This is a genomic window from Methylobacterium sp. WL64 (genome assembly GCF_008039945.1).
Lineage (GTDB): Bacteria > Pseudomonadota > Alphaproteobacteria > Rhizobiales > Beijerinckiaceae > Methylobacterium.
Genome location: NZ_VRVA01000011.1, coordinates 54,754 through 109,119 on the forward strand (window position 1 = coordinate 54,754; position 54,366 = coordinate 109,119).

Genomic DNA, 54,366 nt, shown 5'->3' on the forward strand with positions numbered 1-54,366 from the left:
GTGCTCAGTTTCAGCATTGGTGGCGACCGGCGCGGCGACCTCAACCAGGCCCTCGACCTCTACGGCGTTGGGTTCGGGAAGCCGGCTGGCACCGAGACCGGCCGGACCACCAGCACCAAACCGACGCCAGGCAGCAAGACTGCCACCGAGCGCGCGATTGAGCTGAACCAGGCCGCTAAGGCCGGGTCCAGCGAGATCAAGCAGCGACAGGCCGATGAGCTGGTCAGGGTGTTCGGATCGCCTTGGGCGACCGGAAACCGGACACACGCCGCCTTTGTCCAAAACACTCACCCTCAACTTGCCGCACGCCTGAGGGCTGAAGCCGGAGTCAAATCATGAGCCACACCGCCGCCCTGATGGGCCTTCAGCTTGGCGAAGCACGCCGCCGCGAGACCAGAGCCAAGGAACGCCGCGAGCGCAACCAGGTCTCACCTGAGGTACGGGCCGAAAGAGCCCGGATCCTGGAGGAACGCGACGCCAGGACGAACGAGGCCGAAGCCAAAGCGCAGGCTGAGCAGCAGGCCAGACCCACGGCTCTTGAGGCCGTTCTGAACCGCGCGACGGTGGACGAGCTGGCCGAGTTGAGCCGGTCGATTTCTCGCTTCGACGGCCGACGTCTTCAGCAGATGGTTGACGACGCTTTCAGGGTAAAGGCGTGCAGCGGCTACCAGCCGGACGACGGAGCTTCACAGGAGCCTCAGGAAACCGCTCAGGCTGCAAAGGTGTCATCGTCCAGCCGGATCCGCTGAACGCCGCCTGCCACTCGCTCCGGTCACTTACGGGGCATACGGACGAGCCGGAAACCAAGGCGCGGTTAACTGACACGTCCGATGACGTTCACGCACCGCTACTGAGTGCAACTCGATGATTGCACCCCCACTGCACCCCTACGATAATTTGTGGGGTGCAGATGCTGAAAGATTGTAGGCTAAGCTACTGAGTTTGCTGGTGCTGCGAGACAGGATTGAACTGTCGACCTCTTCATTACCAATGAAGTGCTCTACCACTGAGCTACCGCAGCAAGCGCCGTGGCGACCCCGCTTGGGGGCGTGTCCGTCCGGCTGAGAGGGGCAATAACGGATCATCGCCGGCTTGGCAACGGTGGGTTACGCGTCCGTCGCCTTAACTTGCCGGCATGTGGCGCGAATGATCGCCGCGAGGCCCGATTCGGACACGGCCTCGGCGGCCTCGGCAGGCGTGAACCAGCGCAACTCGCGCTGATTCGCCTCCGGGAAGTTCTTGAGCTGCTTACGAACCTTCAGCGGGAACACCTTGACCTGGCACAGGACCGCGTCGAGGTTCTTCAGGCGCTTCTGGTAGACGTAGTAGCCGAGTGGCCGCTTGCCGACATCGCCGCGCAGGCCGGCTTCCTCGTACGCTTCGCGCGCCGCCGCTTCGAACGGCTTGCGGCCCTTCATCGGCCACCCCTTCGGGATGACCCAGCGCCGGCTTTCCCGGGAAGTCACCAGGAGGATCCGGTTCTCACCGTCGCGCCCCTGCTGAAACGGCAGAACGCCCACCTGCCGGCGCGGTTCGGCCGTGTCCTCGATCGCGGCCGTCACGACAGGACCGGCCGGGTCGGAACCCGCGTTGCGCCCCGCCGGATCGGCGACGCGACAGGGAGATGAAGCGGAGGGCAAATTGTCTGATCCTCGGTCGGCGCGGGCGTGCATCAGCAACAGGGTACGCAGTATCAACAACTGACGTCAACGTAAGCGCGCGACCGAGGGAAAAGTTCAGTACAAGACTGATATCTCCCACTCTTCTCTCGTTATCCGGCTAAGGCCGGACCAGCCGATTCGTCATGCCGTCCGCCGCGCGGCCCGCTCGCCCGAGGCCGGGACCGCCGCAGACGCCATGCCGGCGGAAACCGCGTCGGCCCCCGGACCAGCCGGCGGGCTGGCGGCGGGGATGATGGTCGGAAGCGGAGCGCGCGACATCGGTTCGGCCGGGACGAGGACGGGCTTCGGCAGGTCGGGCTCCTCCGGCTCCGCCGCGGGCTCGGAGGGTGCCAACGTGTTCGGCGGCTCGCGCCAAGCGAACGCGTCGAGGCGGCCGCTGACCGGCGAGACCGGCGCCCAGGTGTCGGACGCGATGCCGTCGGCGATCCAGACCGGGTCGCGCGGCGCCCGGGCCGCCCGGGACAGCCACTCGCGGGCCTGACCGGACGCCGCGCCGTGCTCGGCCTCCTCGATCGCCGCCATCATCAGGCTGGAGCGGACGGTCGGGCGGTCGGCGAGCAGCGGCTTCAGGGCCTCCCGGGCCCGGCCGTATTCGCGCGCGTCGAGGGACGCCTGCGCCACGGCGAGGCGGGATTCCGGATCCCAGGACGTGAGTTTGGCCAGGGTCTCGGCCCGGGCCAGGCGGTCGCGGACCGAATCACCGGGGCGCAGGCCGAGATAGACCTTGGCGAGGTCGGGGTGCGGATTGGTCTTCCAGGCCGTCTCGACGACCTTGGCGGCCTTGCGCAGGTCGCCCCGGCGCGAGAGCAGGCGCCCCGCGATGCAGGCTGCCGGTACCAGGTCGGGGGCGAGCTTGACCGCCTGCAGGGCGCGCTCGGCGGCGAGTTCCGGCTCACCGGCCTCGCGCTCGCCGGCAATCGCCGTCAGGAGCACGGCCCGCTGGCGCCGGGCGGTCGGCTTGTCGATCAGCCCCAGGGAGGAGCGCCGCTCGATGGTCTCGAGAGCGGAGCCCCAGTCGCCGTCGGCGGATTGCGCCTCCAGCATCGCCTCGTTGGCCCAGGTCACGCTCGGAGCGAGGCGGGCCGCCTCCACCGCGTAGGCGCGGGCGGCGGTCTCGTCCTCGCGGCGGCGCGCCTCGACGAACAGGCCGCGCAGGCCGAGCACCCGGGTCTCGGGGTCGTCGACCATGCGCTGGAAGGCGCTCTCGGCGGCGTCGCGGTCGCCGGAGATCTGTGCCGCCTGGGCCTTGAGCAGGAGGGTCAGCGGCTCGGGGCCGAGCAGCCGCTCGGCATCCCCGGCGTAGCGGCGGGCGGCGAGCGGGTCGCCCGAGCCCACCGCCACCATCCCGCGCGAGAGGGCGGAGAAGCCCTTCGCCCGGCGGCGTTCCGCCGAGCCGCGCACCAGCGCCTCGGGCAGGCCGATCACGCCGCGCACGATCGCCCAGAGCAGGCCCAGGAAGATGGCCGCGGCGATCACGCCGACCAGGGCGACCGCGAGGCTGGTGCCGATCTGGTAGCCGTTCCAGACGACGGTGACGGTGCCGGGCCGGTCGGCGATCCAGACCGCCCCGAAGGCGGCGAGTGCGAGCAGGGCCAGGAAGGCGAGGGCGCGCCACATGGGGTCAGTGTCTCCTGTCGACGGCCGCCGGGCGGCCACCGCTGGGTGCGGGAGAGGCGGGGCGCCTGGGCGCCCGACCGGAGAAGATGCAGCCGCGCGAGGCGCGGATCGACGCCGTCACTGCCTAGCGGCCTGGCGCCGCCGGGGCGGCACCGGAGGCCGCATCCGTAGGCAGGGCCTTGAAGACACCGGCGAGCAGGGCCCGTACGGACTCCTCGGCGGCGGCCCGGGCCTTGAGCTTGGCGGCGAAATCGCCGGCCTGGTCGCGCATCTCGGGCGGCAGGGCCGCGAAGGCCGCGGACGCCGCCGGCAGGTCGCCGCGGTCCAGCGCTGCCTGGACCTTGGCCTCGGGTTCGTCGGACGCCTCCGGCGTGGCGGCGGGCGCATCGACCTTGCGCACCTGCACGAGGCCGTCGGCCATGCTCAGGAGCTTGGTGCGGAAATCGCCGGTCTCGGCGGCGCTCCGGGCCAGCTGCGACCGGCGCTTGGCGGCGACTTGCTCGGCGACCGGCCGGAACGCGTTGGCGAGTTGGGCCGTGGTCGGCGCGCCGGTCTCGGCGAACGGCGCGAGCGCCGTGGCCTGGGCTTCCGCACCCGGATCCAGCTTGCGCAGCGTCGTGAGCGGCTCCGCGTAGGGCATGCCGGCCGCGAGCGCCGAGGCGACGCGATCGGCCACCACCACCCGCAGCGCCGCCTGAACGGTGGAGATTTCGGCCCGCTGGGACACGCTCTTGTCGAGCGCGGCGATCTTGTCGGCCTGCTCCTGCAGGCGGCGGTCGACCGCCTTCGCGGCCTCGGCGGCCTGGGTCTGACCCGCCTCCGCGGCGGTGCGGCTCGCCTGCGTGGCCGCCTGAACCGCCTCGGTGGCGGCCTTCACGCGGGCGTCGAGGGCCTGCTGCAGGCTGTCGAGGCGCTGGCCCAGGGCGGCGTCGGCCGTGGCATTGGCCTTGGTCCGCTGCTCGACCTCGCCCTGCAGGGCGGCGATCGTCTTCGACGCCTCGGCCGCGGCCCCCTTGTCGGGCTGATCCGCCTCGAGCGCCTTCACGCGCGCATCGAGATCGGCGACCTGCTTGGGATCGGCCGCCTGGGCCGCGCCGAGCTTGGCATCGCCCCCCTGATCCCGGCCGGGCTCCTCCTGGAGCGCGGCGACCCGCTGATCGAGGCTGTCGAGGCGCGCGGCGAGATCGGCCGGCACCGCCGCATTCGTCGCGGGCGCCTGCCCGTCCGTCGCAGCGCCGCCGGGGGCCGGGGCCTTCTCCAGAGCCTGCCGGGCCGCGGCCTCTGCGGCGGCGACACGCTTGTCGAGGTCGGCGACGGCATCGCGCGGGGCGAGCCCGTCCACCCGCTTGTCGAGGGAGGCGACCTGGCCGGACAGGGACGGATCGGAGGCGTTCGGCCGCACAGTGCCGAGGCCGGCGCGCTCTGCGCCGAACAGCGCGCCCGCGCCGATCAGGCCGCCGATGAGGCCGGCCGCCGCCAGGGAGCCGAACCCGGCCCGGGCCCGCCCGGCCGGCGGGGTCACGGGGGTCAGGGCCGTCGTCCCGGAGCCCTTCGGGGGCTCCTTCGCGGCAACCTTTGCAGTGTCCTTGGCAGTTTCCTTGCCAGTTTCCTTCGACCCGTCCCTGGGCGCATCCTTCGGGGCGTCCTTGCCGGGCTGCGGCGGATCGGGAATGCGCTTGGCCTTCAGGTCCAGGATCGGCCCGGCCGTGACCGCAGCGGCCGCGGCACCGGTCGCCGCAGCACCGGGCCGGGGACCACCGCCACCCTGCGCGCCCGCACCCGGCTGGCCAGCCTTGGTGGGATCCGGCTTAGCCGCCTCGGGCTTGCCGGGTTCGACCTTGCCGGTTTCGGGCTTGCCGGGTTCGACCTTGCTGGCTTCGGGCTTGCCGGGTTCGAGTTTGCCGGGTTCGGATTTCGGCCCGGCGATGCCGGACGCCAGCTTGGCCTCGGAGCCCGAAGAGGCCGTGGCACCCGGCTGGGACGCGGCAGGCTTGCTCTCGCCGGGACGATCCGTTCCAGCGGCGGACGGCTTGGCGCCGTCGCCAAGTGGTTTGCCGGCTTCTGGCTTGCCGTCGGCCGCGCCGGGGCTGCCCGGCTTGACGGTCAAGACCGGCTCGGTCGCCGGCTTGGGCGGAGTGGCCGCCGGAGATCCAGTGCCGGGTGCACCCGGCTGATTCGGTGCGACCGGCACGGGCTTGGCGCCCCCCACCGCGGGGGCGGGCGACTTCGCACCTGGCCGGGATTCGGTCCGGCCCGGATCGGGTTGCGCAGGGGTGGACGGAGCGCCGCCCGGCTTCGGACCGCCGGCTCCGGGCTTGTCGGCGTCGCTGGGTGGTGGCGTCACGGGCAAGTCCTCCAACTCTTCGGCGTCGCCGCGCCCCCGTAGCACCGCGGCGGCACCGGGCGCGAGGGCGAGATACGGCGGCTCTGTCCCGCTGTCACCGCGCGCCGTCGCCGAAGCGTGGCGCGAGGGCATCGAGCAGATCCGTTTCCCGCGGCCGTGCCGCAACGAAATGGACCGCGATGCCGGCGGCTTCCAGGGGGAACGCGACATCAACAGACAGGCAGTAATGCCTCAAGCGGCGGAAAGCTCCGCCGTGTCCCGATCCATCCGCGAGCGCGAGCGCGGCGGCCGCACTGCGGCGGGAGTAATGCAGCGCGGCATCGAGCGCCCCGGCGGCGAGTGCGTCGCCCACGGCAGCAGGCAGGGTCGGGACCAGATCCGCCGTGTAGGCCTCGACGATCACGATCGTGAATCCGGCGGCCGTCAGGGTCGCTTCGGGCTCGGGCTTGCGGGCGGTCCCGGTGGCGTGGAGCAGGCACGCCCCGGCCGGCAACACCTCGGCCACGAGGGCGGCGAGCCCGGCCGCGTCACCCGGTCCCTCCCGAACAGGCCCGAGCCCCGCCGCGCGCACACGCTCGGCGGTCCGGGGGCCGACCGCGAAGACCGGCAGCCCGCGCAGGCTTTGCGTGTCCCGGAGGGCCGGCACCGCGTGGGCGCTGGTGAACAGAAGCGCGTCGAACGAACCGGCGGGCGGTTCCGCGCCGGTCGGCCCGATCGCCAGCACCGGTGCCACGAGGGGGGCGTGCCCGCGCGCGGCCAGGGCCGCGCCGGTGCGGGTGGCCCCCGGCTCGGGTCGGGCGACCCAGACGCGCAACCGCTAGGTTTCCAGGGTCAGGCGGACGCCGTGACGAGCCTCGTCACCCGGTGGCAGCACGCGTTGCGCGTCGCGCTCCTGAAGCGGGCCGGAGAAATCCGCCCAGTCGGCGTAGCCGGTCCAGCACTCGAGCGACAGGAACGGCGCGGTCGGCTTCGTCCAGACAGCGAGGTGCGGGAAATCCTCCATCTCCATGCGGATCGCCTTGACCGCCCCCTGGCCGGGTCCGGTGAAGCGCATCCATCGGCTCTGCGCATTCCGGAACACGAAGGCTTCGGTGAAGATCGCCGGGTCGAGGGGCAGGGTATCGCCGGACAGCGGGATCGGCTGCTCGTCGCGCAGCAGCAGCCCGCCGGGGCCGACCTGCGGGGCGAACGGGCGCTCGTGCCGCTCGAACGCCACCGCGTAGCCGCCGTCCCGGGCCCGCTCGCCACCCGCGAAGGGCCACGGGAAGGCCGGGTGGAACCCGAGCGCGTAGGGCAGGGGAACGTCGCCCGTGTTGACCACGGTGACGGTGAGGTCGAGCCCGGACGGCTTCACCCGGGCCGCGATGTCGAGGCGGAAGGCGAACGGGTAATGCACCCGTGTCTCCGGCCCGTCGGTCAGCCGAAGCGTCACCGCGTCGGCGCCGCGATCGACGACCGTGAACGGCAGGTCCCGGGCGAAACCGTGCTGCGCCATCGGGTAGCGCGCGGCCCCGACCGTCACCTGGCCGCCGGCCGAGGCGCCGACCACGGGGAAGAGCCAGGGAGCGTGCCGGTTCCAATGCGCCGGATCGCCGCTCCACAGGTACTCGGTGCCGCCGACCCGCCAGGAGACCGGCTCGGCCCCGTGGGTGGAGAGCACGGCCGTGGTGCCGTCCGGAGCGGTCAGGTCGATGCGCGTGCTCAAGCGTGCCTCCCGGGCGATCCTCGAACCGTCGAGGTAACGGACGCGGACCGGGACGCAAGGGGAGGGCGCCACCTCACGCCGCATTCCCCAATCCCGGCAGGATCGTCTCCGGCGGCCCGGAGGCCACTATCCGGCCGCCCTCCAGCACGTGGACCGCGTCTGCCCCCTCCAGGGTCGAGAGCCGGTGGGCGATCAGGATCACGGTGCGCCGGCCCGAGAGCGCCCGCAGGGCGCGCATCACGGCCCCTTGCGTCTCGTCGTCCAGCGCGGAGGTCGCCTCGTCGAACACGATCACGTCCGGATCGTGGTAGAGCGCCCGGGCGATGCCGAGGCGCTGGCGCTGGCCGCCGGAGAGCCGCGCGCCGCGCTCGCCGACGCGCGCGGCGTAGCCGTGGGGCAGGGCGGCCACGAAATCATGCGCGCCCGCGAGCCGGGCCGCGCGCTCGACGGCGGGCAGATCCGGCGCGTCGAGGCCGAGGGCGATGTTCTCGGCCACGGTGCCGTCCACGAGAAACACGTCCTGCGGGACGTAGCCGATGCGGTTCTGCCAGGCGGGGAGGGCGCTGGCGTCGAGCACGCGCCCGTCCACGGTGATCCGGCCCGTGCCCGGGGTGAGCACCCCCAGCAGCAGGCCGGCCAGGGTCGACTTGCCCGAGCCGGTGCGGCCGGCGAGGCCGATCGTCGTGTTGACCGGGATCGTCAGGTCGATCTCGGCCAGCGCCGGTCGGCCGGTGCCGTAATCGAAGCCGACCCCCTCCAGCCTGATGGCACGGCCGAAGGGCAGGCGCTCGTCGGTACGTGGGCCGGGGCGGCGCTCGCCGGAGAGTTCATCGACGATCACCCGCACCACCGGGCTGTAGAAGCGCATCAGGGAGACGGATGTGAAAATGTTCTGGAAGGCCGGGAGCATCCGGTAGCCCGCGAAGGCGAACAGGCCGAGCAGCGGCAGGATCCCGGCCACATCCAGCCCCTGGGCGAGGGCGAACAGCACCACCACGATCACCCCGCCGAAGGCCAGGGCCTCGATCACGAAGCGCGGCATCTGGCCGGTGAGCAGGCTCTCGGCGGTGGCGATCGCGTAGGCACGCGCCGGGGCGTCGAACCGGCCCGCGAAGGCCTCGGCCCGGCCGTAGAGCTTCAATTCCGTGAGCGCGCCGAACGTCTCCTGCACGATCCGGAACCTTGCCTCGTTGTCGGCCACCGAGCGGCCGCCGAGCCGGGCGAGCCGGGCCCGCATGATCAGGTAGATCCCGAAATAGAGGCCGCCGAAGCCGCCGCCGAGGATCAGGGCGAGCTGCGGCGCGTAGGCCAGCAGGAACGCGATCACCGCGAGCGCCGAGGTCGCCCGCGAGGCCAGCACGGTGGCCGGGGTCAGCACGCCGACCACCAGCCGGTCGGTCTCGGACAGGACGTTCTTGGCAAGCTCGGCGCTGTTGGCCTGGGCGAAGAACAGCCGCTCCCGGTCGAGGTAGCGGAACAGCATCCGCCGGCTGAAGCCGTAGCCGGCCAGATGCGTGAACCGGAGCTGCGCGTAGGTCAGCCCGGCATTGACCACGGCGGTGGTCAGGATCGCCAGCAGCGCCGCCCCGCCGGTGACCAGCAGGAAGCTGCGCGCGTCGGCGAGCCCAAGGGCCTCGCGGGCCTGGGCCAGGTACGGCACGCGGGTCGCCGCCGATGGGTCGCCGACCAGGGTCAGGAACGGGATCACCGAGGCGACGCCGACCACCTCCAACAGCGCCGCGCCCGCCAGGCCCGCCGCGATCAGGGCGAGCCGCCGCCGATCGCGCGCATGCATGATGCGAACGAGATCGATCAAGGCGCGCATGGTTCGGGACGGATCGGCGGGAGGGGTCGCATGGCCGGGCCGGGCTTAGAGGGCCCGGCGCCGGAGGGAAAGGCGGCTGGGCTTCCCGGCCCTGGGTCGAACACCCGCAGACATCGTCCCAAACCCGAAACGCCTTGTTTCCGAATGGCCCGAACCCAGCCCCTCTGGCGGGTTTGAATCGCGTTCTGTGCCGTTCGCCCGACGAGGCTAACCTTAGGCTCAGGCCTTTATGAAGCCGCCCCTGTCATCCCGGGGTCGCGGAGCGGAACCCGGGATCCAGAACTACCGTGGGATCGAGGCTTCGCATCGTCGGCGGCTCTGGATCCCGGGCTCGCCTCCGGCGCCCCGGGACGACCGGGAGGTTGATAGGGCGGCCTCCAGGCTGACCGAACCTGTGCGGGCCAGCACTTTCAACGGGTTGGGTGCTGGGCCTTATCAGACCTGGACGGTCAGTCGAGCTTCTTGAGCGAGCCCAGATCCACGTCGCCGTTCTGGCTCGAGAAGGTTAGCGACTTGGTGCTGCCGTCCGACTGCGAGACGCCGCCGATCCGGTGGTCACCGCTATCGTAGGTTGAGACCTGGCCGTCGCGCTCGATCAGGAGACGATGTTTGTCCGGGAAGAACGCGTATTTCATGCCGTTCTGGGAGCCGCTGGTCGAGGGATCGCCCAGGTCCTTCGGCCAAAAGGGCTCCATGCCCTTCATCGGCTCCATGGGCTTCATGGGTTCCATCGGCTTCATGGGTTCCATCGGCTTCATGGGTTCCATCGGCTTCATCGGTTCCAAGGGGTGCCTCCTGTTCAGCTGGGTGACAGGAGGACGCGGCAGGGGGGAAACGGTTGCATCGTCCCTGACCGCCGGGCCGGAGATCGGTCCGGCGGCGTGCACATGCAGGCGACCGAGGCCTCAGAGCCGGGCGCCCGGGACCGGCCGCTCGCGAACCTGGCCGTCGAAGCCGACATGGAGCTGGTGCTCGCGCCCGTCCCGGTCCTTGGCCGCGACGTCGAGGTGGCGCGGCCCGCGGCCGGTCACCCGCACGTCGCCGTAGCCGGCGGCCTGGACGGCGGCGGTCAGCGCCGGCACGTCCGGGTTCGGCCCGAGGCCGAGCTTGTCCTTGGCCCAGTCGAGGCTGCCACGCGGAGGTCCGCCGGCCGGCCCGATCACCACCTTGCGGCCGTCACCATGGGTCAGCACGCTGGCATGCAGGAACCCGGTCTCGAACCGGCCCTGCACCGTCACCGCCTCGCCTTTGGCCACGAGGTTGCCGCCCTCGCCGGCGGGGCCGGTCTCGACCAGCGCCCGGCCGGTGGAATCCTGGACCACGAACTTGTTGCCAAAAATCTCGGCGACCTCGCCCTTGATGGCGGTGGCGCTCGACGGGGCCAGCGCCTGGATCGCCACCGGATCCACCGGGGTCGGCTGGAACGCGGTGCCCTGCGCCAGGGACAGGCCGGCGGCACCCAAAGCCAGGGGTGCGGCGATCGCGGCCACGACCCAGGTCCGCCCCGGGACCTTTCTGGTTGGCTTGGCGGAGGCCGGCTCGCGGATCTCGCGGGCGGTGCCGTCGATGGTGTTGTCGTCGCTCATCGTTGTCGTCCTCTTGAGAAGGTTCGGGACCCGATCGGTCCGTGGCGCCTTCGTAAGACGCCCCCTCAAATCCGGCCTGAACCGCCCGGTTCAGCCTCGGTTAAAGCCGTCCGCCTATGGCCGGATCGGCGCCGAGACGCGCGGGCGATCAAGGACTTGGCCGCGGGTGCAGATCCGGGGGCCGGATGGATGGGCAGCGTGAGAGAGCGGCCCTAACTTCCGGCAGCGCCACGGTGTCGGGCGGGCCGGGGCACGAGGGGGCAAACGTTTGAAAATCCTGCTGGTGGAGGACGACGCGGCCCTGGCTGCCGAACTGGCCAAGGTCCTGCGCGCGGAGAACTTCGTCCTCGACCGGGCCGCCACCGGCGAGGACGCGCAGCATCTCGGCGAGACCGAGGGCTACGACGCGGTGGTGCTCGACCTCGGCCTGCCCAAGGGCGACGGCGTCTCGGTGCTGCGCGCCTGGCGGGCGGCCGGGCGGACCCTGCCGGTGCTGGTGCTCACCGCCCGGGACGGCTGGAGCGACAAGGTCGCGGCGTTCAAGGCGGGAGCGGACGATTACCTGGTCAAGCCGGTCCGGGTGGAGGAGCTGGTGATCCGCCTGCGCGCCCTGGTGCGCCGGTCGCAGGGCGGCGGGGCGAGCCGGATCGCCTGTGGCCCTCTCAGCTTCGATACGGGGCTCGGCGCCTTCGAGCACGAGGGCCTGCCGCTCAAGCTCACGGGCCTCGAATGGCGGGTCCTGTCCTGCCTGATGCTCAACCGCGACGCGGTGGTGCCGCGCCCGCACCTGATCGAGCGGGTCTACGAGGGCGACGCGGATGTCGATTCGAACTCCGTGGAGGTGATCATCACCCGCCTGCGCCGGAAGATCGCCCCCGCGCGGATCGAGAGCGTGCGGGGCCACGGCTACCGCCTGCACGCGGATCCGGCCTGATGCCGCCGCCGAAGAAGAGACCGCCGCCGCACCGCTCCCTGCGGACCCGCCTGCTGGTGGCCGCCCTGGCGCTGGTGCTGGCGGCGCTCGTGGTGGCCGGGCTCGCCATCGGGGTGATCCTGCACCGCTTCGTCCGGGGGCAGATCGAAGGGCATCTCGACGCCCAGATCGTCGCGCTGCGGACCGGCCTGGAGGCGGGCCTTCTGCCCCGGGATCGCGACGCGCCGCCCTTCGACCGGGACGGGCCCGGCTGGGCCTGGGAGGTGCGCCGGGGGGCAGAGACCTTCGGCTCGGGCTCCCTGCGGGGCGGCCATATCACCGTCACCGAGCCGGGCCCCGACGACGAGCCCGACCGCCCGCATCCGGCGGACGGCACCGGGCCGCGGGGGGAGCGGCTGATCCTGCGCATCCTCGACGTGCCGGGCACGCCCCCCGCCACGATCGTCGCGGCGGCGCCCCGGGCGGCCCTGTACGGCCCCTTGCGCGAGGCCCTGACCAGCCTGGCGCTGGCGCTCGGCGTGCTCGGCCTCTGCCTGATCGCCGGACTGGCCCTGCAGGTGCGCCTCGGCTTGGCGCCGCTGCGGCGCCTGCGCGGCGACCTCGCCGCCGTGCGCACCGGGCACCGGGAGCGGGTGCCGGAGGAGCAGCCCGCCGAGATCAAGCCGCTGGTCGCCGAACTCAACGCGCTGCTGGACCAGAACGCGCAGAACCTGGAGCGGGCCCGCGGTCACGTCGCCAACCTCGCCCACGCCCTCAAGACGCCGCTGGCGACCCTGTCGATGGCGCTGGCCGAGCCTGCCCGCGATCCCGGGGGCGCCCTGCGCCTGCAGGTGGACGCCATGGACCGGCGGGTCCGCCACCACCTGCGCCGGGCCCGGGCGGCGGCGCTCGCCGGCTCGGCCCGGGGGCGCACGCCCCTGGCGCCCCGGGTCTCGGACCTGCGCGATGCGCTGGTGCGCCTCTACGCCGAGAAGGGCGTGGCGATCGAGCTGGCGGTGCCGGACGACCTCACGGTGCCCTGCGAGGGGCAGGACCTCGACGAGATGCTGGGCAACCTTGTCGACAACGCCTGCCGCTGGTGCCGCAGCCGCGTGCGGGTGACGGCACTCCCGCAGGCGAACGGCGTCCGGGTCGCCGTGGAGGATGACGGGGCCGGCCTCGCGGCCGAGGCCGCCGAGGCGGTCATGGCCCGCGGACGGCGCCTCGACGAGGGCGTGCCGGGCCACGGTTTCGGGCTGCCGATCACCCTCGAACTCGCCGAGCTCTACGGCGGCGGCTTAAGCCTCGGGCGATCGAATCTCGGCGGGCTGAAGGCGGAGCTGCTGTTGCCGGCGTGAGGCCGACCTCAATCTGTTCGTTGCGCCGCTCACCGTCATCACGCGCGGTTGAGACGTGATTGAGGGTTTGGACGCGATCCGCTTGGCGCTGGTGATGTCTGAGAAGGGTGGTTTCGAGACAAAGCCGTGTGATCGGAACGAGAGTTAGCTGTCTCTCGGCGTACCGATGCCCAGGTGCTTGAACTCGGTACTCAGCCATTCGGCGCAGCGTCTGCGTTCCGCCGGGTTACCGGCCTCCTCGAAGGCGCGCAGGAACCTCGCCAGCACCGTCAGCAACTTCTCCTCATCGATCGGGCGAGCGTTCGAGTCCGGGCGCCCGTAGAATGTCGAAACCGGCACGCCCAGGACGTCGGCGATGTGCTGGAGGGATCCCGCATGGGAGGCTTCGTCTGCCATACGCGCGCCCTCCCAGGAACGGTCAAGGCGTGTCAACTTTGAACGACACCTGCTGCCTTGGGGCCCATCTGTGCGGCGATGTGGCGGCCGATGGACATCAGCGCGTCTCTCAAAACGTCCTGTACCTCGTCGTCCCTGGCCACAGCAGCTTGGTATGCGGCGCACATGGACGTGGCCACGTCGTCGAGATCGCCTTCATCGAGGCCGGCAAGGTTCAAGGCTTCGAGAATGGATAAGCGGTGGTCGGGCGCCTCGGGTTCAGCGTCAGCCGGCGGTGTCAGCCCCCACTGAGCGGAGATGCTGGCCCAGGCCTGTTGCAGGCGGAAACGAGACTGCGCGTTCGCTTCGCGCATGACGGCTGCCTCCCGGCGCACCGACCGCGCCTCAGCCATAAGCGCGCGGAGTTCGGCCTGCTTCGAGTGGAGCCAGTCATCACATTCCGAGGCATCGAAAATCGCGCTCATGACTAGGTCCCCGAGAAGCGATACACGCAACTCAGGATCGATGTGTCAACTCGAGTTTTCGACCATGAGTGTTCTGCGCGCGATACGCGGGAATGCTGTGGGTCGGAGGTGGAATGTCCACTTCGGGTCGCGAGGTCCGGGTTTGGTGGCCACCCCAAGCCGAAGTTGCCAGACGGCCAACGAATGACCGCTATCGGGAAGCGCCTGTGGCAAACCAGGCGGCCAAGTTGGGTCGAACGCTGTCACCCTAATCTCAAGCTTATCGGGCGCAGGCCCATTGGGCGCCGTACCCCGATCAAACGAGGAACCCCGCCAGGTCGCTGCGCTGCGCGCGCAAAGCCATGGCACCGGAGCGATCACGCCAGCGCCGCGCGCAGGATCGGCCGGATGCGCGGGTCGACGCAACGGGCGACGTTGAAGCGCATGTAGCCGTTCCAGTCGTCCGAGAGGCTGAACGCGGTGCCCGGCGCCAGGACCATGCCTTGCGCCATCGCCCGGCGCGCTACCTCGGCGCCGTCGCGCCCGTCCGGCAAGTGCATCCACAGGAAGAAGCCGCCCCGGGGCTGCGCCCAGGGCTTCAGGCCGCAGGCGCCGAGCTCGGCCGAGGCCTGGACCATGGCGCCGGCCAGCCGCCGCTTGGTCTCGGCCAGATGCCGGCGATAGCAGCCCTCGGTGATCAGGCTGTGCACCAGGGCCGCGGTGAGGTGGCCGTTGCCGAGGCTCAGCGCCAGCTTGAGATCGACCAGCGGCTCGACCCAGTCGGCCCGCAACGCGATCCAGCCACAGCGCGCGGCGGCAGACAACGTTTTGGAGAAGCTGCCGATCTGGATCACCCGGTCCAGCCCATCGAAGCCGGCGAGCCGCGGCGCGGGCTCGGGCTCGAGGTCGCCGAAAATCTCGTCCTCGACGATCAGGGTGTCGTGCGCCTCGCACAGCTTCAGCAGCCGGTGGGCGATGACCGGGGCGAGGCTCGCGCCGGTCGGGTTCTGGAGCGCCGCGTTGGTGAGGTAGAAGCGCGGGCGGTGCCGCTCGAGCAGGGTGCCCAGAGCCCGCAGGTCCGGTCCCTCCGGGGTCAGCGGCACGCCGACCACCGCGACCCGGTGGGCTCGCAACAGCGCCAGGAAATTGAAGTAGCAGGGATCGTCCACCAGCACGGTGTCGCCGGGCTGGAGCAGGAAGCGGCAGACCAGATCGAGGGCCTGCGTGGCCGATTCGACCAGCACGATCTGGTCCGGCTCGGCGCCGACGCCCTTCTCGGCGATCTTGCGGGCGATCTGGATCCGCAGGGGCTCGTAGCCAAGCGGGCGGTCGTAATTGGTCATCTCGGCCAGATCGGCCCGGGCCACCCGGCGCAGGCCGCGCCGGATCGCCTCGTGCGGCATCCACGAATCCGGCAGCCAGCCGGCCCCGGGCTTGAGCTGGTCCGCGCCGGCCTGCTGGGCCTGGCGGGTGATCCAGAGCGGGTCCACGATCCGGTCGAGCCGCGGACCCATCGCCTGGAGGGAGAGCGGCCGGGTCTTGCCGGCGACGTAGAAGCCCGAACCCGGCCGCGCCACCAGGGTGCCCTCGGCGGCCAGCCGGTCATAGGCCTCCACCACGGTCGATTTCGACACGCCCATGGATTCCGCGAACGCCCGCACCGACGGGATCCGGACCCCGGGCACGAGATGGCGCGCCGCGATGCGCTCACGGATCTCGCCGGCCACGGTCTCGACGCGCGTTCCCGCCGGCCTGCTCGCGACCTTCATCCGTACCGCCTTTCCGACCGGACAATTCTTCGAAACCGTACCGAACTGTTCCTGTCGCCGCCAGCCCCATGGCCGCAGGATCGCGGAAATCCGCACGGACGAAGGATCGAATCATGGACCAGTGCCTCACCCAGACCGCCCACGCGCCGGGCAGGCCGTCCTGGCTCGCCCGGGCTGCCCGGGCGATCGCCGAGGCCGCGGCCGAGGTGCGGACGGGCCTGTCCCGCGCGGCGATGAACCGGCGCGTCCTGCACCGACTCGCGACCCTGTCCGAGCGGGAGCTGAAGGATATCGGTCTGACACCGCAGGACGTCGCCGACGCAACCGTGCCGGGCCGCCGCGACGCCACCGACCTGCTGATCGGGCGGCGCGACGACCGCCGCCGGGCGCGGGGGGCGGACCGGCGTTGATTCTGCGCCGGTCCGCATGGAATGGACCCTCACGCGACCACGGCATTCAAGAGGGACCACCGATGAGCAGAGTTGCCGTGACCGCACCCGGTGCAACGGCCGTCGGCCCCTACGCGCACGCCGTTCGCGCCGGCGACACCGTCTATTTGTCGGGCCAGACTCCGATCGACGCGACGACCGGCCGTTTGGTCGAAGGCGGGTTCACAGCGCAGGTTCACCAGTGCTTTCGAAACCTCGAAGCTGTGCTGACAGCGGCGGGACTTGGCTTCGGGGACGTTGTGAAGTGCAACGTGTTCCTGACGGACATGGGCGACTTCGCCGCGATGAACCACGTCTACGCCGAGTACTTCACGGCCCCCTACCCGGCGCGCACGACGATCGGCGTTGCGGCGCTCCCGCTGGGGGCACATGTCGAGATCGAGATGGTTGCGGCCGTCCCACGGCCCTGAGGGCGTACGCATGTCGAGCGGAACGTGGGCTCGGCAGGCGGTTGGGTCGGTACGTGTGACCGTCCATGAGAGGTCGGTGGGCACACGCCAACGACGCCGCCCGACACGCGGACGGCGATCCTGGGCGTCACGGATCCCCGGTGCCAACGTCGTGGCGATCAAGATCGGCCTCGAGACGACGGCTCCGCGCCCGCTCTGAACCGTCCGTGGCGGCTGGACTGCCACGTTGCCGCCGACATCTCACGTTCGAGGGCGCCGATCTGCCGACCGATCACGGTCCCGACGGCAGCGCAAACGCAAGAACGCCCCCGAGACGATCGGAGGCGCGGTTCGGGCATCTTGTAACGGTATTGTGGAAGTGGCGCGGGCGACGGGACTCGAACCCGCGACCTCCGGCGTGACAGGCCGGCACTCTAACCAACTGAGCTACGCCCGCACGGCGTGGTCGCTTCCGAGGGGGCGTTTCGCCCGGCGACGGGGCGGGGTGTATGGGCCAGACCGGGGACTGTCAAGCGTGTCCGTGACGGTTTTGTGCGGCGATGCGCCGGACGGGCTGCGCGCTTGCGTCGTGTTGCAGGCGAGCCGCCTGCGCCCAATCTCTGCACAAGGCAGGACGTGCACTTTGTGCGACGCGACAAGCCATTGTCACGGGTCGGCGGCTCGACTAAGCCTCCGGCCGCGCGCATCCTGGCATAAGAACAATTCCACGGGCGAATCCGGTTCGGCGGCGCACCGCGGTTTCCCACGTCGATACGAGACGCTCTCGCGAGGCCCTGGCATGACCGGATTGTTGGCGGACTATCTTCCGCTCATCGTGTTCATCGGCGTTGCTCTGTTCATCGCCACCGCGCTGCTGGTCGTGCCGTTCCTGGTTGCGTTCAAGAGCCCGGACCCGGAGAAGCTCTCGGCCTACGAGTGCGGCTTCAATGCCTTCGACGATGCCCGCATGAAGTTCGACGTGCGGTTCTACCTCGTGGCGATCCTGTTCATCATCTTCGATCTCGAAGTCGCGTTCCTGTTCCCGTGGGCGATCACCTTCGGAGACCTTGGCTGGTTCGGCTTCTGGTCGATGATCGTCTTCCTGGGCGTGCTGACGGTCGGTTTCGTCTACGAGTGGCGCAAGGGCGCCCTCGAGTGGGATTGATTCGCAACAGCAGCCTGCCCGCACCGCATTCCGAGTCGCCGATGGCCCTGATCACCGACACGACCCACAGCCTGTCCCGCGCCCCCGCGGTCGCGCCCCAGCCGAAGGGGATCATCGATCCCAACACCGGCCGGCCGATCGGCGCCGACGATCCGACCTTCCTGTCGATCAGCGACGAGCTGGCCGACCGGGGCTTCCTGCTCACCACCACGGACGAGCTGATCAACTGGGCCCGCACCGGCTCGCTGATGTGGATGACCTTCGGGCTCGCCTGCTGCGCGGTCGAGATGATGCAGATGTCGATGCCGCGCTACGATTGCGAGCGGTTCGGCTTCGCTCCGCGCGGCTCGCCGCGCCAGTCCGACGTGATGATCGTCGCCGGCACCCTGACCAACAAGATGGCTCCGGCCCTGCGCAAGGTCTACGACCAGATGCCAGAGCCGCGCTACGTGATCTCGATGGGCTCCTGTGCCAACGGCGGCGGCTACTACCACTATTCCTATTCGGTGGTGCGCGGTTGCGACCGGGTCGTGCCGGTGGACATCTACGTGCCCGGCTGCCCGCCCACCGCAGAGGCGCTGCTCTACGGCGTGCTGCTGCTGCAGAAGAAGATCCGCCGCACCGGCACGATCGAGCGCTGAGGAGCGGGCATGACCAACGGCATCTCGATCCTGTCGCATACGCAGCCGGAGAGCGGCGAGTCCGCCCTCGCGGCGATGGCGGCGCGCATCACCGGCGCGCTCGGCCCGGCGGTGGTGTCCCACGCCACCGCGTTCGGCGAGCTGACCCTGGTGGTCCAGTCCTCCGACATCGTCTACGCGCTGACGTACCTGCGCGACGACCCGGCCTGCGCGTTCCGCAGCTTCATCGACATCTGCGGCGTGGACTACCCGCAGCGCGAGAAGCGCTTCGACGTGGTCTACCACCTGCTTTCGCTGCGCCACAACGCGCGCATCCGGGTGAAGGTGCAGACCGACGAGGTGACCCCGGTCCCTTCGGCGATCGAGGTGTTCCCCGCCGCCAACTGGTACGAGCGCGAGGCCTACGACCTCTACGGCATCCTGTTCTCGGGGCATCCGGACCTGCGCCGGCTGCTCACCGATTACGGGTTCGAGGGGCACCCCCTGCGCAAGGACTTCCCGCTCACCGGCTTCGTCGAGGTCCGGTACGACCAGGACGAGGCGCGGGTCGTCTACGAGCCGGTCCAGCTGACGCAGGAATTCCGGAACTTCGATTTCCTCTCGCCCTGGGAGGGCACGGATTACGTGCTCCCGGGCGACGAGAAGAAGTCGGCCTGAGGAGCGGAGCCGCCCGATGACCGAGCACAACATCCGCAACTTCGCGATCAATTTCGGCCCGCAGCATCCGGCGGCGCACGGCGTGCTGCGCCTTGTGCTGGAGCTCGACGGCGAGGTGGTCGAGCGCGTCGATCCGCATATCGGCCTGCTGCACCGCGGCACCGAGAAGCTGATCGAGCACAAGACCTACCTGCAGGCGACGCCGTATTTCGACCGGCTCGACTACGTGTCGCCGATGAATCAGGAGCACGCCTTCTGCCTGGCGATCGAGAAGCTCGCGGGCATCGAGGTGCCGCGCCGCGCGCAGCTGATCCGCGTGCTGTTCTGCGAGATCGGTCGCCTGCTGTCGCACCTGCTCAACGTCACCACGCAGGCGATGGATGTCGGCGCCCTCACGCCCCCGCTCTGGGGCTTCGAGGAGCGCGAGAAGCTGATGATCTTCTACGAGCGTGCCTCGGGCGCCCGGCTCCACGCCAACTACTTCCGGCCCGGCGGCGTCCACCAGGACCTGCCGCCCAAGCTGATCGACGACATCGAGGCCTTCTGCGACCCGTTCCTGCAGGTCGTGCAGGATCTCGACGACCTCGTCATGGCCAACCGCATCTTCAAGCAGCGCAACGTCGACATCGGCATCGTCTCGGTGGACGAGTGCATGGAGTGGGGCTTCTCCGGCGTCATGCTGCGCGGCTCGGGCATCCCGTGGGACCTGCGCAAGGCGCAGCCCTACGAGTGCTACGAAGAGATGGCGTTCGACATCCCGGTCGGCCGGAACGGCGACACCTATGACCGGCAGGTGATCCGCATGGAGGAAATGCGGGAATCGGCCAAGATCATGAAGCAGTGCTGCGCCAAGCTGCGCGAGCCGGCCGGTCAGGGCCCGATCGCGGCCATCGATGGCAAGTTCGCGCCGCCGCCCCGCCGGGAGATGAAGCGCTCGATGGAAGCGCTCATCCACCACTTCAAGCTCTACACCGAGGGTTTCCACGTCCCGGAAGGCGAGGTCTACGCCGCCGTGGAAGCACCCAAGGGCGAGTTCGGCGTCTATCTCGTGTCCGACGGGACCAACAAGCCGTACCGCTGCAAGATCCGCGCGCCGGGCTTCGCGCATCTTCAGGCGATGGATTGGATGTGCCGGGGGCACCTTCTGGCCGACGTGTCGTGCGTGCTGGGCACCCTCGACATCGTGTTCGGCGAAGTGGATCGGTAAGGCGTTAGCAGGATGGCAAACCGCAGACTCGCGCCGGCCTCTGAGCAGCCCCAGAGCTTCGCGTTCTCCCCCGAGAACGCCGCCTGGGCGAAGACCCAGATCGCAAAGTACCCGGAAGGCCGCCAGGCCTCCGCGGTGATCTCGCTGCTCTGGAAGGCGCAGGAGCAGAACGGCGGCTGGCTGCCCCGGGCCGCCATCGAGGCGGTGGCGACCGAACTCGGCATGCCCAACATCCGCGTGCTGGAGGTGGCCACCTTCTACACGATGTTCGCGCTGGAGCCGGTGGGGCGCTTCTGGGTCCAAGTCTGCGGCACGGTGCCGTGCGATTCCTGCGGCGCCCGGGGCCTGAAGGAGATGCTCGAGGCGCGCCTCGGCCCCGCCGGCCACGTCTCGCCCGACGGCAACTTCTCGTGGCTCGAGGTCGAGTGCCTGGGCGCCTGCTGCAACGCCCCGATGGTCCAGATCAACCAGGACTATTACGAGGATCTGACGCCCGAATCGCTCGGCACCCTGATGGACGACCTCGCCGCCGGCCGGCCGGTCAAGGTCGGCTCGCAGGTCGAGCGCCAGGCGTCCGAGCCGCTCGGCGGCCCCGACACGCTGACCGATCCGGCCCTGTTCGACGGCTCGCGGGTCGGCGCCTGGCGCAAGCGCTTCGAGGACACCGCGAAGTCCGGCGCCGACGAGGCCGCGAAGGCGGACGAGGCGAAGTCGAGCGAGCAGCGGGCGGCGTCGCAGCCCAAGCCCGCCCGGCCCGACGCCGGGCGCGCCGCCGAGCGCCCCGTCACCGATGCGCCGGCACAGCGCGCGGCCAACGGCGAGACGCCGGTCAAGCCCGAGGATCGGGCGGACGCGGCCGAGACCGGCCGCTCGACGGCGAAGGGCGGCGCCCCCCGGGAGGGTGACGCGGACGTGCGCGAGGCGCCGGCCGAGGCGGTCTCCAAGGACGAGCGGGCCGGGGGCGACCAGGGCAGCCAGGCTGTGCCGGATCGCGGCACGGTCCCGCCGCAGCCGGAGGCGTCCGGCGCCAGCGAGGGCGAAGTCGCGGCGGAAGCCGAGGAGGCGCGCGTCGCGGACGCCCTGGCGGCCCTGCCGACGGACGCGACGCCTGAGCAGAAGGCGAACGCGGTCGGCACCCGTCCGCCCGGCCTGGATACCGCCCGCGCCGGCCAGCCGGACGACCTGACCCGGATCAAGGGCATCGGCCCGGGCGACAGCCAGCGCCTGAATGCACTCGGCATCTACCATTTCGACCAGATCGCCGCCTGGGGCCGCGACGAGATAACCTGGGTCGGCACCTACCTCGCGTTCCCAGGTCGCATCGACCGGGAGGACTGGGTGGGCCAGGCTCAGGCGCTGTCGGGGACGGGAGTTTGACCACCATGACCGCGGTGACGAACGAACGGATCTACGAGGTGCTGAAGGTCGTGCAGGCGCGCGCCGGGAACATGGACGGAGGCCTGCGTGAAGTGCGCGGCGAGTCGAAGGGCGTACGCGGCGATCAGCAGGCGCAGCAACTGCAGATGAACGCCGTGCAGACCGATATCGGCACCCTCTGCGAGGCGTTCGGCGCCCTCGACTCCCGGCTCGCCCGGATCGAGCGCCGCCTCGACATCACCGACGCTCCGGTCAGCTGAGGAACGAAGAACATGCTGTCGGATCAGGATCGCATCTTCACCAACCTCTACGGCCTGCATTCGCCGGGCCTGGAGGCTGCCAAGCAGCGCGGCGCGTGGGACGGGACCAAGTTCCTCCTGGAGCAGGGCCGCGACTGGATCATCGAGGAGATGAAGGCGTCGGGCCTGCGCGGCCGCGGCGGCGCGGGCTTCCCCACCGGCCTCAAGTGGTCGTTCATGCCCAAGAAGTCCGACGGGCGCCCGCACTACCTCGTGGTCAACGCCGACGAGTCGGAGCCGGGCACCTGTAAGGACCGGGAGATCATGCGGCACGATCCGCACCTCCTGATCGAGGGCTGCATGCTGGCCTGCTTCGCGATGGGCGCGCATGCCTGCTACATCTATATCCGCGGCGAGTACGTGGCCGAGAAACACGCCCTGCAGCGGGCGGTGGACGAGGCCTACGAGGCCCGTCTCGTCGGCCAGTCGAACGTCCACGACTTCCCCTTCGACATCTACGTCCACCACGGCGCCGGCGCTTATATCTGCGGCGAGGAGACGGCGCTGATCGAGAGCCTCGAGGGCAAGAAGGGGATGCCGCGGCTCAAGCCGCCGTTCCCGGCGAATATGGGCCTCTACGGCTGCCCGACGACGGTCAACAACGTCGAGTCGATCGCGGTCGCCGGCACGATCCTGCGCCGGGGCGGTTCGTGGTTCGCTGGCCTCGGCGGCAAGAACAACACCGGCACGAAGCTGTTCTGCGTCTCGGGGCACGTCAACAAGCCGTGCAACGTCGAGGCCGAGCTGGGCATCACCTTCCGCGAGTTGGTGGACCGGCATTGCGGCGGCATGCGCGGCGGCTGGGACAACCTGCTGTGCTCGATCCCGGGCGGCTCCTCGGTGCCGCTGGTGCCGGCCGATCAGATCATCGACGCCAAGATGGACTTCGACACCCTGCGCAACCTCGGCTCCGGCCTGGGAACCGCGGCGGTGATCGTGCTCGACCGGTCCACCGACATCGTCGCGGCGATCACCCGCATCTCGTACTTCTACAAGCACGAATCCTGCGGCCAGTGCACGCCCTGCCGCGAGGGCACCGGCTGGATGTGGCGCGTGATGCAGCGCATGACCGAGGGCCGCGCGCAGAAGCGCGAGATCGACATGCTGTTCGAGGTCACCAAGCAGATCGAGGGTCACACGATCTGCGCGCTCGGCGACGCGGCGGCCTGGCCGATCCAGGGCCTGATCAAGCACTTCCGGCCCGAGATCGAGAAGCGGATCGACCGCTACACGGCCAACCCGCATTCCGATCCCATCCCGATGGCGGCCGAGTAGGCCGATGACGGGCCGGCCGGAAAGCCTGAATCTCGTCGATCCGCGGCGCATCGACCACGCGGTCGATCGCCGGGGTGACGCTGCCCGCGCATGGAAGGGCCGCATGGCCGCGGTCGAGGATAACTCTGCCGGCGTTCACCGGCCGATCGATGGGATCGAGCGTCGCCTCGATCTCGCCGACGCCCCGCACTGAGATTGCACCGATGACAAAGATCCTCGTCGACGGCACCGAGGTCGAGGTACCGGCCGAATACACCCTGCTCCAGGCGTGCGAGGCCGCCGGGGCCGAGATCCCGCGCTTCTGCTTCCACGAGCGCCTATCGATCGCCGGCAATTGCCGGATGTGCCTGGTCGAGCTGAAGGGCGCGCCTAAGCCCGTGGCGAGCTGCGCCTACGCGGTGAAGGATTGCCGCCCCGGACCGAACGGCGAGCCGCCCGAGGTGCTCACCCGCTCCGGCCTGACCAAGAAGGCCCGGGAAGGGGTGATGGAGTTCCTCCTCATCAACCACCCGCTCGATTGCCCGATCTGCGACCAGGGCGGCCATTGCGACCTGCAGGACCAGGCGATGGCCTACGGGGTCGATTCGACTCGCTATCAGGAGAACAAGCGCGCGGTCGAGGAGAAGCATATCGGTCCGTTGGTGCGGACCGCGATGAACCGCTGCATTCACTGCACCCGCTGCGTGCGCTTCCTGGCGGAGGTGGCGGGCGTGCCCGACCTCGGCGCCATCGGCCGCGGCGAGGACATGGAGATCACGAGCTACCTCGAGCAGTCGATGGCCTCGGAGCTCCAGGGCAACGTCGCCGATCTATGCCCGGTCGGCGCCCTGGTCCACCGTCCGCAGAGCTACAACGTCCGGCCCTGGGAGCTGAACAAGACCGAATCGGTCGACGTGATGGATGCGGTCGGCTCGTCGATCCGCGTCGACACCCGCGGCCGCGAGGTGATGCAGATCGAGCCCCGGGTCAGCGAAGAGATCAACGAGGAGTGGATCTCGGACAAGACCCGCTACCACGTCGACGGGCTGCGGATGCAGCGCCTCGACCGGCCCTACCTGCGCGAGAACGGCCGGCTGCGGCCCGCCTCGTGGGGCGAGGCGTTCCAGGCCATCGCCGCCAAGATGAAGGGCACCGATCCGAAGCGCATCGGCGCCGTGGTCGGCGACCTCGCCGGCGTCGAGGAGATCTTTGCGCTTCGCGAGCTGATCAAGAGCCTCGGCTCGCCGAACCTCGACTGCCGCCAGACCGATGCCGGCCTCGATCCGGCGCTCGGCCGCGCCTCGTACCTGTTCAACCCGACCATTCCGGGCATCGAGGCCGCGGACGCGATCCTGATCGTCGGCGCCAACCCGCGCACCGAGGCCTCGCTCCTCAACGTGCGCATCCGCAAGCGCTGGCGCATGGCGCCGCTCGCGGTCGGGGTGATCGGCGAGCCGGTCGACCTGACCTATCCCAGCCACTACATCGGCGCCGGCCCCGAGTCGCTCGCGGGCCTCGCCCGCGGCGAGCACAGCTTCCTCGAGACCCTCAAGGCCGCGAAGGCTCCGCTCGTCATCGTCGGCGCCCATGTCGAGGCCGGTATCCTGGCGGCGGCCGCGACCCTCGCCAAGGAGATCGGCGCGGTGACGCCGGAGTGGAACGGCTTCGCCGTGCTGCACACGGCCGCCGCCCGGGTCGGCGCCCTCGATCTCGGCTTCGTGCCGGGGGAGGGCGGCCTCGATTTCCCGGCCATGCTGGCCACCGGCGGCGTCGACGTGCTGTTCAACCTCGGTGCCGACGAGCGCGACGTCGCCCCGGGCGCCTTCGTGGTCTACCAGGGCACCCACGGCGACCGCGGCGCCTCCCGGGCGGACGTGATCCTGCCGGGTGCGGCCTACACCGAGAAGTCGGCGACCTGGGTCAACACGGAGGGGCGGGTCCAGATGGGCAACCGCGCCGGGTTCCCGCCGGGGGATGCCCGCGAGGATTGGGCGATCCTGCGCGCCCTGTCGGACGTGCTGGGCCGGCGCCTGCCGTTCGATTCGCTCACCGCGCTCCGCCGGGCGCTCTACGCAGCCCACCCGCATCTCGCGGCGGTCGGGACCGTGGAAGCCGGCGATGTCGCGGCGGCCGTGAACCGGCTGGCCGGTCTCGGCGGCGGCACGGGCGGCCCCGCCTTCGCTTCGCCGGTGACCGACTTCTACCTCACCAACCCGATCGCCCGTGCCTCGCGGGTGCTCGCCGAGTGCTCGCGCCTGGCTCGCGAGCGTGCCGCCGAAGCGCGGCCGCTCGCGGCGGCAGAGTAGGGATTTCACGATGACCTCGCTCGAAATCCTCGGGACCGTGCTCCTGATCGTGCTGAAGAGCTTCGTGCTGCTCTCGGCGCTGCTCGTCTTCATCGCCTACGCGCTGCTGGCCGACCGGAAGATCTGGGCGGCGGTGCAGCTCCGGCGCGGACCCAACGTGGTCGGCCCGTTCGGGCTGCTGCAATCCTTCGCCGACCTGCTCAAGTTCGTGTTGAAGGAGCCGGTGATCCCGGCGGGCGCCAACAAGGCGATCTACCTGCTGGCGCCGCTGGTCTTCGCGATGCTGGCCCTGTCGAGCTGGGCGGTGATCCCGCTCGCCGACGGCTGGGCGATCGCCGACATCAACGTCGGCATCACCTACATCTTCGCGATCTCGTCGCTCGGTGTCTATGGCGTCATCATGGGCGGCTGGGCCTCGAACTCGAAATACGCGTTCCTGGGCGCGCTCCGGTCGGCGGCGCAGATGATCTCCTACGAGGTCTCGCTCGGCTTCGTGATCATCTGCGTGCTGCTCTGCGCCGGCTCGCTGAACCTCTCGCGCATCGTGATGGCGCAGGACACCAGCCTCGGCCTGTTCGGCTGGTACTGGCTGTGGCTGTTCCCGATGTTCGTGGTGTTCTTCATCTCGGCGCTCGCCGAGACCAACCGCCCGCCCTTCGACCTGCCGGAGGCCGAGTCGGAACTGGTGGCCGGGTACATGGTCGAGTATTCCTCGACGCCCTACCTGCTGTTCATGCTCGGCGAGTACGTCGCCATCATGAGCATGTGCGCGCTGGGCACCGTGCTGTTCCTGGGCGGCTGGCTGTCGCCGATCCCGTTCGCGCCGTTCACCTGGGTGCCGGGCGTGATCTGGTTCATCCTGAAGGCCAGCTTCCTGTTCTTCCTGTTCGCGATGGTGAAATCCATCGTGCCGCGCTACCGCTACGATCAGCTCATGCGCCTCGGCTGGAAGGTTTTTCTGCCCATTTCGCTCGTCTCGGTGGTGGTCGTGGCCTTCGTGTTGAAGCTCACCGGCCTGGCCCCGGGCGCGTGATCCAACGCAAACCGGAGATCACGGCATGAAGCTGGATCAGGTCGCCAAGAGCCTTCTCTTGAAGGAGTTCGTGTCGGGGATGATCCTCGGCATGCGCTACTTCTTCAAGCCGAAGGCGACCATCAACTACCCCTTCGAGATGGGCCATCGCGGCCCGCGGTTCCGGGGGGAGCATGCGCTGCGGCGCTATCCCAACGGCGAGGAGCGCTGCATCGCCTGCAAGCTCTGCGAGGCGATCTGCCCGGCCCAGGCCATCACCATCGAGGCGGGGCCGCGCCGCAACGACGGCACCCGCCGCACCACCCGCTACGACATCGACATGGTGAAGTGCATCTATTGCGGCATGTGCCAGGAAGCCTGCCCGGTGGACGCCATCGTGGAGGGGCCGAACTTCGAATTCTCGGTCGAGACCCGCGAGGAGCTGCTCTACGACAAGCAGAAGCTCCTGTTGAACGGCGATCGCTGGGAGCGTGAAATCGCGCGCAACATCGCGATGGATGCGCCGTACCGCTAGGGCATCATCCCGAAAGGCGGTTGCCGGCTTTCGAAAAAAGATGATGCGACGCAAAGAGATAGCGCGTCGTCCCGGTTCCGTTGCCCGGGATGATGCGCTAGAGCCATGCCGGGGGTGCTGTTGTGCCACCGGCGACCGGGTTCTATAGACGGGCCGCCCGCTGCGGCCCGTTTCCACGCAAGGCAGAAGGGGCCGCTCCGGCGGCCGATCCCGACGAGCGCATGACTGCAGCAGCCGCCTTCTTCTACCTGTTCGCGAGCGTCACGGTCGCGTCGGGCTTCATGGTGATCGCCTCGCGCAATCCCGTCGCCTCGGTGCTGTTCCTGATTCTCGCCTTCGTGAACGCCGCCGGGCTGTTCGTCCTGATGGGCGCCGAGTTCCTGGCGATGATCCTGGTCGTCGTCTACGTCGGCGCGGTCGCGGTGCTGTTCCTGTTCGTCGTGATGATGCTCGACGTGGACTTCGCCGAACTGCGCCAGGGCTTCCAGCAATACCTGCCGGTCGGCGGCCTGATCGGGGCTATCTTCCTGGTGGAGCTGCTCCTGGTGGTGGGCTCCTGGACCATCGATCCGGGCCTCGTGCAGGCACCGCTGGGCAACGTCGCGGCGGCCGAGAACCTGACCAACGCCCAGGCGCTGGGCCGGGTGCTCTACACGGATTACGCCTACTTCTTCCAGCTTGCGGGCCTGATCCTGCTGGTGGCGATGATCGGCGCGATCGTGCTCACCCTGCGCGACCGCCCGGGCGTCAAGCGCCAGAACATCGCGGTCCAGAACGCCCGCACCCAGAGCATGGCGGTGGAGACCCGCAAGGTGCCCTCCCGCCAGGGTGTCGAGGTCTGATGCGCGATTTGATGCAAGGCGGGGGATTCGAACGATGATCGGCCTGAGCCACTATCTCACCGTCGCGGCGATCCTGTTCACGCTTGGCGTGCTCGGGATCTTCATCAACCGCAAGAACATCATCGTCATCCTGATGTCGATCGAGCTGATCCTGCTCGCGGTGAACATCAACCTGGTCGCCTTCTCGACGCAGCTGAACGACATCACCGGACAGGTCTTCGCCCTGTTCGTGCTGACCGTCGCGGCCGCCGAATCGGCGATCGGCCTCGCCATCCTCGTGGTCTTCTTCCGCAACCGCGGCACCATCGCGGTCGAGGACGTGAGCATGATGAAGGGCTAGAGCACCCTTCTCCACGCGACCCGATTTCGCGGCCCCGCGTATACGGGCCTCGCGCATACGGGCCCCGAGTGACAATCCGGACGCCGCCCCGCGGCCGGCCCGGAGGACGGACTGCAAGAGAGCGATGTATCACGCGATCGTCTTCTTCCCGCTGATCGGCTTCCTGATCGCCGGCCTGTTCGGCCGGTACATCGGGGCCCGGGCCTGCGAGTACATCACCACCGCGTTCCTGGCCTTCACGGCCCTGATCGCCTGGGGCGTGTTCCTCGACGGCGGCCATGCCGAGCGGGTGCAGGTGGCGTCCTGGTTCTCGGCCGGCGAACTCCAGGTCGACTGGGCCTTCAAGGTCGACGCGCTGACCCGGGTGATGCTCGTGGTCGTGACCACGGTCTCGACCCTCGTGCACCTCTACTCCGTCGGCTACATGCACGAGGATCCGCACCGGCCGCGGTTCTTTGCGTACCTGTCGTTGTTCACCTTCGCCATGCTGATGCTGGTGACGGCCGACAACCTTGTGCAGATGTTCTTCGGCTGGGAGGGCGTCGGCCTCGCCTCCTACCTGCTGATCGGCTTTTGGTACGAGAAGCCCTCCGCGAACGCTGCCGCCATGAAGGCGTTCATCGTCAACCGGGTCGGCGATTTCGGCTTCTCGCTGGGTATCTTCCTGGTCTTCGTTCTGACCGGCTCGGTGGCGTTCGACGCGATCTTCGGCAAGGTCGATGCGATCAAGACCCTGAGCTTCCACTTCCTCAGCTATGACTGGAACGCCCTGACGCTGGCGTGCCTGCTGCTGTTCATGGGTGCCATGGGCAAGTCGGCGCAGTTCCTGCTGCACACCTGGCTGCCCGACGCCATGGAGGGGCCGACCCCGGTCTCCGCGCTGATCCACGCCGCCACGATGGTGACCGCCGGCGTGTTCATGGTCGCCCGCCTGTCGCCGCTGTTCGAGGAGGCGCCGAACGCGCTGATCGTCGTCACGGTGATCGGCGGCATCACGGCCTTCTTCGCCGCCACGATCGGCCTGGTGCAGAACGACATCAAGCGGGTGATCGCCTACTCGACCTGCTCGCAGCTCGGCTACATGTTCGTGGCGCTCGGCGTCGGCGCCTACTCGGCCGGCGTGTTCCACCTGTTCACCCACGCCTTCTTCAAGGCGCTGCTGTTCCTCGGTGCCGGCTCGGTCATCCACGCGATGCACCACGAGCAGGACATGCGGAACATGGGCGGCCTGCGCTCCCACATCCCGTTCACCTGCGCCATGATGGCGATCGGCTCGCTCGCGCTGATCGGCTTCCCGTACACGGCCGGCTACTACTCGAAGGACGCAATCATCGAGGCCGCCTACGCCTCGACCCGGCCCGGCCACACGCTGGCCTTCCTGTGCACCGTGGTGGCGGCGTTCTTCACGTCGTTCTACTCCTGGCGCCTGTTCTTCATGACCTTCGAGGGCCCGGCCCGCTGGGGCATCCACGGATCGCATGATCACGCGGCCCCGGCTGTCGCGCATGCCGGCACCACCCATGCCGCGATGGCGCACGAGGCTGACGGCGCCCCGGGTCATACCGAGGGCGTGGCCCACGACGATCACGGCCACGACGTCGAGCCCGCCCACAAGAGCGACCTCGTCGCGGACGACCATCACGGGCACGGCCATCACGGCGACCATACGCCCCACGAGAGCCCCCTGGTGATGACGATCCCGCTGGCGATCCTCGCCTTCGGCGCCCTGTTCGCCGGGATAATCTTCCACGACCGCTTCATCGGGTCCGGGATGGACGCGTTCTGGGGCCATGCCCTGGCGCACGGCCCCGAGAACCACATCATGCACGAGATCCACGAGGTCCCGGCGCTCGTCTCCTACGCGCCCCTGATCATGCTGATCCTCGGCTTCGTCCTGGCGTTCTGGATGTACATCCGCCGTCCGGAACTGCCGGGTACGCTCGCCGCGCAGCAGCCGTCGCTGTACCGGTTCCTGCTCAACAAGTGGTACTTCGACGAGCTCTACGACCGGATCTTCGTGCGTCCGGCCAAGGATTTCGGCCTGTTCCTCTGGAAGCAGGGCGACGGGAAGATCATCGATGGCCTCGGTCCCAACGGCATCGCGGCGCGGGTCGTCGACGTGACCCGCGGCGTCGTCCGCCTGCAGACCGGCTACGTCTACCACTATGCCTTCGTCATGCTCATCGGCGTGGCCGGCCTGATCAGCTGGTACCTGATGGCCGGCCTGCCCAAGGGTGTTCACTGACATGCTCGGCCTCGGAATCCTCTCCGGCCTGCTGATTGTCCCGCTCTGCGGCGCGGCCTTCATCCTCACCCTGAAGGGCGACGAGGAATCGGTCGCGCGCAACACCCGCTGGGCTGCGCTCGCCACGACGATCGTCACCTTCGTGCTCTCCCTGGTGGCCTGGGGCCGTTACGACGCCACGTCGTCGAGCTTCCAGCTCGTCGAGTCGCACCCGTGGCTCGCCGAGACGATCCGGTTCAAGCTGGGCGTCGACGGCTTCTCGATGCCGCTGATCCTGCTCACCACGTTCCTGATGCCGTTCTGCATCGGTGCGTCGTGGACCTCGATCCACGTCCGGGTGAAGGAATACTTCGTCGCGTTCCTCGTCCTCGAGACGACGATGATCGGCGTGTTCGCCTCCCTCGACCTGGTGCTGTTCTACCTGTTCTTCGAGGCCGGCCTGATCCCGATGTTCCTGATCATCGGGATCTGGGGCGGCCAGCGGCGGATCTACGCCAGCTTCAAGTTCTTCCTCTACACCCTGCTCGGCTCGGTGCTGATGCTGCTCGCCGTGATGGCGATGTACTGGCAGGCCGGCACCACCGACGTCCCGACCCTGCTGCAGTACCGCTTCCCGGCGAACATGCAGACCTGGCTATGGCTGGCCTTCTTCGCGTCGTTCGCGGTGAAGATGCCGATGTGGCCGGTCCATACCTGGCTCCCGGACGCCCACGTCGAGGCGCCCACGGCCGGCTCGGTGATCCTGGCGGGCATCCTGCTGAAGATGGGCGGCTACGGCTTCATCCGGATCTCCCTGCCGATGCTGCCGGTGGCGAGCCACGACTTCGCCCCCCTGGTCTTCGCCCTCTCGGTGATCGCGATCATCTTCACGTCGCTCACCGCGCTGATGCAGACCGACATCAAGAAGCTGATCGCCTACTCGTCGGTCGCCCATATGGGCTTCGTGACGCTCGGCCTGTTCACCTTGAACGAGCAGGGCATCCAGGGCGCGCTGTTCCTGATGATCTCGCACGGCATCGTGGCGGCGGCGCTCTTCCTCTGCGTCGGCGTGGTCTACGACCGGATGCACACCCGCGAGATCGCGGCCTATGGCGGCCTCGTGAAGCGGATGCCGCTCTACGCGGTGGCGATGATGGTGTTCACCATGGCCAATGTCGGCCTGCCCGGCACCTCCGGCTTCGTCGGCGAGTTCCTGTCGATGCTGGGTGCCTTCAAGGCGAACCCGACCGTCGCGTTCTTCTCCACCTTCGGCATCATCCTGTCGGCGGCCTACGCCCTGTGGCTGTTCGCCCGGGTGATCTACGGCAAGCTCGAGAAGCCCAATCTCCAGGGCATTCTCGATCTCGACACCCGCGAGAAGATCATCCTGGCGCCGCTGGTGGCGCTGACGATCTATTACGGCGTGCACCCGGCCCCCGTGCTCGATGTCTTCGCGCCCTCCACGGAAGCGCTGATGACCGGCATGAAGGCCGCCCTCGCCAACACCCAGACCGCGGCCGCCGCGCTGCCGCTCCCACGCTGAGACGGAACAGATGCCCACCGTCCACTCCGTCCTGCCCTCGCTGGCGCCGCTGCTGCCCGAGCTGATCCTCAGCGTCGGCGTGCTGCTCATGATCCTGTACGGCGCCTGGCGCGGCGACCGCTCCGCCGAGACGGTGAGCATCGGCGCCCTGGTGCTGCTGCTGCTGGCGCTGTTCGTCGTCCTGTCGCAGCCGACGCACGGCCGGGTCACCACCCTGTCGGGGGCGTTCGTCTCCGACGCGTTCGCCAAGGTGATGAAGTCGCTGGTGCTGCTCGGCTCCGCGTCGACGATCCTGCTGGCGCATGACTTCTTCAAGCGCGAGCGGATCGACCGGTTCGAGTTCCCGGTGTTGATCGTGCTCTGCACCATCGGCATGATGGTGATGGTCTCGGCCAACGACCTGATCGCGCTCTATCTCGGGCTGGAGCTGCAGTCGCTCGCCGCCTACGTGATCGCCGCGTTCCACCGGGACGACGCCAAGTCGACCGAGGCCGGCCTCAAGTACTTCGTGCTCGGCGCGCTGTCCTCCGGGATGCTGCTCTACGGCGCCTCGCTGATCTACGGCTTCACCGGCACGGTCTCGTTCCCCGGCATCGTCTCGGCGCTGAACGAGAATGCGGGCCTGGGCATCGTGCTCGGCATCGTGTTCGTGGCCGCGGGCGTCTGCTTCAAGATGTCGGCGGTGCCGTTCCACATGTGGACGCCCGACGTGTACGAGGGCTCGCCCACCCCGGTGACCGCCTTCTTCGCCACCGCGCCCAAGATGGCGGCCGTCTCCATGACGGTGCGGGTGTTCATCGGCGCCATGCCGGACGTGACGGCGATCTGGCAGCAGATCTTCATCTTCGTCTCGGTGGTCTCGATGGCGCTCGGCTCGTTCGCGGCCATCGGCCAGCGCTCGATCAAGCGCCTGATGGCCTACTCATCGATCGCCAATATCGGCTACGCGCTGATCGGGCTCGCCTGCGGTTCCGAGGAGGGGATCAGCGGGCTCGTCACCTACATGATCATCTACCTGGCGATGACGCTGGGGACCTTCGCGATCATCCTGTCGCTCCGGCGCCGGGACGTGATGTTCGAGTCGATCGAGGACCTGTCGGGCCTGTCTCGCACCCATCCCTGGCTGGCATTCTGCCTCGCCGCGATGATGTTCTCGCTGGCTGGCATTCCGCCGCTCGCCGGGTTCTTCGCCAAGTTCTACGTGTTCGCGGCCGCCATCAAGGCCGGCCTGGTCACGCTGGCCGTGATCGGCGTCGTGACCAGCGTGGTCGGCGCCTACTATTATCTGCGACTGGTCAAGATCATGTATTTCGACGAGCCGAAGGAGCCCTTCGAGGCGATGGCGCCCGGCCTGCGCGTGGTGCTGGCCCTGTCGAGCGTGGTCGTGGTGCTGTTCTTCCTGCTGCCCGGACCGCTGGTCGGCGTCGCCGGCCGGGCGGCCCGGTCGCTGTTCTAGGCCCGGTGCGGCCTGCGGCCCTTCCGATGCACCTGGGGCCTGCACGGAAACGAACGCCTTGAGCTACCGTCTCGGACCCGAGGCGCGTGCCCAGGGCCACCGCCTGCACGTTCACGGCACGCTGGGCTCGACCAACACCGAGGCCATGGCCCAGGCCCAGGCGGGTGAGACCGGTCCACTCTGGGTGGTGACCCAGCGGCAGGAGGCGGGCCGGGGGCGCCGTGGAAACACCTGGGCGTCGCTGCCGGGCAACCTCGCGGCGAGCGTGCTCTGGCCGGTGGCCGGGGTGGCGCCCGAGCACTTGGCCGAACTCGGCTTCGTCGCCGGCCTCGCCCTGATCGAGGCGCTGGAGGCGACCTGCGGCACCCTGCCGGATACCCGGGGCGCGCCTTGCGCACGATCTCTGGCGTTGAAATGGCCGAACGACGTGCTGCTCGGCGGCGGCAAGCTGGCAGGGTTGCTGCTGGAAGCCGAGACGCTGCCGGGGGGGCGCAGAGCCGCGGTCGTCGGCTTCGGCGTCAACGTCGCGGCGGCCCCGGAGGGACTCGGCGCAACGAGCTTGGCCGCGACGGGTTACGCGGGCGGCTCCGAAGCGCTACTGGAACATCTCTCGGACCGAATGGCCGTGCGAGCACGCGCCTGGGACCGAGGACGGAATTTCGCTCCCCTGCGCGAGGATTGGCTCGCGCGGGCCGCGGGTCTTGGGTCGGAGATCGCGGTGTGGAGCGGCGGACACATCCTGCGGGGCGTGTTCGAGACCATCGACGAGGGGGGGCGGCTCGTGATCCTCGCCCCCGACGGAAAACGGCATACCGTGACGGCGGGCGAGGTGCATTTTGGAACGGCCGCGACGGCGGCATGACGTTGGACGACGACAGATGGTGATGGGACAGGAGGAGCTGGTCTTCCTGCCGCTCGGCGGCGTGGGCGAGATCGGGATGAATGCGGCCCTCTACGGGTTCGGTCCGGAGAAGGGCCGGAAGTGGATCATGGTCGATTGCGGCATGGGCTTCGCCGGCGAGGAGCAGATGCCGGGGATCGACCTGATGTTCCCCGACCTCTCCTTCATCGAGGAGAGGCGGAAGGACCTGCTGGGGATCTTCATCACCCACGCACACGAGGACCATATCGGGGCGATCTCGGAGCTGTGGCCTCGCCTCAAGGTGCCGGTCTACGCGACCCGCTTCGCCAAGAACCTTCTGGAGACCCGCCGCCTCTCGGAGCCCGGCGCCCCGAAGGTCGAGCTGCGCGAAGTGAAACCAGGCCGCCGGGTGACGGTCGGCCCGTTCGAGCTCGAATACGTGCCGGTCTCGCACTCGATCCCCGAGTCGAACGCCATCGCGATCCGCACCGCCGCGGGCCTCGTGGTCCATACCGGCGACTGGAAGATCGACCCGACCCCCGTGGCCGGCGAGGTCACTTCGCCCGAGGCGTTCACGGCGCTCGGCGACGAGGGCATCCTGGCGCTCGTCTGCGACTCCACCAACGTGGTGCGCGAGGGCTTCTCGCCGAGCGAGCGGGAGGTCGCCGCCACCCTCAAGACGCTGATCGCGGATTCGCCGCACCGGGTCGCGGTCACGACCTTCGCGTCGAACGTGGCCCGCATCCGGGCCGTGGCCGAGGCGGCCGTGGCCTGCGGCCGCGAGATCGTGGCGGTCGGCCGGGCCATGGACCGGGTGATCGATGTGGCCCGCGAATGCGGCTACCTCGACGGCCTGCCCGAGTTCCGCCGCTCGGATTCCTGGAAGAACCTGCCGCGCGAGCGGGTCGTGGCCCTACTCACCGGCTCGCAGGGCGAGCCGCGGGCGGCGCTCGCCCGAGTCTCCCGCAAGGACCATCCGGATATCAGCCTGGCTGCCGGCGACCGGGTGATCTTCTCGTCGCGGGCGATCCCCGGCAACGAGCGCGACGTCGGCTCGATCATCAACGACCTGATCGAGCAGGGCGTCGAGGTGATCACCGACCGGACCGAGCTGGTCCACGTCTCCGGCCACCCGAGGCGGGACGAGATGGTCGAGATGTACAAGTGGACCCGGCCGGGCACGTCCATCCCGGTCCACGGCGAGGCGCTGCACCTCGACGAACACGCCCGCTTCGCCCGGGCCCAGGGCGTCCAGAACGTCGTCAAGGCCCGCAACGGCAGCCTCGTCCGCTTGAGCCCCGGCAAGCCCGAGGTGATCGACCACGTGAAGGCCGGCCGCCTGTTCAAGGACGGCAACGTCCTGATCGACGAGAAGGACCGGGCGATCCCCGAGCGGCGCAAGCTCATGCAGGCCGGCCTGGTCTCGGTGGCCATAGCCATCGACGAGGACGGCGTCGTGCTGGGTGATCCGGCGGTGGACATCATCGGCCTGCCCAATCGCGGCCGCTCCGGCGAGCCGTTGATCGAGACGGTGGTCGATGCGGTCTCGCGCACCCTGTCGGGGATGTCGCGGGGCAAGCTCAAGGACTCGGAGGGCGTCGAGAAGGCGGTCGACCGGGCCGTGCGCACCGCCGTCAACGAGGTCTGGGGCAAGAAGCCGGCCTGCCACGTGCAGGTGGTGGAAGTCTGAGCGGTCATCCCGAAAGGCCGGGTCCGGCTTTCGGAAAACGATGCCGCGCAACCAAAGACCGAGCGCATCGTCCGGGTTCTGATATCCAGGACGACGCGCTAGGATAAAAGAACGAGACGACGGACCACGGCAGGTCCCACCCAATCCCCTCATCCTGAGGTGCCCGGCGATCGGAGATCGCTGGGCCTCGAAGGAGCCCTCCAGCCGGCCCCGCGATCCCTGGAGGTCTCCTTCGAGGTTGCTGCGCAGCACCTCAGGATGAGGTCGGCATGAGGGAGACGCGGGACCAGCCGATCGGGGCGTCAACGGGAGGAACCAAAAATGATCGGTCGGCTCAATCACGTGGCCATCGCCGTGCAGGATCTCGAGGCCGCCTGCGCCGTGTACCGCGACACGCTGGGCGCGACGATCACGCCGCCCCTGCCGCAGCCCGAGCACGGGGTCACGGTGGTGTTCGTCGAGCTTCCCAACAGCAAGATCGAGCTGATGGCGCCCTTGGGCGAAGGGTCCCCGATCGAGGCCTTCGTGGCGCGTAACCCGGGCGGCGGCGTCCACCACGTCTGCTACGAGGTCGACGACATCCTGGCCGCCCGCGACCGGCTGAAGGCCCAGGGCGCCCGGGTGCTCGGCACCGGCGAACCGCGGATCGGCGCCCATGGCAAGCCGGTCCTGTTCCTGCACCCCAAGGACTTCCTCGGAACCCTGGTCGAGCTGGAGCAGGTGTGAACCGGATCCTGACCGCCCTGACCCGCTCGACGCCGGCGACCCTGGCCGCCGTCGCCGTGCTGGTGGCCGCCTTCGTGACCGTGGCCGTGAGCCAGTTTCGGCTCACGATCGGCGGGGCGATCGCGCTCTACTTCGTCGTGTGGTGGACGCTGCTCTTCGCGGTCCTGCCGCTGCGCAACCAACCCGAGACCCGGCCCGGGCACGTGGTGCCGGGCCAGGATCTGGGCGCCCCGGCCCGTCCGCGTCTGCGCGAGAAGGCGATTTGGACGACGCTGGTGGCCGGCGTCGCCTTCCTCGCCGCCCTGGCCATATTCCCGCTGACGGGGCTGTAGGGGGCGCGCCTCCGACGCGGGTACCGGTTCGGCGGCAGAGCGCGTTCCAGCGAACATTTCGAGCGTGCGGGCAGCGGCCCCGAAGCTCCGGACCTCCCTGTCCGCCGAGAGGCGGCGACGTCACGCATCGCCTTACGCGAAGTGCACCCTCGCGGCTCCGGCCTAGGCAGGTCGGAGGCAGCGCGCGCTCGTGCGGGAGGACGGACCCGCGCAGATCTCGGCCGGCGCCTGGGTCCCCGCGTCCCGTGTGGCTGGAGCGTCCTGGGCCATGCCCCCGGCTCCGCGGGCGCATGAGGACCAGGACACGCGTGCGGACGCGGCACGACGAACGTGGCGACGGACAAAGGCCCGCAAGCACCGGCGGCCGGCGGATCCGGCCACCGGCGTAAAACAACGGTGATCGGGCAGCACACGCCCTGGGCCGATCCCTCGCCAAGGAATAAAAAAACGTCTACACGGCCGCTCCCCGAACACGCCGACATGACGACGCTTACCTGCCGCGTATGCAGGACTGAGCCTGGAGAGCCTGAACCATGCCGATTCTCACCTTCCCCGACGGCAACACGCGGGAGGTCGCCGCCGGCACCACCGGCCGCAGCGTGGTCGAGGGCATTGCCAAGTCGCTGGCCAAGCGGACCGTCGCCATGGCGCTCGACGGCACGGTCGCCGACCTCGACGATCCGATCGCCCGGGACGCCCGCATCGAGTTCCTCGACCGGACCGACCCGCGCAGCCTTGAGCTGATCCGCCACGATTGCGCGCACGTGCTGGCCGAGGCCGTCCAGAGCCTGTGGCCGGAGACGCAGGTCACGATCGGCCCGGTGATCGAGAACGGATTCTACTACGATTTCTACCGCGAGACCCCGTTCACGCCCGAGGATTTTCCGAAGATCGAGGCGAAGATGCGCGAGATCATTGCGCGCGATGCCCCCTTTACGAAGGAGGTCTGGAAACGCGAGGACGTGCGCGCGCTGTTCGAGGGCAAGCAGGAGAAATTCAAGGTCGAGCTGGTCGACGCGATCCCGCCCGGCGAGGATCTGAAGATCTACCGGCAGGGCGATTGGTTCGACCTGTGCCGCGGCCCGCACATGACCTCGACGGCCAAGGTCGGCGCCGCCTTCAAGCTGATGAAGGTCGCGGGCGCCTACTGGCGGGGCGATTCGAACAACCCGATGCTGACGCGCATCTACGGGACCGCCTGGGCGGCCCAAGCCGACCTCGACGACTACCTGCACCGTCTCGAGGAGGCCGAGCGCCGCGACCACCGCCGCCTCGGCCGGGAGATGGACCTGTTCCACTTCCAGGAGGAAGGGCCGGGCGTCGTCTTTTGGCACGCCAAGGGCTGGACGATCTTCCAGGAGCTGATCGCCTATATGCGCCGCCGGCTGCGCGGCGACTATGCCGAGGTGAATGCCCCGCAGATCCTCGACAAGGCCCTGTGGGAGACCTCCGGCCACTGGGGCTGGTACCGGGAAAACATGTTCGCCGCGCAGTCGGCGGGCGACGAGGCCGAGGACAAGCGCTGGTTCGCCCTCAAGCCGATGAACTGCCCGGGCCACGTGCAGATCTTCAAGCACGGCCTGAAATCCTACCGCGACCTGCCCCTGCGGCTGGCCGAGTTCGGCGTGGTGCACCGCTACGAGCCCTCGGGGGCCATGCACGGGCTGATGCGCGTGCGCGGCTTCACGCAGGACGACGCCCACGTGTTCTGCACCGAGGACCAGCTCGCCGACGAGTGCCTGAAGATCAACGACCTGATCCTCTCGACCTACGCGGATTTCGGCTTCGACCAGATCGTCGTGAAGCTCTCGACCCGGCCCGAGAAGCGCGTCGGCTCGGACGCGCTCTGGGACCACGCCGAGGACGTGATGACCCGGGTGCTCGCGCAGATCGAGGCGCAGTCGGCCGGCCGGATCCGCACGGAGGTCAACCCGGGGGAGGGCGCGTTCTACGGGCCGAAATTCGAGTACGTGCTCCGCGACGCCATCGGGCGCGACTGGCAATGCGGCACCACGCAGGTCGACTTCAACCTGCCCGAGCGATTCGGTGCCTTCTACATCGACGCCGACGGCACCCGGAAGCCGCCCGTGATGGTGCACCGGGCGATCTGCGGCTCGATGGAGCGGTTCACCGGCATCCTGATCGAGCACTTCGCCGGGCATTTCCCGCTCTGGTTGTCCCCGGTCCAGGTGGTGGTGGCGACGATCACGGGCGAGGCCGATGCCTACGCGCGCGATGTCGTGCGGGCCCTGGAGCGGGCAGGGCTGCGGGTCGAGGCGGATCTGCGCAACGAGAAGATCAACTACAAGGTCCGGGAGCACTCGCTCGCCAAGGTGCCGGTCCTGCTCGCGCTCGGAAAACGCGAGTCCGAGGAGCGCACGGTCTCGATCCGGCGGCTCGGCAGCCAGCAGACCCGCTCGCTGCCCCTTACGGAGGCGGTGGCGGCCTTCGTGGCGGAGGCGACCGCCCCGGACCTGCGCCGGGCGCAAGCCGTGGCCGACACGGTCCCGACCAGCGACACCGTCCTCGACGGGCATCACGGCGTCCACGCGACGCCGTGACGTTTGGGGGCGGAGGACCGTCGGCCCGCCAAGATGAATCGGCGCAGAGAGAAGAATCAGCCGATCCCCGCGGCGGGCATTCGCAGGGATCGGTTGGGGCCGACTTAGGCTTGCCCGGTCGAGCCGGGCAAGCCTAAGTCATCGACCCTGATCGCCCGCAGGCGTCGATTCACGCGACTTCCAGAGGGGTTGTAGCCTGTGTCGCGGAGTTTCGGTGCGAACGCCGTTTCGTCAAGGTAGGCGAAAGGAATCCCATTCCAAGTCGCCCCGGTAGCAGTCTTCGGCGGATCCTCCGGCCATCGAGCAGGAGCCAGGATCCCGCCGGGTGCTTGAAGGGGGTCGCCATGAAGGCGCGGGCGGGCAGGGTTTCGGCGCGGCTGGAACGCCATGAGCGGGCGCCGATCGCCGCCTCCGGGGGCTACGGGTTCCGTCGCGACCGGCGGCTCGGGGCCCGGATCGTCCGGGCCCTGGACAGCCTGCCGCTCGGCTTCTGCCTGTTCGATGCCGGCGACTGCCTGGTCTTCGCCAATGCCGGCTACCGGCGGATCTTCGGACAGACGGCCGGGCAGGCGCGGCCCGGCATGCATGCCCGGACCCTCATCGCGCTCAACACGGCGCGGGGCCTCAAGGCCGATCAGGACCCAGCCAGGATCTGGGCGGAGCGGCGCCGGATCCTGGCCCGGCGCGATCCCGAGACCGTACTGCAGATGCTCTCGGACGGGCGCCAGGTCGCCCTCACGCTTCAGCCGCAGCCGGATGGCGGCTGGATCGCCCTCTACGAGGACGTGACCGAGCGCCGGCGGATGGAGGCGCTGCTGCGCCACAGGGCCGATCACGACCCGCTCACCGGCCTGCCCAACCGCTCCCTGTTCGAGACCCGCCTCGACCGGGCGGCGGCCGAGCCGGGCGGCTGCGCCCTGCTGTGCATCGACCTCGACGGCTTCAAGCCGGTCAACGACGTCTACGGCCACGCCACGGGCGACGCACTGCTGCGGCAGGTGGCCGAACGGCTCCGGGAGGGTCTCGACGACCGGGATACCGCGTCCCGCCTCGGCGGCGACGAGTTCGCCCTGCTGCTGGACGACGCCCCGCTCGCGACCGTGCTGGACTCGGCCCACCGCATCCACCGACGGCTCACTGAACCCTACGATGTCGGGGCCGATCGGCCGGTCCTGATCGGGGCCGCCATCGGCATCGCCTGCGCACCGGTCCACGCCACCCAGGCGCGGATCCTCGTCGCGCAGGCCGACGCGGCGATGTACCAGGCCAAACGGCTGGGCCAACCCTGCCTGTGGGACGCCACGCTGCGCCTCGGCCTCGCGCCGGTCGGTCCGGTGGCCCCGTGACGGCCGGCGGCCCCGCTCACCGGGCCTTGTCGTGCTCGGCGAGGCCGACGGCCTTGTAATCGTAGGTGGGATAGAACTCGGTGCGGTATGCGCCCCAGGCGGTATCCTCGAGGACGCGGTTGATTTCGCGGAGCCGGGTCGCGGGCAGCCGCAGGACGATGATCTGCCCGATGCCCATGACGACGTTCCAGGACACGACCTCGACACCCGGCGGCGGGAAGGCCTTGTAGAAGCCCTGCTTAGCCAGCTGCGCGTTCAGCTCGGAGAGCGGACGCGACTGGTCGTGCCGCAGGAAGACCGTGAGCAGGATGGCGTTGTCCGGCGTCGCCGGGGCCGAGCCCGCCTGCGGCGGCGGCGGCGTCTGGGCCATGGCCGGAAGCGCCGTCGAGCAGGCCAGCAGCGCAAGCGCCACCAGACCCGTCCGGGTCGCGATCCTCGAGCGTCTCATGCGTTCTCCCCGCTCCTCCGAACCGGCGCGACACCAACGCGCCACGCCCGCTTTCGTCGCAGCACGCGCGACCGGCGGCCCGGGTGTTCAGTCCGGCTCGACATCGTAGGACAGGCGCAGCCGCAGGCGGACGGCGCCCTGCTCGTCCCGGACGGCGATCACGTAATCCTGCCGCACCCGCGGGTCCGAGAGCCCCTGCGCGATCCGGGTCATCATGCGCACCGCCTGCGCCTGCGCGGCGGCGAGATCGGGCAGGTCGAAGCCCTTCTGGTCACGAACCAGGTTCGCACCATCGTGGAGATCGATGAAGTATCGGGGCACGGATATTGGCTCTGGAGACGCGATCGCGCGCCAGCATCGTGCTACGTTGTTTCTACGTAGTGTCCAGTGGGCCAAAGATGCATTTCGCCCCCGGCGTATACCTGCCGCGGTCCAGGCCTCGGTGAGATGCGTCAACCGCCCTGCAGGCTCTCGGCGAAGTCTTCCGGCACCTCACCGAACTGGCCGAGGATGGTCACGCCCTCGAGCTCGCCGGTCTCGTCGTCGGCGACCACCTTCAGCGCCGCCGCGCCCGGCATCCGGGCGGCCAGCGCCTCGGCCTTCTTGAGCGCGCCGAACTCGCTCTGGGCGGGCTCCTGCCGGGCCGGCCTCAGTCGCTTCCGATGCAGCTCGAACGGCTGCACCACGAATGTCGTCTTCATCGCCATCCGCTTCCTTTGAAGCACGCGGCGCGGTTGCGATAGGGCGTCCCTGCGAAAGATGGCCGCCGGCTCGCCGGGGGCGGCGACGCGTCCGGCCGTCCCCGGTCAGAGGCTGCGGGTCGTGACGCCGAGCGCCAGCAGCAGGTAGGCCCCGATGAAGAACCATTGCCGGTGCGCCACGACCGTCCGCCCGACCATCGGGATGCGGGTGTAGAGGCTGGCGACGGCAAGGCCGATGAGCACGGCCGAGACCAGGAAGGTGAGCAGGCGCGGGGCGGACAGCGTGGGCATGCCCCATGCTCGCGCCGGGACGGTTACCGGCGCGTTACCGGTCGAGCCCCGGAATGCGGGGCCGGTCCGGCGTGAGCGGGCCGGTGGAGCCCGGCAGCAACCCGACCTGAGCCAGCCACAGCGCCATGATCGCCCCGGCGATCAGGGTCGCCAGCGAGGCCAGCCGGCCGGTCCAGCGCCGCGTGATGATCATAACGGCCAGGACGACCAGAAGGGCGAGGAGGAGAACGAGCAGGAGCATGGTTGGCCAATGCCATGCCCGAGCCCGCACGTCACCGCGGCGACGACCGCCTTTCAAAGACTAATCGCCTTGAAGTTGAGAATATCGGGGCACCCCAATCATGCAAGGTGCGGAGCCGGGGAGGGCTGGCGCCGGACGCCACCGGGGGATCGCGGCTGTGCCTTAACCATGACGCCCGATCCCCTCGGCGCCCCCACCGTGCAGGTCCAGCCGTGGTCGCAACGTCGGGCGCACAGTCCTGCACACACACACACCGTGTCGCAACCAACGCCGGCAGGCCAACGCCGAGATGCTGCGGAGGCCTGACAACTTCCCCTGATCCAACGATCACTCTGTTGAAGAAGAATATTCCACGCCTGCGCTGACAAAGCATGTGATGCTACGCTCGGGCCGGCGGACGCATCATCGGGTCTTCGACCAAACGGTTCGAATCACGGGCCCGACCGGGAATCCGTATAATCTCAGACGCGGCAAACGATTGGGCGCGGGCCGGAAACACTGGGGCAATGATTTTTTAAATCTGCAGACCGCCAGGATAGTTCACCTGACGGTTGTGTCAGAATTCCCTACCCGGGGGCGCGAGCATGCACAGCGATCATGTCCGTTACGCATCCAGAAGAATGATTTTGTAACTTGCATTCGGGTGGGAGAAGTAGCAAATCGCGTGTGAGGGGTACATCGGGAACCATGAAGTGACAGAAGAAGCGATTGTGCACACGCCTGACCTTATCGGCTTGGCGGGCGACGTCGTCGCCGCCTACGTATCGAACAATCCCGTTCCGGCCAGCGAGCTGCCGGCCCTGATCGCCCGGGTGCACGGCGCGATCGCAGGTCTCGCCTCCGGGACGAGCGCCGCCGCAGCCGGTGCCGAGGCGCCCGTGGCCGTCGACAAGCCGAGCGCGGGCCAGATCCGCAAGTCGGTCCAGCATGACGGGATCGTCAGCTTCATCGACGGCAAGACCTACAAGACGCTCAAGCGGCACCTGACCGCCAACGGTCTCAGCCCGCAGAGCTACCGCGAGCGCTACGGCCTCCCCACCGACTACCCGATGGTCGCCCCGAGCTACGCCGAGCAGCGCTCCGCCCTCGCCAAGGCGATCGGCCTGGGTCAGCCCGGTGCCATGGCCGACCGCGAGCGCAAGGGTCGCAAGGCGGCCTGAGCGACATCGACTTCGACGCCTCCGGCGGCGGATGCCGCCGAGGTCGTCCCGGCCCTGCACGACCGGTGCGCGCCCTCCGGATCCCTCATCCGTCGCCAGCGTGCCGCCTTCGACAAGTCCGGGCCGTCACGTCATTCGGTCCGGCCCGTAATCGTTGCCCCGCAGCCACACATGTCTGCGACGTGGCCCGACACGGACAAGCTGCCACACTCTGCACAAAGCTGATGCCCACGCCGGTACCTGTGAAGAACAGGTGCTGGGTCGAAGCATGATGAAGCGTGAGCAGACGAACTCCGTGGTGGCCTTCCCGACGCATATCGCGCCGACCGTGGCCGACGAGGACACCGCTTCGGTGATCGCGGTGCTGCAGGAGCAGCTCGCCCTCGCCCGCGAGGGGCGGCTGCGCTCGGTGGCGGTCGTCTCGGTCTCGACGGATGGCGAGGCGATCGGCACGCACTGGTCGTGCAAGGGCGCCGACATCTCCAGCCTGATCGGCAAGCTGACCGTGCTGACCCACGACATGATGTCGGCTAGGAAATAATCGGCCCGGAAATACTCGGCTTGGAAATACTCGGCCCGCACGTCGTTGGCCGGAAAGTCGCCGGCCGGAGAGTCGCTGGCCGGAGAGTCTTCGGTTCGCACGCGATCGGTGCTTCAGGGGCGTAAGGTCCAACTGGTCCTGCCGGAGGCCGACCCGCCGGGGACGGACAGGTCCGCTCGCGAGCCCCATCGCGCAGGGCCCAGGACGAACCGGGCCTGCGTGCCGCGATCCGATGCCGCTTCGCCGAGTCTCGGGCCCGGGGGGCATCCGGAAGCGGCAGCCCTATCTCTCTGTGTCGCGGGGTCGGCGCCGCGCGCGCTGCGTCGTTCCCCAGCCCACAGAGGATCCCCACACCGATGAGACGCGTTCTGCTCGCCGCCGCGCTGGCCGCGTCGACCCTGCCGTCCGCACCCGCGATGGCCGAGGACGACAAGCGCACCGAGACGATCGAGGGGCTGGTGCGGATCATCGGCGCCCAGGCCGGCATCGTCCTGTATTGCCGCAAGATCTACACCGTGGACGACACGGTGTCCGAGGGTCTGTCCCGGACGGTGCGAAGGGCCCTCGACGCCGCCCTCGGCCGTCGAAGGGCTCAGGCCGCCATCGCGGAGGAAGGCCAACGCGTCGCCAAGACCATCGCGGAGGTCGGAGCGGACCAATGGTGCGCCGACCAGCGGGACATCCTCAACACGGACGGCGTTCGGGTCTTTGTGGATTGAGGGGCTCGGCCCACCACCGTAAGCAGAGGGACCTTCCAGGTTTTTCGCTTGGAATAACCGCCGCGGGTGCCAGATAACGCGGCGCGCTCCACCGTCGTTCTGCAGTGCAGAACAGATTATGGCCTTGTTCCCACTTGGAACGTCTGTCATGTTTCGAGGACGGACGTCCTGAAAGCAGATCACGCCGGCTGCAATCGTCCTGACAAGAGCCCAAAGGGCCAGCAAGCCGGCGTCGGAGGAACACGCCATGTCCACACCGATCACCATCGCCGTCGCCCTCATCGTGTGCGGCGTCGCGGTCACCGCGTTCGCCTTCACCCGCGCGCCCCGGTCGAAGGACTTCGCGGGCTGGGACGTGATGTTCATGAGCGGGATCGGCGCCGTCGCCCTCGGGTTCCTGGCGACGCTGGTCGGGGTGGTCACCGGATAGTGAGGCCTCGCACCCTCCTTTGAGGGCGGACGCGGACAATCCGATGCATTTCCGGAACCGGTTCTGAACCCGACGCGCCAATCCTGCGCGCTTCGCAGTTCACGAGACGGCAATGCTTGATCGACGGAGCGCCCCGCGCACGGTGCTGAACGAGACCGGCAGCATCTCCATCGACGAGCACCGCAGCCTGCCTTGCATCGTCTACGATCGCTCGCTGGGCGGCGTCCGCGTCGCCCTTCCGAACGCCGAGATCGTGCCGGAGCACTTCGTGCTCAACATCGACGCCAGCGCCGAGATCCTCGTCTGCCGCTCCGTGTGGCGCAAGGCGGAGGAGATCGGCGCGACGACGAACGAGCCGGAACCCGACCGGCCGAGCCTCCGTCGCCGGCCGGCCTGAGATCCCTCCGACCGGAGATTCCCCCGGCCGGCGCGCCTGTCAGCCGGAGCGCCGCGCGTTCCAGCGGCCGCTGCAGGTGACGATCCCGCCGGTCGACCTCCACGTGCCGCTGCCGGCGCCCTGCGTGTCGAGGCTGCCGTCGATCGGCACCGTGTTCGAGCCGCTGGTGATCGTGGCCGCGACGCGACCGCTCGACGAGACGCCGCCGTCGATATCGACGTCGTCCCCCGGGATCGAGGCGTCGCTGTCCTTGATCTGGACCTGATAGCTCGTCGAGGCCGCGCAGGGCCCTTCGGAGGTCGTCGCCACGATGGTCCAGGCGCCGTCGTAGCGATTCGGTATCTTGATCTTCTTCGTACCCGCGAGGGCTGGTGTCAGGACGCCGACGATCAGGGTCGCGGTCAGGATCGGGACAAGGCAACAGGGCACGGGGTCACTCTCGCTCGCGCCGCCGGGACCGACCACGCCGAGACAGAACCGTGAGAGGCCAAAACGGTTGCCTTGGCCATTCGGCGGGCACCTTCGCGCCGGACAACCGTTCTGTCCGTGCCGGGCCCGCCAATCGCGGGACGCGGCACCGCCCCCGGGGGGACCCGCCATGCCCGATCCGAGATCACCCGGCGCCGACGAGGCGCCTGAACCCGAGCTGCCCCAGGGCCTGCCGATGCCGCCCAATACCGGCGACATGCCGCCGCCGCGATTGCCTCCGGCTCCGGAGGACGATCCCGCGCCACCGGGACGAGAGCCGGCGCCGGACATCGACGACGTGTCGGGCCTGTGAAGACCGCCGGTATCGTGCGGGCGCCCCGGCCGATGCGGGTGTGCCTGGGCCTGGCCGCCTCGCTGGCGTCGGTCCTGGCGGCCGACGCCGCCGAGCCGCTCACCGTCGAACGGCTCAGCGCCGACGGCTGGGAGATCGCCGGCTACACCGGCACCTTCGACAACCGATCGTCCCTGATCCTGTTTCGGAGGAAGGACACGCGGTACCTGGTTCAGTGCTCGATCCTGTACGACGTGACCCGCAATCCGCGCGTGATCACCAACTGCTACGAGCTGCACTGAACCGGCTGGCGGCGGATCGGGTCGAACTTCGGCGGCCCGCGCCCGTTGGCGTCCGACCGCAAGGAACGGACGAACCCATGACCCGTACGACGTTGGCGCTCTCGGGCGCCCTGACCCTCCTGCTGGCCGGACCGGCCGCCGCGCAGGTGACCACCGGGGGGGCCGGCAATACAGGGGTCACCGCACCGCCCACCACAGGCGGCGTCGGAGCCGGCACGGTGGGCAGCGGACCCGGCGCCCCGATCACCACGGGCGCGACGGCCAATCCCAGCAACTCCTCCGTCCCGGGCACGACACCGGGGGTGAATATCGGCGGCACGCCGACGAGCGGCCCGCCCGGCACCGGCGGCACAGCGGGCGGTCCGGCACTCGGCAACCGCTGAAGCCGCGTTCCGGAAGGCGGCCGCCGGCTTTCGGACAAGGACGATGCGCGCGAGGCGCATCCACGCGGGCGGGTGCCGGCACCCGCCCCACGGCGCCGCGAAACGAACGTCGCGCGCCGGGGCGGCTCACTCGCCCCAGTCGATATCCAGGGACCGCTCGAACGCGGCCGCCGACATCTCCTTACCCTTGGGATCGGCGACCACGATCTCCCGGAACCCGCGCCGGACGAGTTCCCAGGTCTTCTCCATGGCCTGCTCGTCGGTCCCGCACGCGAAGGTCATGACGCGGCCGGACGGATCGATCCCCTTGACGGTGAACACGACGCTCTCCTCAAATCCCCGCCCGCATATAGCGCGGCGCACGCGATACTGCCCACCGACGCGGGCGCTCCGGGACCCGCAAGGCGGTCGCGACGTTTCCCCGGACCAGGGAGGCCACGCATGACTGATTCGCGAGAGCCCACGAGCGTACCGGATCGGACATTGCCTCCGGTCGACCCGGAGGTGGAGACCGGCCCCGCGGAGGCCGAGCCGGGCGCCTCCAACAAGCCCTTGCCGACCAGCGACGACGCGCCCGAGGTCGGGCTGTCGCAGAAGGGCGGTGGCGAGGACGCGGTCGTCCGGCGCGAGACGGAGATCTGACAGAATCGGGGGTCCCGTCACGCGCCCATCCCTGGACCTTATCGCTTGTGCAGTGCACAACAGCCATGGCCGCGGCCAGACGTGCGGCCGAAGGAGACCAGTCATGGCTAACATTCCCAGCTTCGAGGTCCCGCCGCAGATGCGCGATCTGGCCGAAACCAGTGTCGAGCAGGCCCGCAAGGCGTTCGGAACGTTCATCGGTTCGGCACGCCGCGCCACCGATACCCTTCAGGGCTCGACGGACCTGACCCGGACCAATGCTTCGGACATCTACGCCCGCAGCCTGGACTATGCCGAACAGAACGTCCGTGCGGCGTTCGACCTCGCGCAGAAGCTCGCAGCCGCCAAGTCCTTCCCGGAAGCGATGCAACTCCAGGCCGAATACGTGCGCGAGCGGTTCGCCGCGATGCAGTCCCAGGCCAAGGAACTCGGCGGCCTCACGCAGGGTGCGATGCAACAGGGGGCCGAGCGCGCCAAAGCTGCGATGCAGCAGGGTGTCGACGAGACCCGCAAGGCGGTCAAGCAAGGTCAGGATGCGGCCCAGCAGATGGGCCAGGAGACGCAGAACGCCGCTGACCAGGCGTCGCACTGAGCGCAGGCACCGGAAGACCCGGCCCTTCGGGGCCGTCGCCTCCGGTCGCGTTTGGACGAGACATGTCCTGACGCCGTCTGCGGGGGCCGTTTCCGATCACATTGCGATCGGGAGCGGCTCTCAGTCCTTGATGCCACGCGCTCGCTCACGCTGAACGGGTCTCTCCTTCGGCGGCGCGCGCTCTATCCGGGACGTGGAGGTGCCGATGATGTACGGCGAAGTTGGACGCTTGATGGACGAAGCCATCCGGCTCGGCATCCGCCAGGCCGAGAACGCGGCCCTTCTCGCGGTTGCGATGCACTCTGCGTGGCTCGACCTGTGGCTGGAGAGCTACCACGCCACGAGCGCTGTGCTGAACACAGGACCGGAGCAGTGCGCCCGGACCCGCCGCCTGATCGAGCGCGGCGTCTCACCGAGTCTGGCTGCGCAGGACCTGCACCTCGTCCGATAGCCGATACGCCGAACCGGATCCTGGTCCGGCTCAACGCGGCGCGACGAGTTCAGCGAGCCGATTCGGCCGAGGCCTGGTCCATTGGCCGGACGACGGCGGCCACCGGGATGCGACCGGCATGCGTGGCCGACACGGGCTGGGGGGTGGTGGTCAGATCGTGAGCCGAGCGCGCCTGCGTGGTCGCGCGGGCCTGGTCGCGATACAGCGGCGGCGTCAGGTGGAGGTCGTCCTGCGCGAAGGCCGGGGCGGTGAAGATGGCGGCAGAGGTGAGCGCCGCCGACGCGAGGATGAGGATCGTGCGCATGGTGCGACTCCGGTTCGATCGCGGGATGCAATCGCTGAGTGCATGAGACCACGGATTTGTGCGCTGCGGTATGATCATTTCGCATTGCAACATAACGCATCGCCGGAACGGTTATGCAGTTTTCGCGCGATCGCCCGAGCGATACCCGTGTTCCGGGGCAGATCGCGCCATGCATTCGAGACAATTGAACTAAATTGCCGTCCATGAACTGGAAAAGATAAATTGATCTCGCGCGAAAGTTTATTTCACCACGCAGGTCCCGGCGAGAGAAGCCTGCGGTTCCTTCGGGCAGCACTGCCGCCCTCCGCCGTTCGGCGGCCGTGATCGCTCACCCTCGAACACGTGCTCGCGCGCCCGCGCCGGCACCACGACGGTCGGACTGGGCAGACGAAACGTGAAGCGCCGCCCGGCAGCGTAGAAAAAAGTTCTCCCGAACCTCGGCGCCTCCCCCTTGTAGGAGGTCGGCGGCGCGCGACATCTCCTGACGAGGCGTCGGTTCGGAGCCGGATGCTCCGGATCGTGAGGGGCCGGCCCGGGCGCCACGTCGCACGGATCGCGGCGGTGGGCAGGCCTCGCAGCGTTCGCGACACGAACCGGCAACACGAACGCCAGGCTCACGTCACATGAGCCGGTTAGACAGAGTTCAATTCTGACGTCATCCGGAGCGCGCCCATGACGCCTGCAGACCTCGACAAGCGTGCCGAGTTGACCGTGTGGCCGAACCGCTCGCGTGGGCGGTCCGCCGAAGGGCGCCCCTACGCGACCCTGCGTGAGGCGCTTGCGGCGGCGGCCGAGGCGATCGCCTTGGAGGACGCGCAGCCCTGGATCATCACCGAGGAGGGCGACGTGCTCTCACCGGGCTGGATCCGGGCCAACACCCGATCGAGCGCCCTGCAGTGATACCCGGTGTCAGACGGCGGAAGGCGAGGGGATCCGCTCAGCACCCAATGCAGATGTCGTGCACCACATGGGCCCGGCGGGGACCGGTCCGCTGATTCGGCAACTTTCCATCCGTCGCAGGAAAGCCGCTGCCGAGCACCTGAAACCGTCTGCGGCCGGCGGCCGGGTCGGCGGTCGCGGGTTGCGCCGGCGCCGGGGCGCCCGCATCGGCCGGGGGCGCCTGGCTCGGCGCGCTGTTTGCCATGCCGGGATCCGGCGGGGGCATCATCATCCCCTGCGCGGGCGCCGTCAGCGCGAACTCGCCCGCCAGCGCGGAGACGGGGGCGCAGACCAGGACGACCAGGATCAGCCGAGACCGCACCGGCATGTCGCTCTCTCCGCTTCTCCCCGCAGGACGGTGACCGGCACGCCGGGGCGCGCCGGTCGGGTGAATCTCAGTAAGCCCGGCCGTAGAACGGCTTGGAGACCGGATGATATCGGTCGCTCACCGGCCACGTATAGGGCTGGTCTTTAGAGGTACGGAGATCGGAGCCGAATCGCGGGGCGTTGAACCCGATGCCGTGGAGGGCGCCGGTCCGGCCCTTGGCACCCTGGGTCGCGGACGCGGCATCGCGGGCCAACGCTGCGCTCGACAGGCCCATGGCGGGAACGGCCGCACATGAAACGCGGCCCAGCATAACGGGTCTCCTGACGTCTCGCATCGTCGCCTCCCATCCCGGCCGAGGTGCCGGACCTGAAGCAACGGCAGCCAGTCCTCGCGACGGCCTCAGAACGCGTTCGCGGCGCCGAAGCAGGCCACCGCGAGCGGTCCGTTGCAGGCGGTGTCGGTCTGGCCGGTCCCGGCCGCGATGCCGGCGCCGCCGACCGCTCCGCCGCCGCCACGGGCCACGGTGTCGGCCCCGGCGAGGTCCTGGACCGGCGCCGCGTTCGCAGCGCCCGCGATGCCGGCGCCGCCGAACGCGCCGCCCCCGGTGGCGGTGGCTGTGGCGGACGCCGCGGTCACGGCCGGGTCGACGGCGGTCAGCCCCGTCGAGCTGGCGCCGATCCCGGCCCCGGTCCCGAATCCGCCCGCCCCGGAGGCCACCGCCGAGGCCGAGGTCGCATTGGTGTTCAGGCTCGTGCCGATGGCCGAGCCGCCGCCGAAGCCCCCCGTCCCGAAGTTCGAGAGAGCGTTGCCCGAGATCGACCCGATCGCCGAACGCGTCGACGTGTTGAAGCCGTTGCGCGTGCCGGTCGCGCCGATCGTGCTCCCGGTTCCGCTCGAACTCGATGGCGTTCCGGTGACGCCGGCGCCGCCGGTCGATCCGGATCCCGAGAGGCCCAGCCGGGCCGTGCCGGCGCTGGTGGCGCCTGTCGGCGGCGCGATGCTGCCGCCCCCGGAACCGCCGCCGCCGAAGCTCAGCTGCCCGGCATTCACGAGGCCGCCGCCCTGGGCCGAGAGGGTCGGGAACGGGCCGGAGGTGGAGCCGCCGCCGAGGCTGAGCTGTCCCGGGTTAGCGGTCGCCGTCAGCGGCTCCAGGGAGGCCGCCGCGGGGACCGTCGCGGTGGCGGACAGGTTCTGGGCCCAGGCCGGAGCGGCGAACGGGACCAGCAGGGCGGCGGCGAGGATGACCCGCATGGCTGTCGGATTCCACGAGACGGTGTGTCCTGGGCCAACACAACCGATTCGGGTGGGTTCCGCCGTCTCGGTTCCCGCTGCTGATTGAAGGGCCGGGTCGGGCCGTCGCGTCAGGCCGCCCGCACCCACACCGCGGTGTCGTGGAACGTGGCGCCGTCGTTGGGGGCGGCCGGCGTGTCGCCGATCAGCGCGTTGATGCCGCGCCCGCCCGAGAACGAGGCCGCCGGCCACAGGCTCTCGACCACCACGATCCCGGGCGGCTGCCCCTCCGCGAGGCGCGCGTGCAGCCGGACCTGGCCGCGGGTGTTGCCGATCTCCACCGCGTCCCCGGTGGCGATCCCGAGGCGGGCGCCGTCCTCCGGATGGAGCAGGCAGGTCGGGCGGCCCTCGCGCCGGATCGATTCCGGGCTGTTCGAGAAGGTCGTGTTGAGGAACTGGCGGGCCGGGGGCGCCACCATCCGGAACGGACGCTCGGCGTCGGCCGGCTCCGAGACCGCCCAATGGTCGGGCAGGGCCGGCATGCCGGCGGCGCGCGGCCCGAGCGCCGACCAGTCCGGCCCGAACCGGAACCGCCCGTCCGGGTGGCCGAAGCCGGTGAGGAAATGGCTCTCGGCAAAGCCCGGCTGCGCGTCGATCCAGCGCTCCTGCTCCAGCCGGCCGAGGCCGCCCCAGCCCGAGCGGGCCAGGGTCGCGTCGGCCAGATCCCGGGCGTTCAGGTCGAAGCCCGCATGCCCGGCCCCGAGCCGGCCGGCGAGGGCGGCGATCAGGTCGTGGTTGGAGCGGCATTCCCCCGGCGGCGGCAGGAGGGCCGGCCCGGACTGGATGTGGCTGTGCCCGCCGGCCCCGTAGATGTCGTCGTGCTCCAGGAAGGTGGTGGCCGGCAGGACGAGGTCGGCTAGCGCCGCCGTCTCGGTCATGAACTGCTCGTGCACGGCCACGAACACGTCCGGCCGCAGCAGCCCGGCGCGCACCCGGTTGCTGTCGGGAGCCGAGGCGGCCGGGTTCGCCGACTGGATCAGCATCGCGCGCACCGGCGGCCCGCCCTGCAGGGCGTCGGGATCGTCGGCCAGGATCGCGCCGATCCGGCTCATGTCGAGTTCGCGCACCCCCGGGGCCTTGGCGTCGAGGCCCTCGGTCAGGGTCTTGTCCCAGTTGAAGATCGCGGCGTTCTGCCAGAGGGCGCCGCCGCCCTCGTGCTGCCAGGCGCCGGTCACGGTGGGCAGGCAGGTCACCGCGTGCAGGTTGACCGCGCCGTTATGCGTCCGGGTGAAGCCGAAGCCGCAGCGGATGTAGCTGCGCGGCGTCGAGCCGTAGAGCGCCGCGAACGCCTCGATCTCGGCGACCGTGAGGCCGGTGATCGCGGCCGCCCAGGCCGGATCGCGCGTGGCGAGATGCGCCTCCAGCGCCGCCGTGTCCTCGGCATGGGCCGCGAGGTAGGCCCGGTCGGCGTGACCGTCGCGGAACAGCACGTGGAGCACCGCGCAGGCCAGCGCCCCGTCGGTGCCGGGCCGGGGGGCGAGGTGGAGGTCGGCCGCCGCGGCGGTGCCGGTGCGGTAGGGGTCGATCACCACCAGCTTGGCGCCGCGCGTCTTGCGGGCCCGGCTGATGTGGCTCATCGCGTTGACCTGGGTGCTCACGGGGTTGCCGCCCCAGACCACGATCAGGTCGGAGAGCGCCATCTCCCTCGGGTCCGGACCCGCGATGCGGCCGATCCCGGCGCTCCAGCCGGCGATGGCGATGGCGGTGCAGATGGTGCGCTTGCGCCGGGAATAGCCCATCACGTGGGTCAACCGGTGGATGCCGTCGCGCTGGACCAGGCCCATCGTGCCGCCGGAATTGTACGGCCAGACCGCCTCCGGACCGTGGCGCTCGGCCGTCTCGCGGAAGGCCGCGGCCAGCCGGTCGAGGGCCGCGTCCCAGGTGATCGGCCGCCACTGGCCGCTGCCCTTCTCGCCGACGCGTTCCAGCGGCCCGAGAATCCGGTCCGGGTGGTGGACCCGCTCGCCGTAGCGGCTGACCTTCGCGCAGATCACCCCGGCCGTGTAGGGGTTGTCGCCCCCCTTCACCGAGACGACGCGGCCGTCCGCCACCTGCACGTCCAGGCTGCAGGCCGAGGGGCAATCGTGCGGGCAGACGGTCCGGGCCAAGCGACACACTCCGTGGCGTAGTCTCGTGGTGATGGCCGGGATGATGCAAGCGCCGTGCTTTTTTGAGGCGGGCGCACGCGAAAGCCGCGCGCAGCCTGCGATCCGTCCCTGCGGCTGGTCTGCCGGCCTTCGAGGAATTCCAGCCTGGTCCGTTGAAGAAAAGGCCTTCATCCTGCCGGATTGCCGGTATGGTCTCGCGGCCCGGATCCGCTTTAACCAACGATTGTGCCGTTGCCAGAAGAGTTCGCTCAAGGCTTGCGCCGCGCCGGCTGGCTCGCCGGCCTGCCCGCGCTCGCGCTGATCTGGGCCGGCGCGACGCTGTTCGCCACCCCGCAGATCGCCGACGCCCTCGACGCGGCCGGCGCGCGGGTCGCGTCCGGCACCGCCACGGCCGCCGGCGAGCCCTGGCTGCGGCTGGAGGCGCGCGGACGCGACCTGGCGGCTGAGGGCGAGGCTCCGGATGTCGGCGAGCGCGAGACGGTGCTGGC

Annotated in this window: 64 protein-coding genes and 2 tRNA genes (2 of these 66 cut by a window edge); 41 read left to right on the top strand and 25 right to left on the bottom strand. The window is 69.7% G+C overall.

What is annotated here, in order from left to right:
• Positions 1-339: the 3' portion of a hypothetical protein gene (locus FV242_RS08305; protein WP_147938601.1), read on the top strand. 141 nt of this gene lie to the left of the window's left edge; the window shows 339 of its 480 coding nt (coding positions 142-480); its start codon lies beyond the left edge, outside the window; the stop codon is at positions 337-339.
• Positions 336-749, top strand: a complete 414-nt coding sequence (locus FV242_RS08310) for a hypothetical protein (RefSeq protein ID WP_147938602.1) — start codon at positions 336-338, stop codon at positions 747-749. The genes FV242_RS08305 and FV242_RS08310 overlap by 4 nt, the downstream gene beginning before the upstream one ends.
• A 197-nt stretch (positions 750-946) precedes the next feature.
• Here the strand turns inward: FV242_RS08310 and FV242_RS08315 are convergent.
• The 9 genes from FV242_RS08315 to FV242_RS08355 form a co-directional block, all read right to left on the bottom strand.
• Positions 947-1,021, bottom strand: a tRNA-Thr gene (locus FV242_RS08315).
• Between the two features lie 85 nt (positions 1,022-1,106).
• Positions 1,107-1,562: an NUDIX hydrolase gene (locus FV242_RS08320; RefSeq protein WP_147938603.1), complete on the bottom strand. Its 456-nt coding sequence runs from the start codon at positions 1,560-1,562 to the stop codon at positions 1,107-1,109.
• Between the two features lie 240 nt (positions 1,563-1,802).
• Positions 1,803-3,299 (bottom strand): heme biosynthesis protein HemY, encoded by a 1,497-nt coding sequence (locus tag FV242_RS08325; protein WP_147938604.1) that lies wholly within the window; start codon positions 3,297-3,299, stop codon positions 1,803-1,805.
• Positions 3,300-3,423: 124 nt separating this feature from the next.
• Positions 3,424-5,775, bottom strand: coding sequence for a translation initiation factor 2 (locus FV242_RS08330; protein WP_147938605.1), 2,352 nt, complete (start codon positions 5,773-5,775; stop codon positions 3,424-3,426).
• On the bottom strand, positions 5,738-6,457 hold the full coding sequence (locus FV242_RS08335; protein ID WP_147938606.1) for a uroporphyrinogen-III synthase: 720 nt from the start codon (positions 6,455-6,457) through the stop codon (positions 5,738-5,740). Before FV242_RS08335 ends, FV242_RS08330 begins: the two co-directional genes overlap by 38 nt.
• 3 nt (positions 6,458-6,460) lie before the next feature.
• The gene (locus FV242_RS08340) at positions 6,461-7,348 is read right to left on the bottom strand and encodes an aldose 1-epimerase family protein (RefSeq protein ID WP_147938607.1); all 888 of its coding nucleotides are present in this window, start codon (positions 7,346-7,348) and stop codon (positions 6,461-6,463) included.
• Between the two features lie 73 nt (positions 7,349-7,421).
• Positions 7,422-9,173: an ABC transporter ATP-binding protein gene (locus FV242_RS08345; protein WP_147938608.1), complete on the bottom strand. Its 1,752-nt coding sequence runs from the start codon at positions 9,171-9,173 to the stop codon at positions 7,422-7,424.
• 449 nt (positions 9,174-9,622) lie between these two features.
• On the bottom strand, positions 9,623-9,922 hold the full coding sequence (locus FV242_RS08350) for a hypothetical protein (protein WP_147907049.1): 300 nt from the start codon (positions 9,920-9,922) through the stop codon (positions 9,623-9,625).
• Positions 9,923-10,078: 156 nt separating this feature from the next.
• Positions 10,079-10,759, bottom strand: a complete 681-nt coding sequence (locus tag FV242_RS08355) for a DNA-binding protein (protein WP_147938609.1) — start codon at positions 10,757-10,759, stop codon at positions 10,079-10,081.
• Positions 10,760-11,027: 268 nt separating this feature from the next.
• On the opposite strand from FV242_RS08355, the gene FV242_RS08360 reads away from it, so the two are divergent.
• Together FV242_RS08360 and FV242_RS08365 are read left to right on the top strand one after the other, a co-directional pair.
• Positions 11,028-11,693 (top strand): response regulator transcription factor, encoded by a 666-nt coding sequence (locus FV242_RS08360; RefSeq protein WP_147907004.1) that lies wholly within the window; start codon positions 11,028-11,030, stop codon positions 11,691-11,693.
• Entirely contained in the window at positions 11,693-13,030 is a 1,338-nt protein-coding gene (locus FV242_RS08365; RefSeq protein ID WP_147938610.1) for a sensor histidine kinase, read from the top strand. The genes FV242_RS08360 and FV242_RS08365 overlap by 1 nt, the downstream gene beginning before the upstream one ends.
• A 144-nt stretch (positions 13,031-13,174) precedes the next feature.
• On the opposite strand, the gene FV242_RS08370 is transcribed toward FV242_RS08365, so the two are convergent.
• From FV242_RS08370 to FV242_RS08380, 3 genes are all read right to left on the bottom strand, one after another.
• On the bottom strand, positions 13,175-13,426 hold the full coding sequence (locus FV242_RS08370; RefSeq protein ID WP_147938611.1) for a hypothetical protein: 252 nt from the start codon (positions 13,424-13,426) through the stop codon (positions 13,175-13,177).
• A gap of 32 nt (positions 13,427-13,458) precedes the next feature.
• Complete coding sequence (locus FV242_RS08375) at positions 13,459-13,890, bottom strand: hypothetical protein (RefSeq protein WP_147938612.1); 432 nt, start codon at positions 13,888-13,890, stop codon at positions 13,459-13,461.
• A 356-nt stretch (positions 13,891-14,246) separates the two neighbouring features.
• Complete coding sequence (locus tag FV242_RS08380; RefSeq protein WP_147938613.1) at positions 14,247-15,638, bottom strand: PLP-dependent aminotransferase family protein; 1,392 nt, start codon at positions 15,636-15,638, stop codon at positions 14,247-14,249.
• Positions 15,639-15,751: 113 nt separating this feature from the next.
• Here FV242_RS08380 and FV242_RS08385 point away from each other — a divergent pair, with 113 nt between their 5' ends.
• Positions 15,752-16,048: a DUF1127 domain-containing protein gene (locus FV242_RS08385; RefSeq protein WP_147938614.1), complete on the top strand. Its 297-nt coding sequence runs from the start codon at positions 15,752-15,754 to the stop codon at positions 16,046-16,048.
• A 62-nt stretch (positions 16,049-16,110) separates the two neighbouring features.
• Positions 16,111-16,497 (top strand): RidA family protein, encoded by a 387-nt coding sequence (locus tag FV242_RS08390; RefSeq protein WP_147938615.1) that lies wholly within the window; start codon positions 16,111-16,113, stop codon positions 16,495-16,497.
• Positions 16,498-16,856: 359 nt separating this feature from the next.
• Here FV242_RS08390 and FV242_RS08395 read toward each other — a convergent pair.
• Positions 16,857-16,933, bottom strand: a tRNA-Asp gene (locus FV242_RS08395).
• Positions 16,934-17,275: 342 nt separating this feature from the next.
• On the opposite strand from FV242_RS08395, the gene FV242_RS08400 reads away from it, so the two are divergent.
• The 22 genes from FV242_RS08400 (at position 17,276) to FV242_RS08505 (ending at position 40,851) form a co-directional block, all read left to right on the top strand.
• Complete coding sequence (locus tag FV242_RS08400) at positions 17,276-17,641, top strand: NADH-quinone oxidoreductase subunit A (protein WP_007560754.1); 366 nt, start codon at positions 17,276-17,278, stop codon at positions 17,639-17,641.
• Positions 17,642-17,682: 41 nt separating this feature from the next.
• Complete coding sequence (locus FV242_RS08405; RefSeq protein WP_007560753.1) at positions 17,683-18,282, top strand: NADH-quinone oxidoreductase subunit B family protein; 600 nt, start codon at positions 17,683-17,685, stop codon at positions 18,280-18,282.
• A gap of 9 nt (positions 18,283-18,291) precedes the next feature.
• A complete protein-coding gene (locus tag FV242_RS08410) occupies positions 18,292-18,939 on the top strand; it encodes an NADH-quinone oxidoreductase subunit C (protein WP_147907011.1) in 648 nt (215 codons plus the stop codon).
• 16 nt (positions 18,940-18,955) lie between these two features.
• Positions 18,956-20,146 (top strand): NADH-quinone oxidoreductase subunit D, encoded by a 1,191-nt coding sequence (locus FV242_RS08415; RefSeq protein ID WP_147907012.1) that lies wholly within the window; start codon positions 18,956-18,958, stop codon positions 20,144-20,146.
• Positions 20,147-20,158: 12 nt separating this feature from the next.
• Entirely contained in the window at positions 20,159-21,523 is a 1,365-nt protein-coding gene (nuoE, locus tag FV242_RS08420; RefSeq protein WP_147938616.1) for an NADH-quinone oxidoreductase subunit NuoE, read from the top strand.
• A gap of 5 nt (positions 21,524-21,528) precedes the next feature.
• Positions 21,529-21,783 (top strand): hypothetical protein, encoded by a 255-nt coding sequence (locus FV242_RS08425; protein ID WP_147938617.1) that lies wholly within the window; start codon positions 21,529-21,531, stop codon positions 21,781-21,783.
• A gap of 12 nt (positions 21,784-21,795) precedes the next feature.
• The gene (nuoF, locus tag FV242_RS08430) at positions 21,796-23,097 is read left to right on the top strand and encodes an NADH-quinone oxidoreductase subunit NuoF (RefSeq protein ID WP_147907015.1); all 1,302 of its coding nucleotides are present in this window, start codon (positions 21,796-21,798) and stop codon (positions 23,095-23,097) included.
• A 4-nt stretch (positions 23,098-23,101) separates the two neighbouring features.
• Positions 23,102-23,290, top strand: a complete 189-nt coding sequence (locus FV242_RS08435; protein ID WP_147938618.1) for a hypothetical protein — start codon at positions 23,102-23,104, stop codon at positions 23,288-23,290.
• A 10-nt stretch (positions 23,291-23,300) separates the two neighbouring features.
• The gene (gene nuoG / locus FV242_RS08440; protein ID WP_147938619.1) at positions 23,301-25,382 is read left to right on the top strand and encodes an NADH-quinone oxidoreductase subunit NuoG; all 2,082 of its coding nucleotides are present in this window, start codon (positions 23,301-23,303) and stop codon (positions 25,380-25,382) included.
• Positions 25,383-25,392: 10 nt separating this feature from the next.
• Positions 25,393-26,415: an NADH-quinone oxidoreductase subunit NuoH gene (gene nuoH / locus FV242_RS08445; protein ID WP_147853845.1), complete on the top strand. Its 1,023-nt coding sequence runs from the start codon at positions 25,393-25,395 to the stop codon at positions 26,413-26,415.
• A 25-nt stretch (positions 26,416-26,440) separates the two neighbouring features.
• Positions 26,441-26,929, top strand: a complete 489-nt coding sequence (nuoI, locus tag FV242_RS08450) for an NADH-quinone oxidoreductase subunit NuoI (RefSeq protein WP_007560744.1) — start codon at positions 26,441-26,443, stop codon at positions 26,927-26,929.
• Positions 26,930-27,150: 221 nt separating this feature from the next.
• A complete protein-coding gene (locus FV242_RS08455) occupies positions 27,151-27,771 on the top strand; it encodes an NADH-quinone oxidoreductase subunit J (RefSeq protein ID WP_147907018.1) in 621 nt (206 codons plus the stop codon).
• 34 nt (positions 27,772-27,805) lie between these two features.
• Positions 27,806-28,111, top strand: a complete 306-nt coding sequence (nuoK, locus tag FV242_RS08460; protein ID WP_147853847.1) for an NADH-quinone oxidoreductase subunit NuoK — start codon at positions 27,806-27,808, stop codon at positions 28,109-28,111.
• Between the two features lie 124 nt (positions 28,112-28,235).
• On the top strand, positions 28,236-30,356 hold the full coding sequence (gene nuoL, locus FV242_RS08465; protein ID WP_147938620.1) for an NADH-quinone oxidoreductase subunit L: 2,121 nt from the start codon (positions 28,236-28,238) through the stop codon (positions 30,354-30,356).
• Between the two features lies 1 nt (position 30,357).
• Positions 30,358-31,878 (top strand): NADH-quinone oxidoreductase subunit M, encoded by a 1,521-nt coding sequence (locus tag FV242_RS08470; protein ID WP_147938621.1) that lies wholly within the window; start codon positions 30,358-30,360, stop codon positions 31,876-31,878.
• A 10-nt stretch (positions 31,879-31,888) separates the two neighbouring features.
• Positions 31,889-33,334: an NADH-quinone oxidoreductase subunit NuoN gene (nuoN, locus tag FV242_RS08475; RefSeq protein WP_147938622.1), complete on the top strand. Its 1,446-nt coding sequence runs from the start codon at positions 31,889-31,891 to the stop codon at positions 33,332-33,334.
• A gap of 58 nt (positions 33,335-33,392) precedes the next feature.
• The gene (locus tag FV242_RS08480) at positions 33,393-34,196 is read left to right on the top strand and encodes a biotin--[acetyl-CoA-carboxylase] ligase (RefSeq protein ID WP_147938623.1); all 804 of its coding nucleotides are present in this window, start codon (positions 33,393-33,395) and stop codon (positions 34,194-34,196) included.
• Between the two features lie 16 nt (positions 34,197-34,212).
• Positions 34,213-35,886, top strand: coding sequence for a ribonuclease J (locus tag FV242_RS08485; RefSeq protein ID WP_147938624.1), 1,674 nt, complete (start codon positions 34,213-34,215; stop codon positions 35,884-35,886).
• A gap of 321 nt (positions 35,887-36,207) precedes the next feature.
• The gene (gene mce, locus FV242_RS08490) at positions 36,208-36,612 is read left to right on the top strand and encodes a methylmalonyl-CoA epimerase (protein WP_147897374.1); all 405 of its coding nucleotides are present in this window, start codon (positions 36,208-36,210) and stop codon (positions 36,610-36,612) included.
• Entirely contained in the window at positions 36,609-36,944 is a 336-nt protein-coding gene (locus FV242_RS08495) for a DUF1467 family protein (protein WP_147907025.1), read from the top strand. Before mce ends, FV242_RS08495 begins: the two co-directional genes overlap by 4 nt.
• A 533-nt stretch (positions 36,945-37,477) precedes the next feature.
• Positions 37,478-39,505: a threonine--tRNA ligase gene (thrS, locus tag FV242_RS08500; protein ID WP_147938625.1), complete on the top strand. Its 2,028-nt coding sequence runs from the start codon at positions 37,478-37,480 to the stop codon at positions 39,503-39,505.
• A 329-nt stretch (positions 39,506-39,834) separates the two neighbouring features.
• Positions 39,835-40,851 carry a sensor domain-containing diguanylate cyclase gene (locus FV242_RS08505; protein ID WP_246692639.1) on the top strand — a complete coding sequence of 339 codons (1,017 nt, stop codon included), beginning with the start codon at positions 39,835-39,837 and terminating at the stop codon, positions 40,849-40,851.
• A 16-nt stretch (positions 40,852-40,867) separates the two neighbouring features.
• Here FV242_RS08505 and FV242_RS08510 read toward each other — a convergent pair whose 3' ends face one another.
• The 5 genes from FV242_RS08510 to FV242_RS08530 all read right to left on the bottom strand — a co-directional run bounded on the left by FV242_RS08510 (position 40,868) and on the right by FV242_RS08530 (position 42,532).
• Positions 40,868-41,299, bottom strand: a complete 432-nt coding sequence (locus tag FV242_RS08510) for a hypothetical protein (protein ID WP_147938626.1) — start codon at positions 41,297-41,299, stop codon at positions 40,868-40,870.
• Between the two features lie 87 nt (positions 41,300-41,386).
• Positions 41,387-41,620 carry a hypothetical protein gene (locus FV242_RS08515; protein WP_147907028.1) on the bottom strand — a complete coding sequence of 78 codons (234 nt, stop codon included), beginning with the start codon at positions 41,618-41,620 and terminating at the stop codon, positions 41,387-41,389.
• Positions 41,621-41,751: 131 nt separating this feature from the next.
• Positions 41,752-42,006 carry a hypothetical protein gene (locus FV242_RS08520; RefSeq protein WP_058194295.1) on the bottom strand — a complete coding sequence of 85 codons (255 nt, stop codon included), beginning with the start codon at positions 42,004-42,006 and terminating at the stop codon, positions 41,752-41,754.
• A gap of 99 nt (positions 42,007-42,105) precedes the next feature.
• Positions 42,106-42,291, bottom strand: a complete 186-nt coding sequence (locus FV242_RS08525) for a hypothetical protein (protein WP_147853858.1) — start codon at positions 42,289-42,291, stop codon at positions 42,106-42,108.
• A gap of 34 nt (positions 42,292-42,325) precedes the next feature.
• On the bottom strand, positions 42,326-42,532 hold the full coding sequence (locus tag FV242_RS08530) for a hypothetical protein (RefSeq protein WP_147907029.1): 207 nt from the start codon (positions 42,530-42,532) through the stop codon (positions 42,326-42,328).
• Between the two features lie 710 nt (positions 42,533-43,242).
• Here FV242_RS08530 and FV242_RS08535 point away from each other — a divergent pair.
• The 5 genes from FV242_RS08535 (at position 43,243) to FV242_RS08555 (ending at position 45,779) form a co-directional block, all read left to right on the top strand.
• Complete coding sequence (locus tag FV242_RS08535) at positions 43,243-43,692, top strand: MucR family transcriptional regulator (protein ID WP_281407051.1); 450 nt, start codon at positions 43,243-43,245, stop codon at positions 43,690-43,692.
• Between the two features lie 271 nt (positions 43,693-43,963).
• Positions 43,964-44,233: a hypothetical protein gene (locus FV242_RS08540; protein ID WP_187193712.1), complete on the top strand. Its 270-nt coding sequence runs from the start codon at positions 43,964-43,966 to the stop codon at positions 44,231-44,233.
• 356 nt (positions 44,234-44,589) lie between these two features.
• On the top strand, positions 44,590-44,952 hold the full coding sequence (locus FV242_RS08545; RefSeq protein ID WP_147907032.1) for a hypothetical protein: 363 nt from the start codon (positions 44,590-44,592) through the stop codon (positions 44,950-44,952).
• A gap of 247 nt (positions 44,953-45,199) precedes the next feature.
• Positions 45,200-45,382 (top strand): hypothetical protein, encoded by a 183-nt coding sequence (locus tag FV242_RS08550; protein WP_147857066.1) that lies wholly within the window; start codon positions 45,200-45,202, stop codon positions 45,380-45,382.
• Between the two features lie 112 nt (positions 45,383-45,494).
• A complete protein-coding gene (locus FV242_RS08555) occupies positions 45,495-45,779 on the top strand; it encodes a PilZ domain-containing protein (RefSeq protein ID WP_147907033.1) in 285 nt (94 codons plus the stop codon).
• Between the two features lie 39 nt (positions 45,780-45,818).
• On the opposite strand, the gene FV242_RS08560 is transcribed toward FV242_RS08555, so the two are convergent.
• Positions 45,819-46,208 carry a heme utilization protein gene (locus FV242_RS08560; RefSeq protein WP_147938628.1) on the bottom strand — a complete coding sequence of 130 codons (390 nt, stop codon included), beginning with the start codon at positions 46,206-46,208 and terminating at the stop codon, positions 45,819-45,821.
• 169 nt (positions 46,209-46,377) lie between these two features.
• Between FV242_RS08560 and FV242_RS08565 the strand changes: the two genes are divergently transcribed.
• From FV242_RS08565 to FV242_RS08575, 3 genes are all read left to right on the top strand, one after another.
• On the top strand, positions 46,378-46,560 hold the full coding sequence (locus FV242_RS08565; protein WP_147907035.1) for a hypothetical protein: 183 nt from the start codon (positions 46,378-46,380) through the stop codon (positions 46,558-46,560).
• Positions 46,557-46,841, top strand: coding sequence for a hypothetical protein (locus FV242_RS08570; protein WP_246692640.1), 285 nt, complete (start codon positions 46,557-46,559; stop codon positions 46,839-46,841). The genes FV242_RS08565 and FV242_RS08570 overlap by 4 nt, the downstream gene beginning before the upstream one ends.
• A gap of 77 nt (positions 46,842-46,918) precedes the next feature.
• A complete protein-coding gene (locus FV242_RS08575) occupies positions 46,919-47,224 on the top strand; it encodes a hypothetical protein (protein WP_147907036.1) in 306 nt (101 codons plus the stop codon).
• A 126-nt stretch (positions 47,225-47,350) separates the two neighbouring features.
• On the opposite strand, the gene FV242_RS08580 is transcribed toward FV242_RS08575, so the two are convergent.
• Positions 47,351-47,545, bottom strand: coding sequence for a hypothetical protein (locus FV242_RS08580; protein ID WP_147857078.1), 195 nt, complete (start codon positions 47,543-47,545; stop codon positions 47,351-47,353).
• A gap of 120 nt (positions 47,546-47,665) precedes the next feature.
• Between FV242_RS08580 and FV242_RS08585 the strand changes: the two genes are divergently transcribed.
• The 3 genes from FV242_RS08585 to FV242_RS08595 all read left to right on the top strand — a co-directional run bounded on the left by FV242_RS08585 (position 47,666) and on the right by FV242_RS08595 (position 48,909).
• Entirely contained in the window at positions 47,666-47,866 is a 201-nt protein-coding gene (locus FV242_RS08585; RefSeq protein ID WP_147907037.1) for a hypothetical protein, read from the top strand.
• Between the two features lie 103 nt (positions 47,867-47,969).
• Positions 47,970-48,458 (top strand): phasin, encoded by a 489-nt coding sequence (locus FV242_RS08590; protein WP_147907038.1) that lies wholly within the window; start codon positions 47,970-47,972, stop codon positions 48,456-48,458.
• A gap of 232 nt (positions 48,459-48,690) precedes the next feature.
• Positions 48,691-48,909 (top strand): hypothetical protein, encoded by a 219-nt coding sequence (locus FV242_RS08595; protein ID WP_246692641.1) that lies wholly within the window; start codon positions 48,691-48,693, stop codon positions 48,907-48,909.
• Positions 48,910-48,958: 49 nt separating this feature from the next.
• Here the strand turns inward: FV242_RS08595 and FV242_RS08600 are convergent, their stop codons facing one another.
• Complete coding sequence (locus tag FV242_RS08600; RefSeq protein WP_147907040.1) at positions 48,959-49,213, bottom strand: hypothetical protein; 255 nt, start codon at positions 49,211-49,213, stop codon at positions 48,959-48,961.
• 672 nt (positions 49,214-49,885) lie between these two features.
• Between FV242_RS08600 and FV242_RS08605 the strand changes: the two genes are divergently transcribed.
• Positions 49,886-50,113 (top strand): hypothetical protein, encoded by a 228-nt coding sequence (locus tag FV242_RS08605; RefSeq protein ID WP_147907041.1) that lies wholly within the window; start codon positions 49,886-49,888, stop codon positions 50,111-50,113.
• Between the two features lie 37 nt (positions 50,114-50,150).
• Here the strand turns inward: FV242_RS08605 and FV242_RS08610 are convergent, their stop codons facing one another.
• The 4 genes from FV242_RS08610 to FV242_RS08625 all read right to left on the bottom strand — a co-directional run bounded on the left by FV242_RS08610 (position 50,151) and on the right by FV242_RS08625 (position 53,878).
• Positions 50,151-50,480, bottom strand: coding sequence for a hypothetical protein (locus FV242_RS08610; RefSeq protein ID WP_147938630.1), 330 nt, complete (start codon positions 50,478-50,480; stop codon positions 50,151-50,153).
• A gap of 67 nt (positions 50,481-50,547) precedes the next feature.
• Positions 50,548-50,790 (bottom strand): hypothetical protein, encoded by a 243-nt coding sequence (locus tag FV242_RS08615; protein WP_246692642.1) that lies wholly within the window; start codon positions 50,788-50,790, stop codon positions 50,548-50,550.
• Positions 50,791-50,879: 89 nt separating this feature from the next.
• Entirely contained in the window at positions 50,880-51,731 is an 852-nt protein-coding gene (locus FV242_RS08620) for a hypothetical protein (protein WP_147938632.1), read from the bottom strand.
• Positions 51,732-51,841: 110 nt separating this feature from the next.
• Positions 51,842-53,878, bottom strand: a complete 2,037-nt coding sequence (locus FV242_RS08625) for a molybdopterin-dependent oxidoreductase (RefSeq protein WP_147938633.1) — start codon at positions 53,876-53,878, stop codon at positions 51,842-51,844.
• A gap of 225 nt (positions 53,879-54,103) precedes the next feature.
• On the opposite strand from FV242_RS08625, the gene FV242_RS36055 reads away from it, so the two are divergent.
• The coding region annotated (locus FV242_RS36055; protein WP_281407052.1) for a BON domain-containing protein crosses the window boundary (this coding region is incomplete at its 3' end): on the top strand, positions 54,104-54,366 show 263 of its 1,656 nt. Its footprint extends 1,393 nt past the window's final position.

Coding starts and splice junctions, on each gene's coding strand:
- FV242_RS08310 (WP_147938602.1), top strand. CDS start 336: ATGAGCCACACCGCCGCCCTGATGGGCCTTCAGCTTGGCGAAGCACGC.
- FV242_RS08325 (WP_147938604.1), bottom strand. CDS start 3,299: ATGTGGCGCGCCCTCGCCTTCCTGGCCCTGCTCGCACTCGCCGCCTTC.
- FV242_RS08330 (WP_147938605.1), bottom strand. CDS start 5,775: ATGCCCTCGCGCCACGCTTCGGCGACGGCGCGCGGTGACAGCGGGACA.
- FV242_RS08345 (WP_147938608.1), bottom strand. CDS start 9,173: ATGCGCGCCTTGATCGATCTCGTTCGCATCATGCATGCGCGCGATCGG.
- FV242_RS08350 (WP_147907049.1), bottom strand. CDS start 9,922: ATGGAACCCATGAAGCCGATGGAACCCATGAAGCCCATGGAGCCGATG.
- FV242_RS08355 (WP_147938609.1), bottom strand. CDS start 10,759: ATGAGCGACGACAACACCATCGACGGCACCGCCCGCGAGATCCGCGAG.
- FV242_RS08365 (WP_147938610.1), top strand. CDS start 11,693: ATGCCGCCGCCGAAGAAGAGACCGCCGCCGCACCGCTCCCTGCGGACC.
- FV242_RS08370 (WP_147938611.1), bottom strand. CDS start 13,426: ATGGCAGACGAAGCCTCCCATGCGGGATCCCTCCAGCACATCGCCGAC.
- FV242_RS08375 (WP_147938612.1), bottom strand. CDS start 13,890: ATGAGCGCGATTTTCGATGCCTCGGAATGTGATGACTGGCTCCACTCG.
- FV242_RS08380 (WP_147938613.1), bottom strand. CDS start 15,638: ATGAAGGTCGCGAGCAGGCCGGCGGGAACGCGCGTCGAGACCGTGGCC.
- FV242_RS08385 (WP_147938614.1), top strand. CDS start 15,752: ATGGACCAGTGCCTCACCCAGACCGCCCACGCGCCGGGCAGGCCGTCC.
- FV242_RS08390 (WP_147938615.1), top strand. CDS start 16,111: ATGAGCAGAGTTGCCGTGACCGCACCCGGTGCAACGGCCGTCGGCCCC.
- FV242_RS08400 (WP_007560754.1), top strand. CDS start 17,276: ATGACCGGATTGTTGGCGGACTATCTTCCGCTCATCGTGTTCATCGGC.
- FV242_RS08405 (WP_007560753.1), top strand. CDS start 17,683: ATGGCCCTGATCACCGACACGACCCACAGCCTGTCCCGCGCCCCCGCG.
- FV242_RS08410 (WP_147907011.1), top strand. CDS start 18,292: ATGACCAACGGCATCTCGATCCTGTCGCATACGCAGCCGGAGAGCGGC.
- FV242_RS08415 (WP_147907012.1), top strand. CDS start 18,956: ATGACCGAGCACAACATCCGCAACTTCGCGATCAATTTCGGCCCGCAG.
- nuoE (WP_147938616.1), top strand. CDS start 20,159: ATGGCAAACCGCAGACTCGCGCCGGCCTCTGAGCAGCCCCAGAGCTTC.
- FV242_RS08425 (WP_147938617.1), top strand. CDS start 21,529: ATGACCGCGGTGACGAACGAACGGATCTACGAGGTGCTGAAGGTCGTG.
- nuoF (WP_147907015.1), top strand. CDS start 21,796: ATGCTGTCGGATCAGGATCGCATCTTCACCAACCTCTACGGCCTGCAT.
- FV242_RS08435 (WP_147938618.1), top strand. CDS start 23,102: ATGACGGGCCGGCCGGAAAGCCTGAATCTCGTCGATCCGCGGCGCATC.
- nuoG (WP_147938619.1), top strand. CDS start 23,301: ATGACAAAGATCCTCGTCGACGGCACCGAGGTCGAGGTACCGGCCGAA.
- nuoH (WP_147853845.1), top strand. CDS start 25,393: ATGACCTCGCTCGAAATCCTCGGGACCGTGCTCCTGATCGTGCTGAAG.
- nuoI (WP_007560744.1), top strand. CDS start 26,441: ATGAAGCTGGATCAGGTCGCCAAGAGCCTTCTCTTGAAGGAGTTCGTG.
- FV242_RS08455 (WP_147907018.1), top strand. CDS start 27,151: ATGACTGCAGCAGCCGCCTTCTTCTACCTGTTCGCGAGCGTCACGGTC.
- nuoK (WP_147853847.1), top strand. CDS start 27,806: ATGATCGGCCTGAGCCACTATCTCACCGTCGCGGCGATCCTGTTCACG.
- nuoL (WP_147938620.1), top strand. CDS start 28,236: ATGTATCACGCGATCGTCTTCTTCCCGCTGATCGGCTTCCTGATCGCC.
- FV242_RS08470 (WP_147938621.1), top strand. CDS start 30,358: ATGCTCGGCCTCGGAATCCTCTCCGGCCTGCTGATTGTCCCGCTCTGC.
- nuoN (WP_147938622.1), top strand. CDS start 31,889: ATGCCCACCGTCCACTCCGTCCTGCCCTCGCTGGCGCCGCTGCTGCCC.
- FV242_RS08485 (WP_147938624.1), top strand. CDS start 34,213: ATGGTGATGGGACAGGAGGAGCTGGTCTTCCTGCCGCTCGGCGGCGTG.
- mce (WP_147897374.1), top strand. CDS start 36,208: ATGATCGGTCGGCTCAATCACGTGGCCATCGCCGTGCAGGATCTCGAG.
- thrS (WP_147938625.1), top strand. CDS start 37,478: ATGCCGATTCTCACCTTCCCCGACGGCAACACGCGGGAGGTCGCCGCC.
- FV242_RS08510 (WP_147938626.1), bottom strand. CDS start 41,299: ATGAGACGCTCGAGGATCGCGACCCGGACGGGTCTGGTGGCGCTTGCG.
- FV242_RS08520 (WP_058194295.1), bottom strand. CDS start 42,006: ATGGCGATGAAGACGACATTCGTGGTGCAGCCGTTCGAGCTGCATCGG.
- FV242_RS08525 (WP_147853858.1), bottom strand. CDS start 42,291: ATGCCCACGCTGTCCGCCCCGCGCCTGCTCACCTTCCTGGTCTCGGCC.
- FV242_RS08530 (WP_147907029.1), bottom strand. CDS start 42,532: ATGCTCCTGCTCGTTCTCCTCCTCGCCCTTCTGGTCGTCCTGGCCGTT.
- FV242_RS08540 (WP_187193712.1), top strand. CDS start 43,964: ATGAAGCGTGAGCAGACGAACTCCGTGGTGGCCTTCCCGACGCATATC.
- FV242_RS08545 (WP_147907032.1), top strand. CDS start 44,590: ATGAGACGCGTTCTGCTCGCCGCCGCGCTGGCCGCGTCGACCCTGCCG.
- FV242_RS08550 (WP_147857066.1), top strand. CDS start 45,200: ATGTCCACACCGATCACCATCGCCGTCGCCCTCATCGTGTGCGGCGTC.
- FV242_RS08555 (WP_147907033.1), top strand. CDS start 45,495: ATGCTTGATCGACGGAGCGCCCCGCGCACGGTGCTGAACGAGACCGGC.
- FV242_RS08565 (WP_147907035.1), top strand. CDS start 46,378: ATGCCCGATCCGAGATCACCCGGCGCCGACGAGGCGCCTGAACCCGAG.
- FV242_RS08575 (WP_147907036.1), top strand. CDS start 46,919: ATGACCCGTACGACGTTGGCGCTCTCGGGCGCCCTGACCCTCCTGCTG.
- FV242_RS08585 (WP_147907037.1), top strand. CDS start 47,666: ATGACTGATTCGCGAGAGCCCACGAGCGTACCGGATCGGACATTGCCT.
- FV242_RS08590 (WP_147907038.1), top strand. CDS start 47,970: ATGGCTAACATTCCCAGCTTCGAGGTCCCGCCGCAGATGCGCGATCTG.
- FV242_RS08595 (WP_246692641.1), top strand. CDS start 48,691: ATGGACGAAGCCATCCGGCTCGGCATCCGCCAGGCCGAGAACGCGGCC.
- FV242_RS08600 (WP_147907040.1), bottom strand. CDS start 49,213: ATGCGCACGATCCTCATCCTCGCGTCGGCGGCGCTCACCTCTGCCGCC.
- FV242_RS08605 (WP_147907041.1), top strand. CDS start 49,886: ATGACGCCTGCAGACCTCGACAAGCGTGCCGAGTTGACCGTGTGGCCG.
- FV242_RS08610 (WP_147938630.1), bottom strand. CDS start 50,480: ATGCCGGTGCGGTCTCGGCTGATCCTGGTCGTCCTGGTCTGCGCCCCC.
- FV242_RS08615 (WP_246692642.1), bottom strand. CDS start 50,790: ATGCTGGGCCGCGTTTCATGTGCGGCCGTTCCCGCCATGGGCCTGTCG.
- FV242_RS08620 (WP_147938632.1), bottom strand. CDS start 51,731: ATGCGGGTCATCCTCGCCGCCGCCCTGCTGGTCCCGTTCGCCGCTCCG.